This is a genomic window from Massilia sp. DJPM01, assembly GCF_030348125.1.
Classification (GTDB): Bacteria; Pseudomonadota; Gammaproteobacteria; order Burkholderiales; family Burkholderiaceae_D; genus Telluria_A; species Telluria_A frigida.
On sequence record NZ_JAQOZV010000027.1, the window covers coordinates 1 to 55886 of the forward strand.

General features: G+C 64.2%; 55 protein-coding genes, 1 tRNA gene and 1 pseudogene (1 of these 57 running past the window's edge). 31 read left to right on the top strand and 26 right to left on the bottom strand.

Going from position 1 to position 55886, the window contains the following annotated elements; translation table 11 throughout:
• Positions 1-1397, top strand: a 1397-nt coding sequence (locus tag PO883_RS17895) for a DUF4139 domain-containing protein (RefSeq protein WP_289310972.1), incomplete at its 5' end; no start/stop codon positions are given.
• On the opposite strand, the gene PO883_RS17900 is transcribed toward PO883_RS17895, so the two are convergent.
• On the bottom strand, positions 1381-2001 hold the full coding sequence (locus tag PO883_RS17900; protein WP_289310973.1) for a DUF1287 domain-containing protein: 621 nt from the start codon (positions 1999-2001) through the stop codon (positions 1381-1383). The two genes, PO883_RS17895 and PO883_RS17900, sit on opposite strands and share 17 nt — an antisense overlap.
• 74 nt (positions 2002-2075) lie before the next feature.
• Here PO883_RS17900 and PO883_RS17905 point away from each other — a divergent pair, with 74 nt between their 5' ends.
• From PO883_RS17905 to PO883_RS17915, 3 genes are all read left to right on the top strand, one after another.
• Positions 2076-2501: a PaaI family thioesterase gene (locus PO883_RS17905; RefSeq protein WP_289310974.1), complete on the top strand. Its 426-nt coding sequence runs from the start codon at positions 2076-2078 to the stop codon at positions 2499-2501.
• Positions 2502-2652: 151 nt separating this feature from the next.
• Positions 2653-4932 carry a PAS domain S-box protein gene (locus PO883_RS17910; RefSeq protein WP_289310975.1) on the top strand — a complete coding sequence of 760 codons (2280 nt, stop codon included), beginning with the start codon at positions 2653-2655 and terminating at the stop codon, positions 4930-4932.
• A gap of 84 nt (positions 4933-5016) precedes the next feature.
• Positions 5017-5448 carry a group 1 truncated hemoglobin gene (locus PO883_RS17915; protein ID WP_289310976.1) on the top strand — a complete coding sequence of 144 codons (432 nt, stop codon included), beginning with the start codon at positions 5017-5019 and terminating at the stop codon, positions 5446-5448.
• Between the two features lie 58 nt (positions 5449-5506).
• Here the strand turns inward: PO883_RS17915 and PO883_RS17920 are convergent, their stop codons facing one another.
• Positions 5507-6211, bottom strand: a complete 705-nt coding sequence (locus PO883_RS17920) for an anti-sigma factor domain-containing protein (protein ID WP_289310977.1) — start codon at positions 6209-6211, stop codon at positions 5507-5509.
• Positions 6208-6798: a sigma-70 family RNA polymerase sigma factor gene (locus PO883_RS17925; protein WP_289310978.1), complete on the bottom strand. Its 591-nt coding sequence runs from the start codon at positions 6796-6798 to the stop codon at positions 6208-6210. Before PO883_RS17925 ends, PO883_RS17920 begins: the two co-directional genes overlap by 4 nt.
• Positions 6799-7034: 236 nt before the next feature.
• Here PO883_RS17925 and PO883_RS17930 point away from each other — a divergent pair, with 236 nt between their 5' ends.
• Positions 7035-7883, top strand: a complete 849-nt coding sequence (locus PO883_RS17930; RefSeq protein WP_289311052.1) for a DUF3034 family protein — start codon at positions 7035-7037, stop codon at positions 7881-7883.
• A 40-nt stretch (positions 7884-7923) separates the two neighbouring features.
• Here the strand turns inward: PO883_RS17930 and PO883_RS17935 are convergent, their stop codons facing one another.
• The 5 genes from PO883_RS17935 to PO883_RS17955 form a co-directional block, all read right to left on the bottom strand.
• Positions 7924-8448 (bottom strand): peroxiredoxin, encoded by a 525-nt coding sequence (locus tag PO883_RS17935; protein WP_289310979.1) that lies wholly within the window; start codon positions 8446-8448, stop codon positions 7924-7926.
• 147 nt (positions 8449-8595) lie between these two features.
• Positions 8596-9237: a BON domain-containing protein gene (locus PO883_RS17940; RefSeq protein ID WP_289310980.1), complete on the bottom strand. Its 642-nt coding sequence runs from the start codon at positions 9235-9237 to the stop codon at positions 8596-8598.
• Complete coding sequence (locus tag PO883_RS17945; protein ID WP_054265336.1) at positions 9230-9826, bottom strand: phosphoheptose isomerase; 597 nt, start codon at positions 9824-9826, stop codon at positions 9230-9232. The genes PO883_RS17940 and PO883_RS17945 overlap by 8 nt, the downstream gene beginning before the upstream one ends.
• 56 nt (positions 9827-9882) lie before the next feature.
• Complete coding sequence (locus PO883_RS17950) at positions 9883-10242, bottom strand: YraN family protein (RefSeq protein ID WP_289310981.1); 360 nt, start codon at positions 10240-10242, stop codon at positions 9883-9885.
• Between the two features lies 1 nt (position 10243).
• Entirely contained in the window at positions 10244-11572 is a 1329-nt protein-coding gene (locus tag PO883_RS17955; RefSeq protein ID WP_289310982.1) for a penicillin-binding protein activator, read from the bottom strand.
• 12 nt (positions 11573-11584) lie between these two features.
• On the opposite strand from PO883_RS17955, the gene rsmI reads away from it, so the two are divergent.
• The 4 genes from rsmI (at position 11585) to PO883_RS17975 (ending at position 15129) form a co-directional block, all read left to right on the top strand.
• Positions 11585-12490 carry a 16S rRNA (cytidine(1402)-2'-O)-methyltransferase gene (rsmI, locus tag PO883_RS17960; RefSeq protein WP_289310983.1) on the top strand — a complete coding sequence of 302 codons (906 nt, stop codon included), beginning with the start codon at positions 11585-11587 and terminating at the stop codon, positions 12488-12490.
• Positions 12491-12703: 213 nt separating this feature from the next.
• A complete protein-coding gene (locus tag PO883_RS17965) occupies positions 12704-13159 on the top strand; it encodes a MarR family winged helix-turn-helix transcriptional regulator (protein ID WP_289310984.1) in 456 nt (151 codons plus the stop codon).
• Positions 13160-13263: 104 nt separating this feature from the next.
• On the top strand, positions 13264-14061 hold the full coding sequence (locus PO883_RS17970; RefSeq protein ID WP_289310985.1) for an alpha/beta fold hydrolase: 798 nt from the start codon (positions 13264-13266) through the stop codon (positions 14059-14061).
• A gap of 63 nt (positions 14062-14124) precedes the next feature.
• Positions 14125-15129: an alpha/beta hydrolase gene (locus tag PO883_RS17975; RefSeq protein ID WP_289310986.1), complete on the top strand. Its 1005-nt coding sequence runs from the start codon at positions 14125-14127 to the stop codon at positions 15127-15129.
• Positions 15130-15255: 126 nt separating this feature from the next.
• Here the strand turns inward: PO883_RS17975 and PO883_RS17980 are convergent, their stop codons facing one another.
• On the bottom strand, positions 15256-15885 hold the full coding sequence (locus tag PO883_RS17980; RefSeq protein ID WP_289310987.1) for a hypothetical protein: 630 nt from the start codon (positions 15883-15885) through the stop codon (positions 15256-15258).
• A 109-nt stretch (positions 15886-15994) separates the two neighbouring features.
• Between PO883_RS17980 and PO883_RS17985 the strand changes: the two genes are divergently transcribed.
• A tRNA-Pro gene (locus PO883_RS17985) sits at positions 15995-16071 on the top strand.
• A 73-nt stretch (positions 16072-16144) separates the two neighbouring features.
• On the opposite strand, the gene PO883_RS17990 is transcribed toward PO883_RS17985, so the two are convergent.
• Entirely contained in the window at positions 16145-16660 is a 516-nt protein-coding gene (locus PO883_RS17990) for a cupin domain-containing protein (protein ID WP_289310988.1), read from the bottom strand.
• 111 nt (positions 16661-16771) lie between these two features.
• On the opposite strand from PO883_RS17990, the gene PO883_RS17995 reads away from it, so the two are divergent.
• Positions 16772-17668 (top strand): LysR family transcriptional regulator, encoded by an 897-nt coding sequence (locus PO883_RS17995; protein WP_289310989.1) that lies wholly within the window; start codon positions 16772-16774, stop codon positions 17666-17668.
• A gap of 4 nt (positions 17669-17672) precedes the next feature.
• Here the strand turns inward: PO883_RS17995 and PO883_RS18000 are convergent, their stop codons facing one another.
• The 12 genes from PO883_RS18000 to PO883_RS18055 all read right to left on the bottom strand — a co-directional run bounded on the left by PO883_RS18000 (position 17673) and on the right by PO883_RS18055 (position 30948).
• A complete protein-coding gene (locus tag PO883_RS18000) occupies positions 17673-18584 on the bottom strand; it encodes a hydroxymethylglutaryl-CoA lyase (RefSeq protein WP_289310990.1) in 912 nt (303 codons plus the stop codon).
• A 24-nt stretch (positions 18585-18608) separates the two neighbouring features.
• Positions 18609-19538 carry a glyoxylate/hydroxypyruvate reductase A gene (locus PO883_RS18005; protein ID WP_289310991.1) on the bottom strand — a complete coding sequence of 310 codons (930 nt, stop codon included), beginning with the start codon at positions 19536-19538 and terminating at the stop codon, positions 18609-18611.
• A gap of 28 nt (positions 19539-19566) precedes the next feature.
• Positions 19567-21609 carry an acetyl/propionyl/methylcrotonyl-CoA carboxylase subunit alpha gene (locus tag PO883_RS18010; RefSeq protein WP_289310992.1) on the bottom strand — a complete coding sequence of 681 codons (2043 nt, stop codon included), beginning with the start codon at positions 21607-21609 and terminating at the stop codon, positions 19567-19569.
• A 36-nt stretch (positions 21610-21645) separates the two neighbouring features.
• Complete coding sequence (bioB, locus tag PO883_RS18015) at positions 21646-22680, bottom strand: biotin synthase BioB (RefSeq protein ID WP_289310993.1); 1035 nt, start codon at positions 22678-22680, stop codon at positions 21646-21648.
• Between the two features lie 16 nt (positions 22681-22696).
• Positions 22697-23503: a dethiobiotin synthase gene (gene bioD, locus PO883_RS18020; RefSeq protein ID WP_289310994.1), complete on the bottom strand. Its 807-nt coding sequence runs from the start codon at positions 23501-23503 to the stop codon at positions 22697-22699.
• 1 nt (position 23504) lies between these two features.
• Entirely contained in the window at positions 23505-24686 is a 1182-nt protein-coding gene (gene bioF / locus PO883_RS18025) for an 8-amino-7-oxononanoate synthase (protein WP_289310995.1), read from the bottom strand.
• A 3-nt stretch (positions 24687-24689) separates the two neighbouring features.
• Entirely contained in the window at positions 24690-26039 is a 1350-nt protein-coding gene (gene bioA / locus PO883_RS18030; RefSeq protein ID WP_289310996.1) for an adenosylmethionine--8-amino-7-oxononanoate transaminase, read from the bottom strand.
• A 4-nt stretch (positions 26040-26043) separates the two neighbouring features.
• Positions 26044-26829, bottom strand: coding sequence for an enoyl-CoA hydratase/isomerase family protein (locus PO883_RS18035; RefSeq protein WP_289310997.1), 786 nt, complete (start codon positions 26827-26829; stop codon positions 26044-26046).
• A 21-nt stretch (positions 26830-26850) separates the two neighbouring features.
• Entirely contained in the window at positions 26851-28458 is a 1608-nt protein-coding gene (locus PO883_RS18040; protein WP_289310998.1) for a carboxyl transferase domain-containing protein, read from the bottom strand.
• A gap of 12 nt (positions 28459-28470) precedes the next feature.
• Positions 28471-28896: a YchJ family protein gene (locus PO883_RS18045; protein ID WP_289310999.1), complete on the bottom strand. Its 426-nt coding sequence runs from the start codon at positions 28894-28896 to the stop codon at positions 28471-28473.
• Positions 28897-29024: 128 nt separating this feature from the next.
• A complete protein-coding gene (locus tag PO883_RS18050; protein ID WP_289311000.1) occupies positions 29025-29882 on the bottom strand; it encodes a nucleotidyl transferase AbiEii/AbiGii toxin family protein in 858 nt (285 codons plus the stop codon).
• Positions 29872-30948, bottom strand: a complete 1077-nt coding sequence (locus PO883_RS18055) for a type IV toxin-antitoxin system AbiEi family antitoxin (RefSeq protein ID WP_289311001.1) — start codon at positions 30946-30948, stop codon at positions 29872-29874. The genes PO883_RS18050 and PO883_RS18055 overlap by 11 nt, the downstream gene beginning before the upstream one ends.
• Before the next feature lie 45 nt (positions 30949-30993).
• Here PO883_RS18055 and PO883_RS18060 point away from each other — a divergent pair, with 45 nt between their 5' ends.
• Complete coding sequence (locus PO883_RS18060; protein ID WP_289311053.1) at positions 30994-31443, top strand: DUF2283 domain-containing protein; 450 nt, start codon at positions 30994-30996, stop codon at positions 31441-31443.
• Positions 31444-31513: 70 nt separating this feature from the next.
• On the opposite strand, the gene PO883_RS18065 is transcribed toward PO883_RS18060, so the two are convergent.
• A complete protein-coding gene (locus PO883_RS18065; protein WP_289311002.1) occupies positions 31514-32749 on the bottom strand; it encodes a D-amino acid dehydrogenase in 1236 nt (411 codons plus the stop codon).
• A 339-nt stretch (positions 32750-33088) separates the two neighbouring features.
• Between PO883_RS18065 and PO883_RS18070 the strand changes: the two genes are divergently transcribed.
• The 18 genes and pseudogenes from PO883_RS18070 to PO883_RS18155 all read left to right on the top strand — a co-directional run bounded on the left by PO883_RS18070 (position 33089) and on the right by PO883_RS18155 (position 51298).
• On the top strand, positions 33089-33829 hold the full coding sequence (locus tag PO883_RS18070; protein ID WP_167085972.1) for a GntR family transcriptional regulator: 741 nt from the start codon (positions 33089-33091) through the stop codon (positions 33827-33829).
• A gap of 43 nt (positions 33830-33872) precedes the next feature.
• Positions 33873-33998, top strand: a pseudogene (locus PO883_RS35150) (IS630 family transposase); the annotation flags it as partial.
• Positions 33999-34539: 541 nt separating this feature from the next.
• On the top strand, positions 34540-35100 hold the full coding sequence (locus PO883_RS18080) for a PAAR domain-containing protein (RefSeq protein WP_289311003.1): 561 nt from the start codon (positions 34540-34542) through the stop codon (positions 35098-35100).
• The gene (locus PO883_RS18085; protein ID WP_289311004.1) at positions 35097-35888 is read left to right on the top strand and encodes a polymorphic toxin type 44 domain-containing protein; all 792 of its coding nucleotides are present in this window, start codon (positions 35097-35099) and stop codon (positions 35886-35888) included. Before PO883_RS18080 ends, PO883_RS18085 begins: the two co-directional genes overlap by 4 nt.
• Positions 35885-36271, top strand: coding sequence for a hypothetical protein (locus PO883_RS18090; RefSeq protein WP_289311005.1), 387 nt, complete (start codon positions 35885-35887; stop codon positions 36269-36271). Before PO883_RS18085 ends, PO883_RS18090 begins: the two co-directional genes overlap by 4 nt.
• A 93-nt stretch (positions 36272-36364) precedes the next feature.
• On the top strand, positions 36365-39196 hold the full coding sequence (locus tag PO883_RS18095) for a type VI secretion system Vgr family protein (RefSeq protein ID WP_289311006.1): 2832 nt from the start codon (positions 36365-36367) through the stop codon (positions 39194-39196).
• Positions 39197-39199: 3 nt separating this feature from the next.
• A complete protein-coding gene (locus PO883_RS18100) occupies positions 39200-39751 on the top strand; it encodes a hypothetical protein (RefSeq protein WP_289311007.1) in 552 nt (183 codons plus the stop codon).
• Positions 39752-39759: 8 nt separating this feature from the next.
• Positions 39760-41517, top strand: coding sequence for a TIGR02594 family protein (locus PO883_RS18105; protein ID WP_289311008.1), 1758 nt, complete (start codon positions 39760-39762; stop codon positions 41515-41517).
• Between the two features lie 77 nt (positions 41518-41594).
• Positions 41595-42029 carry a hypothetical protein gene (locus PO883_RS18110; protein ID WP_289311009.1) on the top strand — a complete coding sequence of 145 codons (435 nt, stop codon included), beginning with the start codon at positions 41595-41597 and terminating at the stop codon, positions 42027-42029.
• Between the two features lie 223 nt (positions 42030-42252).
• Positions 42253-43341 (top strand): IS630 family transposase, encoded by a 1089-nt coding sequence (locus PO883_RS18115; protein WP_289311054.1) that lies wholly within the window; start codon positions 42253-42255, stop codon positions 43339-43341.
• Between the two features lie 24 nt (positions 43342-43365).
• Entirely contained in the window at positions 43366-44247 is an 882-nt protein-coding gene (locus tag PO883_RS18120) for an N-acetylmuramic acid 6-phosphate etherase (protein WP_289311010.1), read from the top strand.
• 65 nt (positions 44248-44312) lie between these two features.
• Positions 44313-45587 carry an MFS transporter gene (locus PO883_RS18125; RefSeq protein ID WP_289311011.1) on the top strand — a complete coding sequence of 425 codons (1275 nt, stop codon included), beginning with the start codon at positions 44313-44315 and terminating at the stop codon, positions 45585-45587.
• A 10-nt stretch (positions 45588-45597) separates the two neighbouring features.
• The gene (locus PO883_RS18130) at positions 45598-46722 is read left to right on the top strand and encodes an acyltransferase family protein (RefSeq protein WP_289311012.1); all 1125 of its coding nucleotides are present in this window, start codon (positions 45598-45600) and stop codon (positions 46720-46722) included.
• Between the two features lie 85 nt (positions 46723-46807).
• Positions 46808-48370: a glycoside hydrolase family 10 protein gene (locus tag PO883_RS18135; protein WP_289311013.1), complete on the top strand. Its 1563-nt coding sequence runs from the start codon at positions 46808-46810 to the stop codon at positions 48368-48370.
• Positions 48367-49305, top strand: coding sequence for an N-acetylglucosamine kinase (locus PO883_RS18140; RefSeq protein ID WP_289311014.1), 939 nt, complete (start codon positions 48367-48369; stop codon positions 49303-49305). The genes PO883_RS18135 and PO883_RS18140 overlap by 4 nt, the downstream gene beginning before the upstream one ends.
• A 29-nt stretch (positions 49306-49334) precedes the next feature.
• The gene (locus PO883_RS18145) at positions 49335-50129 is read left to right on the top strand and encodes an N-acetylmuramoyl-L-alanine amidase (protein WP_289311015.1); all 795 of its coding nucleotides are present in this window, start codon (positions 49335-49337) and stop codon (positions 50127-50129) included.
• An 80-nt stretch (positions 50130-50209) separates the two neighbouring features.
• On the top strand, positions 50210-50821 hold the full coding sequence (locus PO883_RS18150; protein WP_289311016.1) for a M15 family metallopeptidase: 612 nt from the start codon (positions 50210-50212) through the stop codon (positions 50819-50821).
• Positions 50822-50896: 75 nt separating this feature from the next.
• Positions 50897-51298 carry a GNAT family N-acetyltransferase gene (locus tag PO883_RS18155; protein WP_289311017.1) on the top strand — a complete coding sequence of 134 codons (402 nt, stop codon included), beginning with the start codon at positions 50897-50899 and terminating at the stop codon, positions 51296-51298.
• 151 nt (positions 51299-51449) lie between these two features.
• Here the strand turns inward: PO883_RS18155 and PO883_RS18160 are convergent, their stop codons facing one another.
• The 3 genes from PO883_RS18160 to PO883_RS18170 form a co-directional block, all read right to left on the bottom strand.
• Positions 51450-52310, bottom strand: a complete 861-nt coding sequence (locus PO883_RS18160) for a hypothetical protein (protein WP_289311018.1) — start codon at positions 52308-52310, stop codon at positions 51450-51452.
• Positions 52311-52475: 165 nt separating this feature from the next.
• Positions 52476-53933, bottom strand: a complete 1458-nt coding sequence (gene dacB, locus PO883_RS18165; RefSeq protein ID WP_289311019.1) for a D-alanyl-D-alanine carboxypeptidase/D-alanyl-D-alanine-endopeptidase — start codon at positions 53931-53933, stop codon at positions 52476-52478.
• A 14-nt stretch (positions 53934-53947) separates the two neighbouring features.
• Positions 53948-55186, bottom strand: coding sequence for a nucleoside recognition domain-containing protein (locus PO883_RS18170; RefSeq protein ID WP_289311020.1), 1239 nt, complete (start codon positions 55184-55186; stop codon positions 53948-53950).
• Between the two features lie 151 nt (positions 55187-55337).
• Between PO883_RS18170 and PO883_RS18175 the strand changes: the two genes are divergently transcribed.
• Positions 55338-55886, top strand: the start of a protein-coding gene (locus tag PO883_RS18175) for an ABC transporter substrate-binding protein (protein WP_289311021.1). The gene runs 1173 nt beyond the window's last position; only the first 549 of its 1722 coding nucleotides appear in the window; it begins with the start codon at positions 55338-55340; its stop codon lies off the right edge, out of view.

Below are 55886 nucleotides of genomic sequence, written 5' to 3' on the forward strand. Positions count from 1 at the left end.
CTGCTAGCGGCATCCGCGTGGTCGACGTGGTCTCGCGCGACGCGGCCGGCAGCGCAGCCGTCAACCCGGCCGAAGCCAAGCTGGCGGCCGATATCGAGCGCCTCAAGGACCAGAAGGCCATGCTCGACGCCGAGGCCAGGTCGGCCGCGATCGTCAAGGGCTACCTGGAGCGCTATAACGGCGGTGTTCCCGACGGCGGCAAGGCCCAGGGGCCGGACAATGGCAAGGCGCTGGCCGGCGTGATCGATACCCTCGGGCGCGGCGCCAGCGAGGCGCTGCTCAAGATCCAGAAGCTGGCCGTGCAGCAGCGCGAACTGGACAAGAAAATCGCGGCCATGGAGAGCGACCTGGCGGGCCTCGATTCGGACGACAAGAATGTGCGCAGCATCGTGGTGCGCCTGTCCGCCGCCAAGGCCGGCGCCCTGACGGTCAGCTACCAGCGCGACAATGCCGGCTGGAAGCCGGGCTACCGTGCCAGCCTCGACTCGGCCGCTTCGCGGGTCGACCTGGAACGGCTCGCCACGATTTCCCAAAGCACCGGGGAAGACTGGAGCAACGTCAAGCTGACCTTGTCGACCAGCCAGCCGCGCCTGTCGCCCACGGGACGAGAGCCGCAGCCGTGGCTGCTGGGCTACCGCCCTCCGGTGCAGGCCGACAACATGAAGGCCAATTACGCGCCGGCGCCGGCGCCGATGATGGCGATGGACAAGAGGGAAAGGGTGGAGATCGTCGGCAGCGCCATCAAGCGCGACGACTATGGGGTGGCCGAGATGCAGGGCGTCTTCGCCACCGAATTCGAGGTGCCGGGCCGGGTCAACCTGGCCGCCGACGGGCGCTCCACCTCGGTGGTGCTGTCGACCCTGGCGCTGCCGGTCACCCAGCACCTGCGCGTGACGCCGCGCCTTGAAAAATTTGCCATCGTCATGGCCGAAGCGGCCCGTCCGGATGGCGTGTGGCCGGCCGGCACCATGCAACTGTTCCGCGATGGCGGCTACATCGGCGCCACCCAGTGGAACCTGCAGGATGGCGAACGGGCCCTGTTCTCGTTCGGGCGCGACGACCTGGTCAAGGTCGCGCTCGATCCGGTCGCCGGCAAGACCGGCAGCAAGGGCATCTTTGGCGGGCGCGCCACCAGCGTGCGCGCCGATGTGTTCACCCTGGTCAACCGCCACAAGACGCCGGTCGAGCTGATGGTGTTCGATTCCTCGCCCGTCAGCACGGCCGAGGAAGTCAAGGTCGAGGCGGTGTTCGATCCGAAACCGTTCACCGATACCTGGGAACAGCGGCGCGGTGTAGTCGCCTGGAAAAAGACCCTCGCGGCCGGCGCCACCGCCAAATTCCAGGTCGAGTACCGGATCGACTATCCGAAGGAAGGCTCGGTCAGCGGCTTGCGCTGAGCGCCGGCTGGTGCGCCGGCTGCCAGCGGTAGTGCCCGGTGAGCGGCCAGGCGAACAGGCGGTCCTCGACCTGGGTGCCGTTGCCGATGTTGTGGATCACCAGCGGCACCCCGCCGCCGCCGCGCTGGGCGGCGACGATGCCGATGTGCGGCAGGTTGCCCGGCAGCATCCAGGTCACGATATCGCCCGCCTGATAGGCGGCGCCATCGCGCGAGGGCGTCATGGCCTTGCCGTGGCGCTTGAAATAGGTGGCCAGGTTGGGCACGCGGCGGTGGTCGATATTCGGATCGGGGCGCTTGAGCTGCCACAGGTGCGGATAGGCATCCCAGGCTTTCTTCATATCCTTGTGCACCAGTTCCTGCAAGTCCGCGCCGACCTTGCGGTAGGCGCGGATCACCACGTCGGTGCACACGCCACGCTCAAGCGGCACGTCGCCGCCGGGAAAGGCGATGCGCTCGTAGCGCGCGTCGTAGCGGGTCGTTACGCCGACCTGCGCGCGCGCCGCGTCCACCAGGCGCGCCGGGGTGGCGTTTTGCGCCGTGGCCGGCAGCGGCATGGCCATCAGCCCGGACAGGTACATTAGTGTTAAAACAAGTTTTTTCAAGATCGGACCTCTGGTAACCGGGCAGGGAATAAAAACGTACAATCGTGCTTATTTCAATCACGAACGGAAATACCATGAGCACGCAGCAGCAGTTTACCCCTGAATCGATGAATAGTTTCGGCGCCGGCACGCTGCCCGGCTACATGGGCGTGGAAATCACCCGTGTCGGCGGCGGCGAAGTCGCGGCGCGCCTGGAGATCAAGCCGCACTTGCTCGCGCCCAACGGCTTCCTGCACGCCGGCACCGTCATCACCCTGGCCGACACGGCCGCCGGCTACGCCTGCGTGGCCAACTTGCCGGAAGGGGCGAACAGCTTCACCACCATCGAAATCAAGTCGAACCACCTGGGCACCGCGCGCGACGGAGCGATTGCCTGCGTGGCCAAGGCGGCCCACCTCGGCAAAACCACCCAGGTGTGGGATGTGGTGGTCACCAATGAAGCGAACGGCAAGACCATCGCCCTGTTCCGCTGCACCCAGATGATTCTGTATCCGAAATAAGGGTGGCCTGCCGGTACATGGTTGCTAACTGGAAGTATCAACTCTGATAGCTTCCATTTGACAATTTTCCGGAAAAGCGCATCATGGCCGGACGCTACGCCGTCTGTTCCGACCTGTCCCGGCGTTATTGTCCACAGCCAGAGAATGCCGGATGACCATCGACTTCGATCAGCTCATACTTGCCGAAGCCCCTGGAGGGGTGATCGTCACCACGCCGGGCCACACCGTGCTGCGCTGGACCAATGGCGCCGAACGTATCTTCGGCTGTACCAGCGAGGAAGCCGTGGGGCGCGACCTGCGCGAGCTGATCGCGCTGCCGGGCAAGCGGGAGCTGGACCTGGAAGCGGCGCGCCAGCTGGAGCAGCACGGCGCCTTCGATTACGAAACGCTGCGCCGCCGCAAGGATGGCGCGCTGATTTACGTCGACTCGAACAATAAGGTGATTTACGACGAGCACGGCAAGATTGCCTACATCGTCTCCAGCAAGCGCGACATGACGCAGTCGAAAGCCAAGCGCGACACGCTGCTGATCGAAGCGAAATTCCGCGACCTGCTCGAATCGACCCCGGACAGCATCATCATGGCCAACCCGACCGGCACCATCGTGCTGGCCAACGCCCAGGCCGAGCGCATGTTCGGCTATGAGCGCGGCGAACTGAACGGCAAGCTGATCGAAGTGCTGCTGCCGGCCCGCTTCCAGCACGGCCACGTGGCCCACCGCTCGCACTACTTCGAGCAGTCGCGCACGCGCACCATGGGCGCCGGGCTGGAGCTGTACGGGGTGCGCAAGGACGGGGTCGAGTTTCCGGTCGAAATCAGCCTGTCGCCGATCAGCACCGACGCCGGCGCTTTCGTCATCAGCGCGATCCGCAATGTGAGCGAGCGCAAGAAGGCTGAACAGAAATTCCGCGGCTTGCTCGAATCGGCGCCGGACGCCATCGTCATCGTCAACCGCGACGGCGAAATCGTGCTGGTCAATTCCCTGACCGAAAAGCTGTTCGGTTATCCGCGCAGCGAGCTGCTCGGCAAGAAGGTCGAGATCCTGATCCCGCAGCGCTTTGCCGAACAGCATCCGCATTTCCGCACCAGCTTTTCGGCCGGTCCGCGCCCGCGCTCGATGGGTGCCGGCCTCGAACTGTATGGCTTGCGCCGCGACGGCTCCGAGTTTCCGGTCGAGATCAGCCTGTCGCCGCTGGAAACCGAGGATGGGGTCCTGGTGTCGTCGGCGATCCGCAACATCACCGACCGCAAGCGCATCGAGCGCGCCCTCAACGAAAAGAAGGTCGAGCTCGAACGTGCCAACCAGGCCAAGGACTTGTTCCTGACCAGCATGTCGCACGAACTGCGCACGCCGCTCAACGCCATTCTCGGCTTCACCCAGTTGCTGGCCAGCGAGACGCTGCCCTCGACCGCCGAGCAAAAGCGCAGTTTCGTGCGCAACATCCTGACCGCCGGCCAGCACCTGCTGACCCTGATTAACGAAATCCTCGACCTGGCCAAGATCGAATCGGGCACCCTGAGCGTGTCGCTGGAAGCGGTGGTCCTGGCCGGCCTGCTCGATGAAGTGCAGGCCATGGTCGGCGACAGTGCCGCCCGGCGCGGCGTCCGCCTGGTGTTTCCCAAGCCGGAAGCGCTGGTGGTGGTGGCCGACCACACGCGGCTCAAGCAGATCCTGCTGAACCTGCTGTCGAACGCGATCAAGTACAACCGCGAGAATGGCGTGGTGGTGATCAACGCCAATCCGGCCGGCGCGGCACGGGTGCGCATTTCGGTGCAGGATACCGGCAAGGGCTTGCGCCAGGACCAGCTGGACGCCCTGTTCCAGCCGTTCAACCGGCTCGGCCAGGAAGGCGGCAACGAAGAAGGCACCGGCATCGGGCTGGTGGTGACCAAGCGGCTGGTCGAGCTGATGGGCGGTAGCATGGGCGTGTCGAGCACGGCCGGCATCGGCAGCGTGTTCTGGATCGAGCTCGGCCTGAGCGCCAACTCCCAGCTCAGCCAGAACGCGGCGGCGGCCGCGCTGCGCCCGCCGCCGCCCTCAGGCGGCCCGGCGCTGGCGACCTTGCTGTACGTGGAAGACAATCCCGCCAATCTCTTGCTGGTGGAAGAAATCGTCAGCTTCCGCCCCGACCTGACGCTCATTTCCGCGCCCAGCGCCGAGCTCGGCATTGCGCTGGCGCAGAGCTATCTGCCGCAAGTCATCCTGATGGACATCAACCTGCCCGGCATGGATGGGCACGAGGCGCAGCGCCAGCTGCGCGCCAACCCGCGCACCGCGCACATTCCCGTCATTGCGCTCAGTGCGAATGCGATGGAGCGCGACGTCAAGCGCAGCATCGCCGCCGGCTTTTTCGCCTACCTGACCAAGCCGATCGATATCAATGCCTTCACCGCCGCGGTGGACCGGGCGCTGGCGTCTGGTGCCGGCTAAGTGGGTGGTTTGCGGCACACTGCTTGCGGCGGGCGCGAGTGCTTGTCAGGTTCGATACTCTTTTCAACCATGTCCGGAGAACGCATGAAAACGCTGACTGAGCTTGTTTGCATCGGCATGCTGGCGCTGGCCACCGGCTGCGCGCACGGCCCCGCCACCGACGACAGCACCTACCAGGGGCTGGGCGGCCAGAGCGGGATCAGGAAGATCGTGGACAGCTTCGTACCGATGATCACGGCCGATGCGCGCATCAGGGAATCGTTCAAGGATAGCGACCTGAAGAACCTGTCGATGCGGCTGGAAGAGCAGTTCTGCGAGCTGGCCGGCGGCCCGTGCAAGTACAAGGGCAAGGACATGAAGGATATCCATGACGGCCTGAACATCACCAACGCCCAGTTCAACGCGCTGGCCGAGGACTTGCAGGCGGCCATGGACAAGCACGGCATCGCGCCGGCCGTGCAGAACAAGCTGGTGGCCCGGCTGGCGCCGATGCACAAGGAAATCGTGACGAAGTAGGCCGGCGCTCGACCCCGCTGCCGGGACGAGCTTGCCGCTGCGGTGCTGTGGCGCGCGCTTACAAGCTTACCCAGTGTCCCTTGTACACGATCGGCCCGGTCGGTCCGTTCGGGTCTGGCGAGCCGCCCTTCGGCTCCAGGGTCACCGCCAGCAGCGCCACATCATCGCTGATCGCATGATCCGGCAAGGCAAACTTGCCCTTGTTGTCGGCCAATACCCCCAGCGAGCGCGGCTTGCCCGACTTCGGCACCGCCCACAGATGCAGGCTCTTGTCGGGGGCGACCTGGCCGCCGCCCACCACCCGCGCCTCGAGCGCGCGGTGCTTGCGGTCGGCGGTGAGCACCATGGCGGTCTGCGCCTTGTCGTCGCTCAGCGTGGCCACGTAGCTAATCACCGGCGCATCGAGCGGACGGTTGGTCAGCACCAGCACCAGCAGCAAGGCCGCCATCGCGGTCGAGACCATGCCGAGGCTGCGCCAGAACGCCAGGTTGTCGTTGAGCCAGAAGCGCCAGCCGGCGGCCGCGCCCGGCTTGAGCTTGAGGCGCCGTTCGATGCCGCTCCACACGCTTTTCGGCGGTGTCACGTCGCCGGCGAATTCGGCCATGGGCGCCAGGCGCTGTTGCCACTGCGCGGTGATGTTGCGCAGGTCGGCATCCTGGTGCAGCCAGCCCTCGAAACGGCGGCGCGCGCCGCCCTTGAGCGTGCCCAGCACGTATTCCGCCGCCAGTTTCTGGCGCAGGACCATGTGATGTCGGATATTCATGCTTGCTCCCGTTGCGCGAGGCAGGTGCGCAGTTTTTCGAGGCTGCGCCTGATCCAGGTTTTCACGGTCCCGACTGGTAGCGTCATCTGCTCGGCCACTTCGCTGTGCGACAGGTCGTGGTAATAGGCCAGCGCAAGCACCTGGCGATGCATCCCTTCCAGCGCGGACATGCACCACGCCAGCGCTTTCGCATCGCCACTCATTTGCAAGGCCTCGATCGGCGTCGCTTGCGGATCCTGTAGAGCATGCATGACTTCACTATCAAACTGTTCCGCATCGATTTCAAGCGCGGCGCCGCTGCGCCGGAGATGGTCGAACGCCTTGTTCCGGACAATGGTGGCCATCCAGGTCATCGGTGCTGCCAGATGGCTCTGGTAGTTGGCGGCATTGTTCCAGATCGCGACATAGCTCTCTTGTAACACCTCTTCGGCGAGCTCGCGCTTGTGCAATATACGCAGCGCGAAGCCAAACAGTTTCGGAGACGTTGCATCGTAGAGAGAACGGAAGGCGCGGGCATCGCGCTTGCCGGCAGCCAGGAGCCAGGTTCTCAGTTGCTGCGGGTCGAGCGGGTTGACGTCGGTGGACACGGCGCGCCTTGCAAGTGGGTTCGGGTGGCCGCGGCGTGGCGCGGAGGGCTTGGTGAGGTTATCGCGAAGGCCTATCGGAATACAACAAACTTATTTGCAAATGACAGAAAAATAGTTGAATCCAATCGGGCGCCGCCTGCGTACGCAGTATCGTGGAGACGGCGTATGTCGTTCAGCGTATTCAAGGAGAGCGTATGCACAGGGCGCGTTTGGGTGGATTGTTCTTGGTGGCAAGTATGGCGGTGGGTGGGGCGCAGGGACAGGGTCGGCCCGACATGGGCAAGCTGAGCGCGACGGGCGGCGTCAGCCAGCTTGAAGGGGCGGGCGGCGGCGGCCTCTCCCCGTGGGCCCTGATCACCGGCTACGGCAGCCGCGACAGCTGGGGCGCGAACACGCACTACAGCGGCGTGCGCACCCAGGATTACACGCTCGACACGGCAGGGCTGGCCGTCGGGCTGGCCGACCGGGTCGAACTGTCGCTGGCGCGGCAGCACTTCAAGGGCAGCCTGGCGCCGCTCGACCGGCTCAGCATCGAGCAGGATATCCTGGGGGTGAAGGTGAAACTGGCGGGCGACGCCGTCTACGGGCAGGATGTGTTGCTGCCGCAAATCGCGGTGGGCGCGCTGTACAAGCGCAACAAGGGCGTGGGCGGGCTGGGGGCGCTGGGCGTAAGCAATGTGACGCAGCTGGGCGCGAAGGATGACAGCGGCACCGATGTGTACCTGGCCGCGAGCAAGGTGTTGCTGGCGCAGAGCCTGCTGCTCAACGCGACCGTGCGCGCCACCAAGGCTAATCAGATGGGCTTGCTGGGTTTCGGCGGTGACCAGGGCGATTCCTACAAGGCGATGCTGGAAGTGTCGGCCGCCTACATGGTGGACCGCCAGATGGTGGCCGGCGTGGAATACCGCCGCAAGCCGCACAACCTGGGGGTGGACAAGGAAACGGCGTATTACGACGTGTTCGTGGCCTGGTTCCCGAGCAAGCATGTGTCGGTGACGGCGGCGTATGCGGTGCTGGGGGAGATTACGGTGTTCAATCCGAAGCGCCAGAGGGGCGCGTATTTATCGGTGCAGACGGGGTTTTGAGGGTAACGCTAGCTCAGGCAGTCGTCGAATCCGATGCCAATCAGGCTTTACCCGCAATCGTCTCTTGCAGCAACTTGTGCAGCGCCGGGAAATCCGGTTCGCCCACATAGCGCTTGATGATCTTGCCTTCTTTATTGATGACAAAGGTGGTTGGCGTCAGCGTGACGTCGCCGAAGGCCTTGGCCAGATCGCCGCTGCTGTCGAGCGCCACCGTGAACGGCAGCTGGCGCGTCTCGGTGAAATTGAGCACGTAGCTGGGCGCGTCATACTTCATTGCCACGGCGATGAACTCCATGCCCTCGCCCTTGAACTTGTTGTAGGTGTCGACCATCTGCGGCATTTCCTTGACGCAGGTTGCGCACGAGGTAGCCCAGAAATTGACCATGAACACCTTGCCGCGCAAGCTTTGCGAGCTGATCTTTTGGCCCTTGATGTCGAGGAAGGTCACGTCCGGCGCCATGCCGCGCGTCAGCGCGACATAGCCGGCGGCGGCAATGGCCAGCACAGCGGCGCCGATAAGCGCCGGTTTGAGCCAGGAGGAAGGGGACGGGGTCTGGGTGGACATGACTGTGGGTGCTGGAATAGTACGGAAAGTCATTATAGCCGCGCTGTCGAAACGCTGCCCGCAAGGCGGCCCGGGCGGGGCTCGGCGCCCCCGGCCCGGCGCCCCCGGCTGGCACCCAGCCTGGGCGCCCCGCCGAAGTAATTACAACTACAACTGGACCGACGTCGAACGTGGCGAAATCGCCTTGAGTTCGTCTTCGCTGATGTATTCCAGCACTTTGACCACTTTCTTCACGCCCGCCACGCCGCGCGCCACGTCGGCGCCGACCTGGCCTTCGCGCTGGGTCACGCGGCCCATCAGGAACACGGTAGTGTTCTCGGTGATGACCTTGAACGAGGTGGCCGAAATGGTTTTCATGTCCACCAGGCTAGCCTTGACCTTGGTGGTGATCAGCGCATCGTTCGAACGCGAAGTGTAGGTGGCGGGCGAACCGACTTCCAGTTCGTTAATCACCATCATCACGCCATCGACGCTGGCCACTTCGCGCTCGACCGCTGCCTTCATGGCCTCGTCGCGCACTTCGCCGGTCAGCAGCACCTTGCGGTTGAAGCTGTTGACATTGATGTGCACATCTTCGCCGGTGATTTTCGGCAAGCGCATTTCCGCCTTGAGCGAAATCGACTTGTCGTCGGCCTGGGCGCCGAGCGTGCGGCGGTCGGCCGTGGCCACGGCGCCGGCCACGGCGCCGCCCACGAACAGGCCGATGCAGCCTTGCAGGCTGCCGAGCAAGGCGACGCACACGGCCGCCTTGGCCAGCGGGCGCACGATGCGCAGACTGGAATCATTCATTCACATCTCCTCCGAACAGGGCGACATCGATGCCGTCGCAAATACAGTGAATCGTCACCAGATGGACTTCCTGGATGCGCGCGGTGCGCGCGTGCGGTACGCAGATATGCACGTCGGCATCGGTGAGCATCTTGCCGAGCGCGCCGCCATCCTTGCCGGTCAGCGCCACGATGCGCATTTCGCGCTCCAGCGCCGCTTCGACCGCGGCGATCACGTTGGCCGAGTTGCCCGACGTGGAAATGGCCAGCAGCACGTCGCCGGCCTGGCCGAAGGCTTGCACCTGCTTCGAGAAAATCTCGCGGTAGCTGTAATCGTTGCCCACCGCCGTCATGATCGAGGTATCGGTGGTCAGCGCCAGCGCCGGCAGCGGAAAGCGCTCGCGCTCGAAGCGGCCCACCAGCTCGGCCGCGAAGTGCTGGCAGTCGGCAGCCGAGCCGCCATTGCCGCAGGCAAGAATCTTGTTTCCGTTCGACAAAGCGAAGAACATCAGTTCAATCGCCTGCGAGATAGGTTGGGCCAGGGCAGAAGCCGCCTGAATCTTGAGTTCGGCGCTTTCGTGGAAGTGGGCGAGGATGCGTTGAGTATTCATAGTGGGGGATTATAGTGCAGCGGCCGGAGAACCTGGCCTGGTACGATTAAAATTGCTTACAACTGGATGGCGTTGCGCAGCCAGTCCATCTGTTCGCCATCGATGGCCACCACGTCGAAGCGGCATGGCGGCAGCTGCGCAAAGCGCAGCAAATAGGTCTGGGCCGCGCGCACCATGCGGGCGACCTTGGCGGCGGTGATGCTGGCGGCCGCGCCGCCGTGGCTGGCGCTGGCGCGCTGGCGCACTTCGACGAACACCAGCGCCTCGCCGTCGCGCAGGATCAGGTCGATTTCGCCGCCCCGGCAACGGTAGTTCGCTTCCACCAGCCGCAAACCCTGGCGCTGCAGATACGCGAGTGCGCTCTGTTCCCACAGCTGGCCCTGGCGCTGCTTGCCGCTGAGCCGGGCCGGCCACATCTCAGTTCACGCCGTCGGCCGGCTTGAAGCTGCCGCCCTGGTAGACCGCGGTCGGCTGGACCCGCTCGAAGCGCGCCGGACCGTTGCCAAAGCTGACCGACAGCCGTCCCGTCACCCCATCCATGCTGAACGACGTGCCCGGGTGCAGGGTGATTTCGCGCGCCACGCGGAAGGCATCGATGCCCAGCGCATACAGGCGGTCGAGGTCGAGCGTGCGGCGGCTGGCGTTCCAGCGCGGATACACCATCACGGCCGGATGGTCGGGCTGCACTTCCCACGGCAGGTCGAGCAGGCGCACGCCGTCCAGTTCGGCCAGCGCGGTGCCCGGCTCGGTGCCCGGATTGACCGACGAGGTGCCGTAGGCCGGCACATTGCTGCCGAGCGAGGCGCGCACCTGGCGCAATTGGTCGGCGTCGAGCGCGGTAAACAGCAGGGCCGGCAGGTCGGCATCGACCCGGCTTTTCAGCTGGGAAATGCCCGATTCGCTCAGATAGCCGTTCGAGGCCGCCAGTTCCACCGTCTGCGACGGGTTGCCCAGTTGCTTCCACTGGGACGCGAAGGCGCTGGCGATGCGGCGCTGCCAGGCATTCGCGCCCGACACGACCAGGGCGCGCGCGCCCGGATGCTCGCTGGCGGCCCACTGCGCCACCTGGCGCGCCTCGTCTTCGATCGACAGGCCCATGACCAGCATATTGTGCGGCAGGGCCGCGTGGGTGGCGCGCCCTTCCGGATGGTTCAGGGCCAGGGTCGGCTTGCTGACCGCCACGCTGGCGGCCGCGATCGCACTCACCGCCGAGCGCGCCAAAGGACCGACCACCACATCGTTCTGCGCCAGCGCGTCGGTGTAGGCGGCCAGCACTTCCTGGGCGCTGTCGCCGGTTTCGATCAGGTTGACCACGAAACCGCTGCGGTCGCGTTCGTAGGCGGCCATGAAACCGGCGCGCAAGGCGCCCGCCGGCGGACCGAGGGCATCGGAACGGGTCGGCAGCAGCAGGCCGATGCGGGTGGCGGACTTGGTGTCGGGCACGGCGGTGGGCACGGCGGTGGGCACGGCGGTAGGCACGGCGGTAGGCACGGCGCCAGGCAGGTCCGCCGCGCGCGGGTGGGCCGCCACGGCACCGGGCGGCGCGTCGACCGGCATGGTCTCGACCTCGGCTTCCGGCACGACCGGCTCCTGGACCTCGGGCGCGCGCGGCTGCGCCGGTGCGACACTTGTGTTTGGCTCGATAGGCGCGCACAATCCCCCCGGCCTGTCGCAGGGCGTGCTGCAGGCACTCAGCATCGCGAGCGCACCAGCGGCGAACAAGCCCATCAGACTTTTAATCAGCATTACCACTCCCACATGACAGAATTCCAGACCAGTCCGATCGCCCAGCTTCCCGTCATTGGCGAGGCGGCGCATCAGTCCTATCCTACAGCAACCCTGTATATCGTGGCTACTCCCATCGGCAACGTCACCGACATCAGCGTGCGCGCTTTGCACGTGCTGGCGCTGGTCGACGCGGTCGCTTGCGAGGATACCCGCAACACCGGCAACCTGCTGACCCGCTTCGGCCTGTCGCGCCCGATGATCGCCGCGCACCAGCACAACGAACGCGAAGTGGCCGACAAGCTGATCGCGCGTCTGCAGGCCGGCGAGCGCATCGCGCTGGTGTCGGACGCCGGCACGCCGGGCGTGTCGGACCCGGGCGCGCGCATCGTCGACGCGGTGCGCAGCGCCGGCTTGCGCGTGGTACCGGTACCGGGCGCGTCGGCGGCGGTGACGGCGCTCTCGGCCAGCGGCCTGGTCAACGACCAGTTCTATTTTGTGGGTTTCTTGCCGGCCAAGGCCAAACAGCGCGAAACCGCCCTGCAAAAGCTGCTGACCGTGAGCGCGACCATGGTGTTCTACGAAGCGCCGCACCGCATCCTGGACTGCGTCGAAGCGTTGACCGGCGTATTCGAGCCGGCCCGCCAGGTGGTGTTCGCGCGCGAGCTGACCAAGCTGTTTGAAGAAATCCACCGTTGCCCCTTGTCGGAGGCGCTGGCCTGGGTCAAGGCCGACGCGCACCGCGAAAAGGGCGAGTACGTGGTGTTGCTCGAAGGCGCACAGGCCGAGGGCGATGCGGAAGATGCCGAGGCCGAGCGCATTCTCAACATCTTGCTGGCCGAATGTTCGGTCAGGCAGGCCGCCAACCTGACGGCGCAAATTACCGGGCGCAAGAAGAATGCGCTGTATGACCGTGCGCTGGAGATCAAGGGCGGGTAAGACTGATCTGGATCAATCGCACTTTCGCGTCGCCGCCGTGGTCCAAGTGGGACGCGGGCTGCTTCGCGCCATCCGCCGTGCACGCCGTATCGGGGGACGATGCCCGGCGGATGGCGCGGGGCAGCACGCGTGCCGGCAGCCGACCAAAGTGCGGCAAATAAAACGATTAAAAATAGCTTGCTATTTGATAGTGCACTACTTATACTTCTTCACATGGACGACAAACAAACACCGAATAACGACGTTCCCCAGCTCGATGGCCAGTTGTGCTTCTCGCTGTACTCGACTTCCCTGGCGATGAGCAAGCTGTACCGCAAGTTGCTGCGCAAGCTCGGGCTGACCTACTCGCAGTACCTGGTGTTGATGGTGCTGTGGGAACAGAACGAGTTGACGGTGTCGGAGATTGGCGAGCGTCTGTTCCTGGACTCGGCAACCCTGACTCCCCTGCTCAAGCGGATGGAACAGGCTGAACTGCTGACACGCATCCGCGCCGCCAGCGATGAACGCCAGGTGATCATCTCGCTGACCGAAGCAGGCAGCCTTCTGCGGGAAGAAGCGAAGAAGTTTCCGTCGCAACTGTTGTGTGCCGTTGGCTGTGAGTTGGACCAGGTCGTCAGTATCAAGCAGCAGCTCGACGTACTGCGCAGTAACCTGAACAAGAACACCTAGCACCCGACAAGCCAGGGCGGACAGTCATCGCCTGCCCCGGTCGAGTCAAAATATAGTGCGCTATATAATTGCTAGCTAACTTTAATCTCTAAAAAGGAACCACCATGAAAGCCATCAACACCATCGCCCTCGCCCTGTCGATCAGCGCCGCCGCAGCAGCCACCCCGGCACTGGCCGCGCCCGCGTCGGTCGCCACCGTCAAGCCGACTGTCATCCTGGTGCACGGCGCCTTTGCCGACGCCGGCAGCTGGAACGGCGTGGCCGCCAAGCTGCGCGCCGATGGCTACAGCGTGATCGGCGCGGCCAACCCGCTGCGCAGCGTCAAGGGCGACGCCGCCGTGGTCTCAAGCATCGTCAAGAGCGTCAAGGGCCCGGTGGTGCTGGTCGGTCACTCCTACGGCGGCGCCGTGATCTCGACCGCGGCCAACGGCAACCCGAACGTGAAAAGCCTGGTCTACGTGGCCGCTTTCGCTCCGGACCAGGGTGAAACAGCACTCGAACTGTCCGGGCGCTTTCCTGGCGGCACCCTGGGCCAGGCGCTGGCCGAGCCGGTCGCCATCGCCGGCGGCGGCAAGGACTTCTACATCCAGCAAGACAAGTTCCACCAGCAGTTCGCCGCCGATGTACCGAAAGCCGATGCCCAGCTGATGGCTATAGCCCAGCGTCCGATCGCCGAAGCCGCGCTGACCGAAGCGTCCGGCGCCCCGGCCTGGAAGAACCTGCCGTCGTACTTCATCTACGGCACTGGCGACAAGAACATTCCGGCCGCCGCCCTGGGCTTCATGGCCGAACGCGCCAAATCGCGCAAAACCGTTGAAATCAAGGGCGCTTCGCACGTCGTGATGACATCGAACCCGGCTGCCGTCGCCCGCCTGATCGAAGACGCCGCGCAGAGCAAATAAAACCAAGTAAGCCGATTTAATATATAGCAAGCTACTTAATAGCCATCAACTAAAAGGAATGCCATGAAAGCCACCCTCGCCCTGACCCTGCTCGCCGCCTCGCTCTCGACCGCCCACGCGGCCAGCCTTCCCGGCGTCGAACACCACACCGCGCAATTTCTGAAAGCGATCGAAGGCGGCAAGCCGCTCAACCAGATGACGCCCGACGAAGCGCGCGCCGTGCTGGTCGGCGCGCAGGCGGGCAGCAAGGTGGCGCTGGCGCCGGCCGATGTGAGCCAAAAAACCGTCACCCTCGACGGCCAGCCGGTCCAGCTGACCATCGTGCGGCCGGCAGGGGCCAAGGGCAAGATCCCGGCCTTCATGTTCTTCCACGGCGGCGGCTGGGTGCTGGGCGACTATCCGACCCACGAACGCCTGGTGCGCGACCTGGTGGCCGGCTCCGGCGCGGCGGCAGTGTTCGTCAACTACACGCCGTCGCCGGAAGCGGGCTACGGGGTGGCGCTCAAGCAAGCCTATGCGGCGACCCGCTGGGTGGCCGAGAATGGCGACGCGATCAATGTCGACGGCAAGCGCCTGGCGGTGGCCGGCAACAGCGTGGGCGGCAACATGGCGGCGGTGGTCAGCCTGATGGCCAAGGATCAGGGCGCACCCAAATTGCGCGCCCAGGTGCTGATGTGGCCTGTGACCGATGCCAACTTCGATACGCCCTCGTACAAGCAGTTCGCCGACGGCCACTTTTTAACCCGCGACCTGATGGTCTGGTTCTGGGACCACTACACCAAGGACGCCAGCGCCCGCAAGGAGATCTACGCATCACCGCTGCAAGCGAGCAGCGCGCAACTGCAAGGCTTGCCGCCGACGCTGATCCAGAGCGCCGAATTCGACGTGCTGCGCGATGAAGGCGAAGCCTATGCCCGCAAGCTCGACGCGGCCGGGGTGGAGGTCAAGAGCGTGCGCTACAACGGCATGATCCACGACTTCGGGCTGCTCAACGCACTATCGACCTTGCCAACTACCCGCAGCGCGCTCGACCAGGCATCGCAGGAACTGAAGCTGCGTCTGAAATAAGCAGTCAGGGCCGGGCCTGCGCCGGGCTGGCCCGCGCCTGTTGACCGCGTGGGCCGGGTGTGATCCGAGCCGGCCTGCGGCCCGCTGGGCACCGTGAGCGGCGGGAATGCAGGCCCTGCCGATCCCCTACCACTTGCAGCCGCTGTCCTTCTTGTCGAGCAGCAGAACGAGTGGCGCCAGCAATCCACCCGGAATCCCATCCTTGCAGTTGCCGCGTTTGGCCCCCGCGATCAGGCGTGCCGCCTTGGTTTCGGTCTCGTATGGCTTGGGCGGAATCTGCGCCACGGCCATCCCCGCGCGCGCCGGGTCCGGTTTGGTGGCGATCTCGCGCGCGAACTTGCGGGCTGCATCGGGATCGAAGCGCGCTGCCCCGGCCGGCGGGGCCACCGTGAACGCCTCAGGCGGGGCCGGCTCATTGGCCTTGTCGTCGGGTAGCGCGATCACATCAGGCGCAGTGGTCCGTGCCTTCGCCGGGCTGGCCTTGCGTACAGCTTGCTCTACGGCGGCCGGTGCCGTCTTCGGCTTTCCTTGCTGTTTCGGCACAGGCAGATCGTCGGGCACGGGAAACGCCTGTGGCCTGGGTTCCGGCACCGGTTCAGGCGCGCGCAGTCTCACGACCAGTGCCTCCGCTGGCACATCGGCCTCGTTGCGCCAGGACGGCATCGCCCCCTGCCGATACGCGAACAGCAGTAGTCCATGCGCCACGATCGAAACGGCAATACCGGCGCCGACCCGGAACAACACCCGGTCGTTCATGGTTTGACCGTGCGCAGGTGCGTAAAAATGCATCTATTTTGTAGGAAATCGCGAAAAAATCATCCTGTCCCTTGACCAAGTTCATTCCGTCCGTTATTATTCTGGTCCTCGGAGTGTGGCGCAGTCCGGTAGCGCACCTGGTTTGGGACCAGGGGGTCCAAGGTTCGAATCCTTGTACTCCGACCAGTATTTCTTATGCAGGCTGACGAAAAACACCTCGTCGGCCTGTCATATCTTCCTCTCGCAGTTCTGTCTCGCATCATTCTCCTTCCCAGTAGTCGACCGATTGGCCAATGTGGCCTACTGTCCGTTGTGGCAAGGTGTTTGCACCGCCGCCTGCATCGAGCAGCAGTGTCGCATACTTCCCCGAATCGGGAAATTCCACCACTTCCGGCGACATATTCGTGCTCAGCGCCAGATAGCGCAACTCCCCTTCCCCCGTATTGATGATTTGATGTGCCGTTTCCTGCCCGCCGGCCGGACAGGCGACAACATCCCCCTGGCGCAGCGGAAAGCGCGAGGCGCCGATCCTGATCGTTCCACATCCTTGGACAACGATGAACACCTCTTCGTTCACCCGGTGGTTATGAAAAGGGAAGGCGCGCTTGCCGGGCGCGAGCACGGTCAGGTTGCAGCCCAGCGCGCGCATGCCGATCAGTTCACCAATCATCGCCATGCGCGGCGCAAACCGTTCGGCGGCCGGGCCGGTGGGTGCGTACTGCGGCGGAAAGTCTTGCGGTACCAGCTGGTCGAGGTTGGCGATGGGATGCGGCATGCGGTTCTCCTTTGCTTCATTGATAAGCCATTATAGGAGTGCGCCACAGGAAGAAAAACAGCGGCAATCGTAATACACTGTCAAATTGAATTGACAATCGATGGCCTATTTATGCTGAACCTGAACCGGCTGCAGATGTTCGTCGCCATCGTCGAGACCGGCTCGTTCACGAAGGCTGCGGCCAGCCTGGACGTCACCAAGGCCATGCTGAGCTTCAACCTGAAGCAGCTTGAGGGCGAGCTCGGCGTGTCGCTGCTGATCCGCACCACGCGCCGCATCGCCCTCACCGACGCCGGCCAGCGCTTCTTCGACAGTTGCGTGCAGCTGCTGTCGCAGGCCGAAGCGGCGATCGACGCCGCGCGCAGCAGCCACGCAGCCCTCACAGGCACCCTGCGCGTGAGCTCGACCGCCGAATACGGCGCGCACATGGTGGTGCCCGCGCTGGCTGCGTTCGCGCAGCGGCACGCAGGATTGAAGGTGGATTTTTCGGCCTCGCCGGGTCTGGCGGATCTGGTATCGGAGCGCTTCGACCTGGCCCTGCGCCTGGGCAGCCTGCGCGACTCGACGTACCGGGCGGCGCTGATGGAACGCTTCGCCAGCGTGCCCGTGGCCAGTCCCGCTTACCTGGCGCGTCACGCGGCGCCCGACACGCCGCAGCAGTTGCAGGCGCTCGATGGCATCTTCCATACGCGTTTTGAAGGGCCATTAAGCTGGACGCACACGGCCAGCGGCGACATCGTCGCCACCACGCATCCACGCCAGCGCATCGTCACCGATAACGCCGCCGGCATGCGCAGCTTCGCGCTGGCCGGCGCCGGCGTGGCGATCCTGCCGGACTGGCTGGTGCGCGATGACGTCGCCGCGGGACGTTTGGTGCGGCTACTGCCCGCGTATGCGCTGCCCGAGCAGGGCGTGTCCGCGGTCTACCCGAACACGCGCCATCTGCCGGCCAAGGTGGGCATGTTTATCGCCTTCCTGCGCGACTTCATCGCCAATCAACACACCTGACGCATTACCCCGCGCGCTTGGCCGCCAGCGCATTGCCCGCACGGCTGGAACCCTTGCGCCCCAGGTGCTGCGAAATGAACTGCCCCGCATCGACCACCATATCGAGATCGATCCCGGTCTCGATGCCAAGGCCCTGCATCAGGTACAGCACATCCTCGGTCGCCACATTCCCCGTCGCGCCCATGGCATACGGGCAGCCACCCAGGCCCGAGACTGACGAATGAAAGATCGATACGCCCACTTCCAGGCTGGCGTAGATATTGGCCAGCGCCTGCCCGTACGTGTCGTGGAAATGGCCGCAGATCCGGTCCAGATGAAACTCCCGCGCCGCGCGCAGCATCACCGCCTGGGTCTTGCGCGCGGTCGAGACGCCGATGGTATCGGCAATGTCGATTTCGTCGCATCCCAGCTCGCGCATGCGGCCCACCACGTCGGCCACGGCATCGAGCGATACCTCGCCCTGGTACGGGCAGCCGAACGCGCAGCTGATGCTGCCGCGCAGGCGCAGGCCGTGATCCTTGGCCGCCTTGGCCACGCTCTCGAAGCGCGCGATCGATTCGGCGATCGAGCAGTTGATGTTCTTTTGCGAGAACGCTTCCGAGGCCGACCCGAAGATCACCACTTCATCGGCTTTAGCCGCCAGCGCCGCATCGAAGCCCTGCATATTCGGCGTGAGCGCCGAATAAATGGCGCCGGCACGGCGCGTGATCCCGGCCATCACCTCGGTGCTGGTCGCCATCTGCGGCACCCACTTGGGCGACACGAACGACGCCGCCTCGATGTTGGCGAAGCCGGCGCGCGAGAGGCGGTCGACCAGTTCGATCTTGACGGCGGCGCTGACCGACTCCTTCTCGTTTTGCAGGCCGTCGCGCGGCCCGACTTCAACGATCTTGACTTTCTGCGGCAGGGTGCTCATGGGGGTTCCTTGTTCGTGTAACAGTTAGTACCCGCGTGCGCGGTCGACCACGTCGGCCACCGGCTCGCCGCGTTCGAGCGCGCCGATCTTGCCGGCGATCTGCGCCACGCTCTCGCTGGGCAAGGTCATCGCCGACATATGCGGGGTGATGGTGATGCGCGGCTCGTCCCAGAACGGGTGGGGGCCGGGCAGCGGCTCGTTGCGGAACACGTCGAGCGTGGCGCCGGCGATGTGGCCGGCGCGGATCAGGGTCAGCAAATCCGGCTCGGCCAGGTGCGCGCCGCGCGCCACGTTGACCACATACGCGCCTTCCGGCAGCTTGGACAGGTTGGCGCGCGCCAGCAGGTTGGTGGTGTCGGGCGTGAGCGGCAGCATGCACACCAGCACCCGCGTGCCGCGCAAGAATTCATCGAGTCCATCCTCGCCCGCAAAGCAGCTGACGCCATCGATCTCCTTCTGGCTGCGGCTCCAGCCGCGCAGCGGAAAGCCGAAGTGCGCAAGGGCGTCGAGCACGCGCCGTCCAAGCATCCCCATGCCCATCACGCCGACCGTGAACTGCGCCTTGTCGAACTGCGGCAGCGGGTTCCAGACACCGCGCCGCGCCTGGCGTTCGTATTCGTCGAAGCGGCGGAAATAGCGCAGCACCGCGTGCGCCACGTATTCGGCCATCTGGATCGCCATGCCGGCGTCGCCAAGACGGATGATCGGCACCGGCGGCAGCGCATCGCCGAATTTGAGAATGGCGTCCACTCCGGCGCCGGTCACGAAGATCGCCTTGACCCCGTCCAGCTGCTTGAGCAGCCCGCCCGGGGGCGACCACATGACGGCGTAATCGCAAGGCGCGAAAGGAACGCCTTCCTGCCAGAGCACCACCTCGGCTTGCGGCAGCACGCTGGCAAAATCGCGGACCCACGGCCCGGTAACGCCATCGGCCCGATGTAGAAGAATGCGCATGCTTGTCTCCACTATGTTTTTCTGGTTTTTATGCAGCCTTGAATGCCAACAGCGGTGCGCCGTCGGCGACCTGGTCTCCCACCTGATACAGAATTTCCTCAACCAGCCCGTCGCCTGGCGCGCCGATGGTATGTTCCATCTTCATCGCTTCCATGATGACGAGCGGGTCGCCCTTCTTGACTTGCTGTCCTTTGGTGGCGAGTACCGCCACCACTTTGCCCGGCATTGGCGCGGTCAGGCGCCCGCCTGCGGCTTCGGCTTCGCCGGCGTGCGCCATCGGGTCGTTGTAGACCAGCACAAAGTGCCGTCCGCCCGTGAACACGTGGAAGGTGTCGCCATCGCGTCGCACGGCGCCGTGGATCGAGGTCGCACCGAGCTTGATCGACAGCTCCGCGCCAGCGTGCGCGGTGACCGCCAGCTCGGCGTCGATGCCATTGACCGACAGATCCCACCCATGCGGGCGGTAGGTCAGGCCGACCTTGTATGCCTTGCTTTCCTTCGCCGCCGAATACTCGTCGGTAAACGAGAGCTGGCGCTGGTACGCGCTGTTCAGGCGCCAGCCGAGCGCATTGCCCCACGGGTCGGACCGGTTGTGCGACTGGCTGCTTGAGGCCTGCTTTTCGGCGCCGGTCAAGGCCACCGCTGCCAGCGCCAGCGCGCCGACGGGAGCCGCTTTCGGCGGCGGGAACAAGGTGTCGGCATTGCGCTCGATCAGGCCCGTGTCCAGGTCGGCGGTCGCGAACGCGGCGCCTTCGACCAGGCGCTTGAGGAATGCGATATTCGTGGCCAGGCCAACGATCTGGAACTCGGCCAGCGCCTGCGACATGCGCGCCAGCGCCTGCGTGCGGTCCGCACCCCAGACAATCAGCTTGGCGATCATCGGATCGTAGTACGGCGAGATGGCATCGCCTTCGCGCACGCCCGAATCGATGCGCACCGGCGCCGGCGAACCGCCCGGCGTACCACCGAGCTCGAAGCTGACCGCACCCGGCGTATCCATATGGCGCAAGGTGCCGATCGACGGCAGGAAGCCCTTTTCCGGGTTCTCGGCGTAGATGCGCGCCTCGATCGCGTGGCCGTGGATGCCCAGTTCGGCCTGCGTTTTCGGCAGCGGCTGGCCGTTGGCCACGCGCAGCTGCCATTCGACCAGGTCGGTCCCGGTGATCATTTCGGTGACCGGATGCTCGACTTGCAGGCGCGTGTTCATCTCCATGAAGTAGAACGAGCCATCCTGGTTGGCGATGAATTCGACCGTGCCCGCGCCCACGTAGCCGACCGCGCGCGCGGCAGCCACGGCGGCCTCGCCCATGGCGGCGCGGCGTTCAGGCGACATGCCCGGCGCCGGCGCTTCTTCCAGCACCTTCTGGTGGCGCCGCTGCACCGAGCAATCGCGCTCGTGCAGGTAGACGCAATTGCCGTGGGTGTCGGCGAACACCTGGATTTCGATGTGGCGCGGACGCAGCAGGTATTTTTCGGCGAGGACCTTGTCGTCGCCAAAGGAACTGATCGCCTCGCGCTTGCACGAGGCCAGCGCCGCCTTGAAGTCTTCCGATTTTTCGATCACGCGCATGCCCTTGCCGCCACCGCCGGCACTGGCTTTCAACAGCACCGGATAGCCGATGCGGTCGCCCTGCTGCTGCAAAAAGTCCGGATCCTGCTGGTCGCCGTGATAGCCCGGCACCAGCGGCACGTTGGCCTTTTCCATCAGCGACTTGGCAGCCGACTTGGAGCCCATCGCACGCATGGCCGAACCCGGCGGGCCAATGAACACCAGGCCTACTTCGGCGCAGGCATCGGCAAATTCCGCGTTTTCGGACAAGAAGCCGTAGCCGGGGTGGATCGCCTCGGCGCCGGTGGCCAGTGCCACGGCGATGATCTTGTCGCCGCACAGATAGCTTTCCTTGGCGGCGGCGGGGCCGATCAGTACAGCTTCATCGCATACCGCGACATGCTTGGCGTTCGCGTCCGCCTCGGAGTACACGGCGACAGTCCTGATGCCCATGCGGCGCGCGGTAGCGGCTACACGGCAAGCGATTTCGCCACGGTTGGCGATGAGGATTTTTGTGAACATGCGTGGGTCTCGATCGATGTTGTTCTAAAAGGTGGATCAGCCGCCGCAGCTGGCCTTGGGCGCCGATTCCAGGGTCGAAGCGCGCGTCACCAGGCCCAGTTTGGCCAGCAGCACGCGGTCGTCTTCGGCTTCCGGGTTATCGGTGGTGAGCAGCTTGTCGCCGTAGAAAATCGAATTGGCGCCGGCCAGGAAGCACATCGCCTGCACCGCTTCGCCCATCTGGCGGCGGCCCGCCGACAGGCGCACGCGCGCCTGCGGCATGGTGATGCGCGCCACTGCGATGGTGCGCACGAATTCGAACGGGTCAAGCGGGTCGATGCCGTGCAGCGGCGTACCTTCGACCTGCACCAGGTGGTTGACCGGCACCGATTCCGGATAGGGATTGAGGTTCGCCAGTTGCGCGATCAGGCCGGCGCGCTGCAGGCGCGATTCGCCCATGCCGACGATGCCGCCGCAGCAGACCTTCAGGCCGGCGCTGCGTACGCGGCCCAGGGTGTCCAGGCGGTCCTGGTATTCGCGGGTCGAGATCACGTTGCTGTAGAACTCGGGCGCCGTGTCCAGGTTGTGGTTGTAGTAGTCCAGGCCCGCTTGTTTCAGGCGGTCGGCCTGGCCTTCTTCGAGCATGCCGAGGGTGGCGCAGGTTTCCAGGCCCAGTGCCTTGACTTCGCGCACCATCTCTTCGACCTTTTCCATGTCGCGCTCTTTCGGGCTGCGCCAGGCGGCACCCATGCAAAAGCGCGTGGCGCCGTTGGCCTTGGCCTGGCGCGCGGCGTCGAGCACCGTCTCGATGCCGAGGATCTTCTTGGCTTCGACGCCGGTGTCGTAGCGCGCCGCCTGTGGGCAGTAGCTGCAGTCTTCCTCGCAGCCGCCGGTCTTGATCGACAACAGCGTGGCCAGTTCGACGTCACCGGCCGGGAACTGCTTGCGGTGCACCGTCTGGGCCTGGAACATCAGGTCGTTGAACGGCAGCTCGAACAGCGCCAGCACGTCCGCCAGAGGCCAGGTGGCTGCTTCCGGCAGGGTGATCGCGGCCGCAGGCGGGTGGAAAGAGACTGATTGGGTTTGGGACATCGTGGTTCCTTCAGGTTCAGTCGCGCGCGGACGGCCAGCCAGGCAGCCCCGCGAGATCAATAAATTTGGCCGCTTCGGCAGCCGTCGGCGGGTTTAGGTGCGGGATGCGCCCCAGCAGGCGCGCCGGGATGCGCCCGGCCAGCGCTTCGACATTCTCGTCGGCGAAGCGCATGTCCGGATCGATTTCGTTGACCACCCAGCCGGCCAGCACCAGGCCGCGCGCGATAATCGCTTCGGCCGTCAGCAGCGCATGGCTGATGCAGCCAAGACGCAGACCCACCACCAGGATCACCGGCAGGTTGAGTTGTTCGGCCAGCTGGGCGCTGTCGAAATGGTCCGAGAACGGCACCCGGAAGCCGCCCACGCCCTCGACCACCACGGCATCCGAGGCGGCCGCGATTTCGGCATAGGCGGCAATAATCGGCACCGGTTCGATGGTCACGCCATCGAGCCGGGCGGCGATGTGCGGCGCGCAGGCTTCGCGCAGCATGTAGGGGGTGGTGATGTTGACCGGCAGGTGCACGCTGCTCTCGGCGACCAGCATGTCGGCGTCGTCGTTATGCAGTTCGCCGTCGCGCATGGTGGCGCCAGCGGCCACCGGCTTCATGCCGCAGGCGCGCACGCCGCCGGCCACCAGCGTGTGCAGGATCGCGGCCGAGACCAGCGTCTTGCCGATTTCGGTGTCGGTGCCGGTCACGAAACAGCAAAAGCGTAGCGGCAGGCCTTCGGCCGCCAGCGACGGCTGTGGCTCGGCCACCAGCACCGGTTCAGCGTCCAGCGCCGGTTCGGTCACCACGGGTACGATGGGATCATTGAGGCTCATCTCACGTCCTTTCCAGGTCGTTGAGCACAGCGGCGAGCTGCGCGACTTCTTCATGCGTGTGCGCGGCCGACAGGGTCACGCGCAGGCGGGCCGTCCCTTCGGGCACGGTCGGAGGCCGGATCGCCGGCACCCACAGGCCATGCCCGTGCAGGCCGGCGCCGATGCGCAGCACTTCTTCGTTGGTGCCGATGACGATCGCCTGGATCGCGGTGGTCGATGGCACGCGCTGCCAGCGTTTCAGGTCAATCTGTTCATCGAACGCCGCGATCAGCGACTGCAAGTGGGCGCGGCGCGAGGCGCCTTCGTCGCCGCTGATGATGCCGATGCTGGTCATCAGCGCATGCGCCAGCGCCGGCGGCGCCGCGGTGGTGTAGATGTAGGGCCGGCCGCGCTGGATCATCAGTTCGATCACGCTGGCGTGCGCCGCGACAAAAGCGCCGCCGACGCCGGCCGCCTTGCCCAGGGTGCCCATGTAGACGATATTCGGCGAGCGCAGATTGAAGTGTTCGAGCGCGCCGCGTCCGTGCGCGCCGAGAACGCCAAAGCCATGGGCGTCGTCGATCACCAGCCACGCGTCATGCTGCTCGCACAGCGCCAGCAGTTCGGGCAGGGGGGCGATGTCGCCATCCATGCTGAAGACGCTGTCGGTGACCACCAGCTTGGCGGTGGCATTGCTGGCGGCCAGCAGGGCGCCCAGGGCCGCCAGGTCCGCGTGCGGATAGACCTTGACGGCGGCGCGCGCCAGCCTGGCGCCGTCGATCAGCGAGGCGTGGTTCAGCGACTCGGAAAAAATCTGGGCATCGCCATCGGCGCCGAGCGCGGTCAGGATCGCCAGGTTGGCCATGTAGCCGGTGCAAAAGCTCAGCGCGCGCGGCGATTCGAAGTGCGGGCCGATGAATTCCGCCAGCCGCTCTTCGAGCCGCTGGTGCGCCACGCTGTGGCCCGATATCAGGTGCGAGGCGCCGCTGCCGGCGCCGTACAGGTCCGCGCCTTCGCGCAGCGCATCGACCACGCGCGGGTGCGCCGCCAGGCCAAGGTAATCGTTGCTGGCAAAAGCCAGCAGCGCGCGGCCGTTCACCATCAGGCGCGGCTTGCAGGGCGTGTCCACCACGCGCCGTTCGCGCGTCAGGCTTTGCTCGTCCAACTGGCGCAGTTGGCGCTCGATTGCATCAATCAGCTTCATCGGTCAGCTCGCGATCACGGTGTCGAACACGGCGCGGGTGCGCTCGGCCAGGCCGTCGCTTTCCTCGTCGGAGAGAATGTACGGCGGCATCAGGTAGACGGTGCGGCCGATGGGGCGCAGCAGCAGTTCGTTTTCCAGCGCGCTGGCAAAGAAGCGGCGCGAAAAGGTGGCGGCGCGCGCGGCGTCGGGTTCGACCGCATCGAAGGCCCAGATCATGCCGCGCTGGCGGAAATTGCGCACGCGCTCATGTTCGGCCAGAGGCGTCAGCGCTGTTGTCAGACGCGTGGCGCGTGCGCGGTTGCGGTTCAATACGTCGTCGTCCTGGAAGATCTGCAAGGTCGCCAGCGCCGCGCGGCAGGCCAGCGGGTTGCCGGTGTACGAGTGCGAATGCAGAAAGCCGCGTGTGACGTCGGCGCTGTAGAAGGCCTGGTACACCTCGTCGCGCGTGAGCACGAGCGAGAGCGGCAGGTAGCCGCCGCTGATGCCTTTCGACAGGCACAGGAAGTCGGGCCAGATGGCGGCCTGCTCGCAGGCGAAAAAGGTGCCGGTGCGTCCGCAGCCAACCGCGATTTCGTCGAGGATCATGTGCACCTGGAAGCGGTCGCACAGTTCGCGCACCAGCGTCAGGTACAGCGGGTCGTGCATCGCCATGCCGGTCGCGCACTGGACCAGCGGTTCGATGATGATGGCGGCGATGTGGCCGGCGCGTTCCTCGAACAGCTTTTCCACGTCGGCGGCGGCGCGGCGCGCCACATCCTGGGCGCTTTCGCCCTCGATCGCATTGCGCGCGTCCGGGGACGTCACCACGCGGGCCGCGCGCAGCAGCGGGCCGTAGGCATCCTTGAACAGGGCCACATCGGTGACGGCCAGTGCACCGATGGTTTCGCCGTGGTAGCTGCCCTGCAGGCAGACGAATTCCTGCTTGTCGGTCAGGCCCGCATTGCGCCACGCATGAAAACTCATTTTCAGTGCGATTTCGACCGCCGATGCCCCGTCCGACGCGTAGAACGCGTGGCCGAGCACCTTGCCGGTCATCTCGGACAACTGCTCCGACAGGCGCACCACCGGTTCGTGCGTGAAGCCGGCCAGCATGGCGTGCTCCAGCCGGTCCAGCTGGTCTTTCAGCGCCGCGTTGATGACCGGGTTGGCGTGGCCGAACAGGTTGACCCACCACGAACTGATGGCATCCAGATAGCGCTTGCCTTCATGGTCGTACAACCACGCGCCGCGCCCGTGGCTGACGGGGATCAGGGGAACACTGTTTTCACCATGCGCATGGTGCTGCATCTGCGTGCACGGGTGCCACACGCTGCGCAGGCTGCGCGCTACCCAATCCTGGGGCATGTCCGCCATCACGTCACACCAGCCACGAAGGCTTGCGTTTTTCGAGGAAGGACGCGACGCCTTCGCGACCTTCATCGGACGCGCGTACCTTGGCGATGCGCTCGGCGGTGTCGACCACCATCGCCGCGTCGACCGCCTTGCCGGTGATCTCGCGCACCAGCACCTTGGCTTCGCGCACGGCGCTCGGGCTGCTGGTGACCAGCGCGTTGACGATCGCCGCCACATGCGCGTCGAGCGCGTCGGCCGGCACGATGTCGTGCACGAAGCCGATGCGGTGCGCTTCCTGGGCGCTGAATTTTTCGGCCGTGAGGAAGTAGCGGCGCGCCGCGTTTTCGCCCATGGCGCGGATCACGTACGGCGAAATGGTCGCCGGGATCAGGCCCAGCTTGACTTCGGACAGGCAGAAGCTGGCGCTGTTGACGGAGACCGCGATGTCGCAGGCGGCGACCAGGCCCATGCCACCGGCATAGCAGTCGCCCTGGATCTTGGCGACCACCGGTTTCGGACACAGGTAGATCGCGCGCAGCATCTCGGCCAGCTTGGCGGCATCCTCGCTGTTTTCGGCGTGCGAGTAGCCGGCCATTTTTTTCATCCAGTTCAGGTCCGCGCCGGCGCAGAAGGCCGGGCCGTTCGCATCGAGCACGATGGCGCGGATATCGTCGCCGCGTCCCAGTTCATCGAAGGCCAGCGACAGTTCGGCGATGGTGATTTCGTTGAACGCGTTGCGCACGTCCGGACGGTTCAGGGTGACGGTGGCGACGCGGTCGGCGATTGAAACGGCGAGTGTCTGATATTCCATGCGATTCCTTTACCTATTGCTTTACATGCGGAAGACGCCGAACTTCGTGTCGGCAATCTCCGCGTTGAGGGCGGCCGACAGGCCCAGGCCGAGCACCATGCGGGTGTCGGCCGGATCGATCACGCCATCGTCCCACAGGCGCGCGGTGGCGTAGTAAGGGTGGCCCTGGTGTTCGTACTGTTCCTTGATGGGCTGCTTGAAGGCGGCTTCTTCGTCCGCCGACCACTGGCCGCCCTTGCCTTCGATGCCGTCGCGCTTGACCGTGGCCAGCACCGACGCGGCCTGGTCGCCGCCCATCACCGAGATGCGCGCGTTAGGCCACATCCACAGGAAGCGCGGCGAGAACGCACGGCCGCACATGCCGTAATTGCCGGCCCCGAAGCTGCCGCCGATGATGACCGTGAACTTCGGCACCGCCGCCGTGGCGACCGCCGTGACCATCTTGGCGCCGTTGCGGGCGATGCCTTCGTTTTCGTATTTGCGCCCGACCATGAAGCCGGTGATATTTTGCAGGAACACCAGCGGGATCTTGCGCTGGCAGCACAGTTCGATGAAGTGCGTGCCTTTCAAGGCCGACTCGGAAAACAAAATGCCATTGTTGGCGATGATGCCGACCTTGACGCCGTAGATATGGGCGAAGCCGCAAATGAGCGTGGTGCCGTAGCGCGCCTTGAATTCGTCGAAGTCGCTGCCGTCGACGATGCGGGCGATGACTTCGCGCACATCGAAAGGTTTGCGCGTATCGACGGGAATGACGCCGTACAGTTCTTCCGGCGCGTATTTGGGTTCGACGGACTCGCGCAGCGCCATCTGGGCCGGTTTCACGCGGTTCAGGTTCGACACGATGGTGCGTGCCAGGGAGAGGGCGTGCAGGTCGTTCTGCGCCAGGTGGTCGACCACGCCGGACAGGCGCGTGTGCACGTCGCCGCCGCCCAGGTCTTCGGCCGTGACCACTTCGCCGGTGGCCGCTTTCACCAGCGGCGGGCCGCCCAGGAAAATGGTGCCCTGTTCCTTGACGATGATCGATTCGTCGCTCATGGCCGGCACGTAGGCGCCGCCGGCGGTGCACGAACCCATGACGACGGCGATCTGCGGGATGCCCTTGCTTGATAAATTGGCCTGGTTGAAGAAGATGCGGCCGAAATGGTCGCGGTCGGGGAAGACGTCGTCCTGGTTCGGCAGGTTGGCGCCGCCCGAGTCGACCAGGTAGATGCAAGGCAGGTGGTTCTGGTCGGCGATTTCCTGCGCGCGCAAGTGCTTCTTGACCGTCATCGGGTAATAGGTGCCGCCCTTGACGGTGGCATCGTTACAGACGATCACGCACTCCTGGCCGGACACGCGGCCGATGCCGGTGATGATGCCGGCGGCCGGCGCGGCACCGTCGTACATCTCGTACGCGGCCAGCTGGGAAAATTCGAGGAAGGGCGTGCCGGGATCGAGCAGCATCTGCACGCGGTCGCGCGGCAGCAGCTTGCCGCGCGCGACATGCTTGGCGCTGGCGGCCTCGCCTCCGCCGGCGGCGGCCGCGGTGACCTTGGCGCGCAGGTCGTCGACGATGCGTTGCATGGCCGCGGCGTTGGCCTTGAAGTCGTCGCTGCGCGGATTGAGTTTGCTGTCGATATGGGGCATTGCGATCCTTTTTTAGTCCGGGAAACTGCCGTCCAGGTAGTACCAGCGCGCCACCCCGTCGTGGGTCTCGCGGACGAAACGGCTCACTTCGTGCAGGCGCTGCGCGCGCCCGCCAATCTTGTAGCGGGCGACGAATTCTACGGTATCGGCGTCCGGCGATTCTAGCAGGTTTGCTTGACGTTTACGTAAACGTAAAGCAGATTTAATCTCCAGTCCCAGCCAGCGGGTTTGTTCGTTTTCGCCGACGATGGGCTCGGCCGGGACCGTGCTCGGGTGCCAGGTGGCGCGCAGGTAGGCTTCCTTGCCCAGGGTGTAGGCGGTGTAGCGCGAGCGCATCAGGGTTTCGGCGCTCGGCGGCACCGCCTCGCCCGCCAGGAATGGGGCGCAGCAAGTGGCGAAGGAGGCGCCGCCGCAGGGGCAGATGGAGGGAGAGGGCATGGTTGTTTGCAAAAACGGAATCTTGCAATTATCCGCCATATTGCCGGCATTGACGGCGCGGCGTGCGTATGTGCGTGCGGACAGAGCGCGGATGCGGCGCAGGGGTGGTTTGGAGCGGCCTGTATTTGCTACTGTACGCCGAAGCCTGCCTTGAACTGTCCCAGCAGCCTGGCTGCGTGGCCATCCGGGTCGGCCTTGGTGAGCAGTGCGCGGGCCATGTCGCTGATCAGGGCATCGGTTTGAGCCGTGTCGGCCAGCATCGCAGTCAGTTTTTCCGTCGTCGGCGCAAGGCTTAACTTGCGTGCATCGTTCCCCAGCAGCCATACGCCGCCCAGCTCAATGTCGAAGTCAACGTCCTCAAGTACCTCCTCAGGAACGGTGTAGACGCGCTCCTGGTCGATGTCGTGATAGAGAAGCATCAACGCCGTCAGATCGGTAGCGTCCTTGTGGGTGCCCCGCCTTCTGTCGCGCCACGCGAACAGTTTCAGTACGGCGATGGCGGGGAGGGATGCGATCGCCACGCTGACGCCCGCACCAATCTCCACGCTGACCGCCGATGCGAGCGCGTCAGCAAACCCAGCCACATTCATCACGATCGCCATGTCTGGCGGCCAGCGAATTTCCTCGCGCTCGCCACCCAGGGTGCCGAATGGTACGAGGTCGACGGGGATTGCATGTGGCGCTGCCGTCGGCCGGTAGTAAAGTTTGTGAAGGGTATGCGCATCCGCTTGAAACTGGTGCTGGCCAATCAAGCGCTGCCGCAGCGCGTCGAATTGGTCCCAAGTGTCGATTGCGAAGGCAAAATCGACGTCCCTTGTCGCTCTGCCCGCAGGCAGGCCGAACACGTGTTCGACAAGGATGATCCGCGCCGTGGCGCCTACCAGCAAGGCGTTGTGGCCCAGTGCGGCGGCGGCGTGCCCGATTTCGCGAATCACGGCAAAGGTGGCGTCATCGATGGGAGTCTTGAGTTGGAGTTCAGTTCGCATTTTTCAGATCTTGGTAGATCATCGTGGCAACTTCGAGATTGCGCGGCTCCATGCTGGCGACCAGATCGGCGTAGGCGAGCAGCGGCGGTACGCTGGCTGGCGTTGCTTTGTCGATCTGCGGCAGCTCCCAGAACTTTTCCAGTATTTCGATGTCTCCATCCGGATCGGCCCGCAACTTGTTTTGAATGACCAGCTTGCCCAGGTTTTGCCGCATGCTGGCGCTGTGCATGTAGATGGTGATTTTTTCGGGCTTGAGGTAACCAGTCAATTGGTCGGCCGCTACTTCGCCGCCCCACGCCGCGTCGAATTGGCCGATATCGACGCTTTTCCACCAGTCGCGCTCCAATGCCCGGAAGCGCCGCGCAGCGAGTTTCGGGCGTAGCACGATCGGGTACATCGTCACCCATTCGTTCATCAGCCTGTTCTTTTCCAGGAAGCGGCGGCCGCTCTTGGCATGGTTGATGTATCCCCGCCTTGCGAGGTCCTGGATGATCGCACCGATGGCGCCAAGCGAGACGCCGGCAGCCTGGCTGAGAACGCGATACGGTGCGTTCAGCAGTTCAGGTGCGCAAAGCAGCACGAAGGCCAGTCGTAAAGCGCTGGGACCGACGGCACGGACGCCGTCGCTTAGAGCCGCGTTGAGTGCGCCGTCCTTGCTGGGGCGTTGTCCCTTGACGAATACCAGCATGCCTGGCGCTTGCAGGTATGCATTGCCATCGGCATCGATGAATTGCACGCCGATGTCACGGCATTTGCCGGCCAGTTCGGCTGACATTCTTGGCGCCACCAGCAGGCATGGGCAGGGCGCTTCGGCGAATCGCTGCTTGACCTGATGCAGCATCGCCATGCGGTCGATGTGTTTGATCTCGACGAGATAGCGATACGACCTGCCGTCGACGGACAGCTCAAGCTCCGCATCCGCACCGCTTCCGTGTTCATTCCTTGGCTGGAATGCGCGCACTTGCCCGGTAATGCCGGTCGTGGTGGCCAAGGCATCGATAGCGATCTCGAGTACGAGCTCGGCGTTTCGCTGCCTGCTGTTCAGGAGTGGAGCTGAAGCGTTCATTTTTCTTCCATGTTCACGTTACATGAACATTGAGCGTCTTTGAACATGCTGTCAAGCTTTGTTCATATTTTTTCCATGTTCACGAATCGTGAACATGGCGTGCTTTTGAACAAGCTCGAAGCGTTTTACACAGTTGCCTCGGCAACAGGTATGAACTCACCTTGTGTGGCGGCAATAACGTCCACCTGTTGGCGTCGCGCGGTGCCGATGCCAGAAATGCCGCCAGGCGCAATAAGCCCTCATGCAAACCCTGAGCACCTCGGAAAAATTGAATTAAAGATTTCTGAAGCGGATCTTGAAGAGGATCCGGACTACGATCCTGAAGTTGACGGCCAGATTGCGTACCTGAGTCTTCCCGATCACCCGGCGGAGGGCAGGTCTGGCTGTGTCAAAAAAATGCTGCGTCTGTCCGACCTCATCGCCTATGAAGGCGCGGATATTTACATGGACTTCGACGCTGCCGGACGCCTTATCGGCATCGAAATCCTGACATAGGGGCCGCGTTCGAACAGAACCGTGGCGGCCGACCCGCAGCCCGTCGCCGTCAACCCTGCGCAATTGTTCGTCAGCCACGCAGAGCGAGCCCCTCCAAACTGATCGGCGGCGCCTCGCCGCGCATTACAGCGGCCAGGATGCTGGCCGAGCCGCACGCAAACGTAAACCCCAGCGGTCCGTGCCCCACGTTGAGCCACAGGTTAGGCAAGGGCGTAGCCCCGATGATCGGCGCGCTGCTGGGCGTGGCTGGCCGCAAGCCGGCCCACGCCGTCATCGCCTCGTAATCGCCCGCCCGCGGCATCACCGCGCGCGCCTGGCGCAGCAGCCCGGCGATCCGGCCCGCGTCGAGCGATGCATCCTCCCCCACCATATCGACCATGGCCGCCACGCGCAGCTGGCCGCCGATGCGCGCATACAGCACCTTGCGCTCGAAGTCGGTCACGCTGATCTGCGGCGGGCAGTCCCTCGGCCGCACCGGCGCGCTCAGGCTGTAGCCCTTGAGCGGATACAGCGGCAGGTAGATGCCCGCCGTGGCCGCCAGGGTGCGGCTGCGGATGCCCGCCGCCAGCACATAATCGTCCGCCGCCAGCATGCCGGCACTGGTATCGAGCCACGCCACCCTGCCCTTTTCAAGCAGAAACCCGCGCGCCTCGCCGCGCACGATGCCGCGAAAGCGCGGATGGGCGCGCAGGCGCTGCCCCAGCCCGCGACAAAACGCATGGCAGTCGGCCACCGCCTCGCCCCGGTTGAACACGCCGCCGGCCAGCACCGCTTGCGCCGCCGCCAGCGCCGGTTCGGCCGCCACGCAGGCGGCCGCCGACAGCACCTCGGCGCCCGCTGCAAGCCGCGCCGCCACCTCGAAGGCCTTGGGAGAGCGGTACACCACCAGCTTGCCCGCCTCGCGCCAGCCGAACTCATCTTTAGGAAGGATGCCGTCCAGCTGCCCCATCGCGCTGCGGCTCAGTTCGCCAAGCTGGAGCAGGCGCGCCGTGGTGCGGCGATGGATGCCGGCATCGCAGTGCGCGACGAACTGTGCCAGCCAGCGCCACTGGCGGCGGTCGGCCTCGGGCCGGAAGCGCAGCGGCCCGTCTTTTTGCAACAGCCAGCGCAGCGCCTTGAGCGGCACCCCGGCATCGGCGAACGGGGCCACGTAGCGGTAGCTGAGCTGGCCGCCATTGCGGAAACTGGCGCCGGCGCCCAGCGTCTCCTCGCGTTCGAGCAAGGTCACGCCGAAGCCGGCCTCCAGCAGCCACCAGGCCGATGCCAGTCCCACCACCCCGCCGCCGATCACGATCACTTCCCGCATGCCGCTTCACCTATCTCGCTACGCCCATGGCAGCAGCTTACGCACAGCGCGCCGCGCCCGCCACTCAATCCCGCGCCGGGGCCCATACGCGCTATTCATGGGTCTTGTCTATGCGCTAATAAGTCTGGCGCCTTTGCCAGCATGGCATAAAATTTCCAGAATGGCGCGCGAGCCGGGCAGCCAATCAGGCTAGAATGCATGGCGAGCCGCTATCACGTGCCGGTATGCGCGCCGTGGATAATGTCATACCGGCGCCTGCTGACCGGCGGCGGCATGACAATTACACTGATGCGCACGCCAGCAGGGCGGCAGCACAGGATGACCATGAGCGGAACCGTAATGAGCACTACCCACACCGATTTCAAGGTCGATTTGAACGACAATTCCCCGCTGTACATGCAAGTGGCGCGCAAACTGATCCAGGATGTGCGCGACGGGCGCTATCAGGTCGACCAGGCGCTGCCGTCCGAACGCTTGCTCTCCGAGCAGCTCGACGTCTCGCGCGTGACCGCGCGCAAGGCCATCGACCAGCTGGTCGAGCAGGGCCTGGTGGTGCGCCGGCGCGGCTCGGGCAACTACGTGGCGCCGCGCATCGAACAGCCCCTGTCCAACCTGTCCAGCTTTTCCGAGCAGTTGCAGCAGCGCGGCTACCGTCCCGGTTCGCAATGGCTCAGCCGCTCGGTGATCGCCGCCAGCGCCGACGAGCAGCTGAGCCTGGGCTTGTCGCCGAATGCCCGCGTGGCCCGCCTCGAACGCCTGCGCCTGGCCGACGATGTGGTCATGGCCTACGAAGTGAGCGTGATTCCCGCCAGCGTGCTGCCCCGCCCTGACGCGGTCGGCAACTCCCTGTACGAGCACCTGGCCACCACCGGCCACACCCCCGTGCGTGCACTGCAACATATCCGCGCCATGAATGCCGGCGCCGTGCTGGCCGGCCAGCTCGGCGTGCCCGAAGGCCAGGCGGTGCTGTACATCACGCGGGTCGGCTACCTGGAATCGGGCCAGGCGGTCGAGCTGACCCATTCGTATTGCCGCAGCGACCATTACGACTTCGTGGCGGAGATGCGCCGCGTCGCCTGATGCCGTCGCGTTCTTGTCCCTTTCATCCTGAACGCCGCCCGTTTGGCATTCAGGCCATCCTCGGTTCCATGCCCATTTCACACCAACTTCGGCGTCGTGGTTCAACCAGGTCGAGGGCTGGTTTGCCACCTTGACCGAAAAGCAGATTCGGCGCGGAACGCATCGTTCCACACGTCAGGGGGCCTCGAAACACCGTCGCGAGCGGTGCAAGTTTCGTCAGAGAAGCGCATCCGTACGAAGGTACGGTGAGCATCGCAGGGCGAAACTTGCGCCGCGCAGCAGGTTGTTCGAGGTCCCCGTCAGTTGAAGGATGCTATTCGCTCTTGCCTGGCACTGAATAACGCCGAACCCAAGCCCTTCGTCTGGACAAAATCGGCCGACTGATCCTCGCCAGCATAGAGCGATTTTTTCTGCGAATTTCTAACTCACCACACTAGATTTTCTAAGGATATTACCTGTCATTTCATCAACGTTGAACGGTTAACGAGCATGCGTGCATTTTTGCTGCTAAAATACTAATGTGTATTTTTGATAATTGTTCAGCCCCTATGAAGAGCTATCGAAAGCCATCGAGTTTTTCTTAAAAAAAGATGCATAGACGCCGAGATTGGCCCAATTTTTTAGCAAAAACGGTGGCTTTTTACCTAGCTGTCATAGTGACTGAACAGTTACTATTTTTGTGCAAATAAAACACTAACGGTGCGACGACCATGAACATCATTGGCTGGATACGTGAAGGCGATAGCGCCGCCTGCGGCGCTAGCGTCAAGCTGGGCCACCCCACCTACACCAGCCACGGCAAGGCCCTCGCCCACCACGGCAGCCCGATGGCTTGCCCTTACAACTGCGTGGTGACGGCCGGCGAGCATCACTTCACCTTGCCTGACGGCTTGCCACAGGCTTTGCATGGTGACAAAACCAGCGGCGGCTGCCCGCTTGCGTCCACCCTCAATGGCATACACGGCATTGCCGATCCGTCGGGCGCGCCGCTCGTGACGGCTTACTTCCAGCCGGCTGCCGATGCGCTGGCGACGGGCGACGGCGCGCCCGAAGCCGTGGCCGACGCACCTTGGTTGCCCGGCCAGTACGACGACCGTTACGTACTGCTGGGTGTGAGCGACGGCAAGCCGCTGGCCCATGCCGCCTACGCCATCGAGCGCGACGACGGCAGCATCGAACACGGCACCACGGACGCCGGTGGACACACCCATCTGCTCAAGCAGACCCTGGAAGCTGAACACGTCCGTATCTATCTGGAAGACAACGTATGAGCGCCGTGCTCGACAAACAAGGCAAGCCCATGCGGCTGGTGGGGGCCACCAACACCACCCCGCTGGCCGATGCCAAGGCCAAAAAACTGCACGTGTGCGACCACGGCAACGATGTGGTGCCGATTGCCGCGTATATGATCACGGAAATGCAGCGCAATCCGTTCAGCGAAGAAGGCAAGAAAATGATGGCGGCGAACGCTTACGACATCGCCAAGGAAATGAAGGCCTGGAATGCCATGCCGTGGTACGCCAAGATTGGCGGTCCACCTGACTATGGCAGCATCAGCGCCGGCCAGAAACTGGCCGCCTACACTATCTGGGCCGAACGGGTGGGGCCAAACCGCCCGTGGGACCACAAGCCCATCTTAAGTGCGCGCCTGCGCAAGCAGAAGATCTTCCGCGCCGGCTGGCAGCGCTATGGCAATGAAGACTATTTTTACGATATCTGGTCAAACATTCACTACGGCTACGTGGGCGCCGCCTGCGGCTTCAGCCCCGACGAACTGCTCGGTGGCGCCGGACTGGCCCAGGCCGGCAGCGACATCATGCGCGACGTGTCGTCCCTGCGCCGCCCGACCGTCCAGAACCATCCGGAAAACGGCGCCTGGGCCAATACCTTCGACGATATTCCCGACCATATTTCCATCAAGCTGGGGGTCACCCTGTACCAGCAGACCAAGCCGGCGGCGCTGACCGTGGCCGTGCTGCTCAAGGCCATCGCCGGGGTGCCAATGCCCTGGGGCAAAGGCATCAATGTCGCCAAGCGCGTGCATGAATGTCCGGCATGAAGAAGGCGTCGATGCGAGGCAAGCTGTTCGCTGGCGTTGGGGTGCTGGGCATGCTCGGGCTGGCGCTTGCCGTCTTTGCGCACAGCGCTCCCCTGGTGGTGTTGCACTACGCTGCAGGCGGCGGCGAGCCGGTGGGCTTTTTCTTTAATGAAGACAACGACATTACCAAGGACGTCATTCAGCCCGGCACCAGCCGGCAATTTCGCACCGCCCGTCGCCCTCACGCCGCGTATTTCATCAATGTGAGCCTGCCGCTGGCCAGCCGTGACGAAGTGGAGATCAAACCGCCGTTCAGCCGCGTCGACGTCTACATCGGTGCCGATACCCGCATCAAAAGCACCGCCGTCAAGACCGATTTCCTGGCGCGCATTGGTGTCAATTAAATAATTTTGCATGTGTGGTAGGATTTGCGCCACTTTTGCACGTCTTTATCAAATGAAACGCGTCGTACCAGGTACTTGACAGGGAAAAATCGGATGAAAAAAGTGATCCAGTCGATCGAGGAGCTCATAGGCGCCAGTGCCCAGCACCGGCGCATCCTGCGCGTGTCATTTCCCCAGGATGATGGGATTGGCGCACTGTTGCTGGTCAACCAGCTCGATGCGGTCGAATCCATCTCGCGCGACTTTGAGTACCGGGTTGAACTGCTCTCGAACAGCGCAACGCTTGCCTTGAAGGATTTGCAGGGCAAGCTCATGACGGTCGAGCTGGTACGCGGCGATGGCAGCCTGCGCTATTTCAGTGGCTATGTGTTCAGCTTCCGCCTGGTCACCACCGATGGCGGTTTCGCCTTTTATGAGGCACTGCTGGGGCCGTGGGTAAAGTATCTCAGCCTGCGCAAGGACAACTACCTGTTCCACGGCAAATCGCTGCACGACCAGACCCATGGCATTTTCGACGATTACGCCACCCTGCCAGACTGGGATTGCCGCATCCATGGTGAAGATCCACCGATGACCGATGCCTGCCAGTTCGACGAGACCGACCATAACTACCTGCACCGGCGCTGGGAAGCGGCCGGCTGGCACTACTGGTACGAACACAGCGCCAGTGGCCACCAGCTGGTGCTGTCGGACGATTCGCGCCAGGCCGATGCCATCGACGGCACTGGCCTGGTGCGCTTTCAGCGTCATGGCGGCGCCACCGAAGAAGACGGGATCGGCCAATGGTCGCCGCTGCGCAGCATCGCCCCGTCCAGCGTCGCCTTGTCCGGCTTTAATTTCAAGCATCCTGTGCCGCTCCAGGCCAGCATGCCCACCGTGAACCAGCAGGGCAACGTGCTGCATGTGGAGTCCTACGAATATACCGGGGCCTATGGGTTCAACGGCCGCCAGGAAGCCGATCGCATGGCGCAGTTGCGCATGGAAGAAGCGGAAGCCGATGCCAAGTACTTCGAAGGCAGCGGCAACAACCGCTACCTCCAGCCGGGCCGCTGGTTTTACCTGCGCGACCATTTCCAGGAAAGTGTCGCCGGCCACCTCGACAACCCCGGCAAGCATCAATTCCTGGTGCTCGAAGTGCGCCACACGGCGCGTAACAATTATTTGCAGAATACCCAGCCGGCTCAATACAGCAATACCATGCGCTGCATCCGCAGGCAGATACCGTGGCGTCCGGGGCGCGGCTTTAATAGTAACAACACGCAAATCCTGGCGCCCCAAACGGCGACCGTGGTAGGGCCGCACGGTCCGGACAGCATCCACACCGACCAGTACGGCCGCATCCGCGTCCAGTTCCACTGGGACCGCGAGGGTGCCAACGATGAGCGCAGCTCGGCCTGGCTGCGCGTGGCCAGTTCCTGGGCTGGCAGCGAACTGGGCGCTGCGGCCGTGCCACGCGTGGGCAGCGAAGTGATCGTGCAGTGGCTGGGCGGCTCGCCCGACCGCCCGATCGTCACCGGCAGCGTGTTTAACGAGCGCCATATGCCGCCATGGCAGCAGCCGACCCAGCACGCCCTCACCGGCCTGCGTAGCCGCGAGCTGGGGCCGCACACCGGCAATGCCGCAGGCGGGCGCAGCAACCACCTGATCCTGGATGACACCTACAACAAAATTCAGGCCCAGCTCAAGAGCGATCACCAGCACAGCCAGCTCTCGCTCGGCCACATTACCCGGATAGAAGACAATAGCGGGCGCAAGGATGAGCGCGGCGAAGGGTGGGAACTGGCCACCAACGCTTGGGGCGTGGCACGTGCCGGCATGGGCATGCTGCTCACCACCGAGCCGCGCAACAATGCCGCCGGCCACGCCAAGGACATGGGCGAGACGGTCGGCCGCCTGTCCGCCGCGCGCGAGCGCCACGAGCAATTGAGCGATCTGGCCCAGTTGCACCTGGCGCAGCGCGTCGATGTCGATCAGGGCGCCGCTGGCGCCGCCTTGAAGGCCCAGAACGACGGCATCTGCGGCGGCGGCCAGGCCCAGGGCGAACTGAGCGAGCCGCAACTCGTGCTCTCCAGCCCGGCCGGCATTGCCAGCAGTACCGCGCGCAGCACGCATATCCAGAGCGACCGCCACACCGTACTCAATACGGGGGAGCATTTGTCGATCACGACTGGCAAGAGCCTGTTTGCCAGCCTGACCGACAAACTCAGCGTGTTCGTCTACAAGGCGGGCATGAAGCTGTTCGCCGCCAAGGGCAAGGTCGAAATCCAGGCCCAGAGCGACAACGTCGAAATCATTGCCGAGCAAGTGCTCAAGCTGATCAGCACCAAACAAAGCATCGAGATTGGCGCCAACCAGGAAATCCTGCTGCACGCCGGTGGCAGTTTCATCCGCATCAGCGCCAAGGGGATCGAGCATGGCACCGACGCCAAGTGGGAAGTGCATGCGGCCAGCCATGCCGCGACCGGCCCGCAGGGTCTGGACGCCTCGTTCGCGGCCATGCCGGCTGCCGAGCTCGGGCCGCACAGCCTGCGCTTTGCCTTCCCTGGTGCCGACGACGTGGTCAAGGCAATGGGCCTGGTCGGCAAGCCCTATCAAATCCTGGACAAGATGGGCAAAGCGCTCGCCGCCGGCATGCTGGCCGCCGATGGCCGCCTGCCGCGCTTCGAGTTTGCCGATAACGACCAGCTCATCCTGCATCTGGGTGACGATAGCTGGCGCAGCATCGAACTCGATCCGGGCGAACCCATGCCGGAGATCGACCGGACGGAGGATGAGTATTACCACGACGAAGATGAAGAGCGCGTCGCCGAGGATAGCGAAGACTTCGGCCCCTACGCGTCGCTGTTGACCGGGGTCGACGCGTCGTACCACCTGAACAGCAAGCTGCTTGGCAAGCTCATTACCAATCCCGAAGGCGAGGAATAAATCGTGATCAACAGCATTTTCAACCACTTGGTACTGGCCGGCTGCCTGGCCCTGGCCTCGCTTGATGGCGCCTGCGCGGCGCCCGCCGCCACGAGCGTCGGTTCGCAACAGCAAGGCATGCATCAGTGGAAGGCCCTTGACGGCAAACTCATTCTCATCAATGGCACCTACCAGGACACCACCTCCTACAAGCGCAGCCTGACGTTCTACTTTGAAAGCAAGGCCGGCGCCGAATGGCTGCACGTCCCCGTGCTCGACAGCCAGACCGAGCAAGCCTTGACATGGTTCAGCATTTCACAGGGCGAACAAACCGTGGCCGATGCGGCCGTGCTGGCGCGTGCCGATGGCGTCCAGCTGGTGATCGCGGAAACCCGGCCAGGCGCGCGTGCGCCGATCGCGGTGCGCTGGTACCAGCTGGCCGAGGCTGGCGACGACAATCCCGACGGCCCGGCCTACTCCTTCAAGAAGACGTCCGCCACGAGCTACCCGGCCACCGCCAAATTGACGGTCGAGCAAGTGCTGAAAAAAGAAGTTTCCTCCAAGTCGAAGAAATAGGAGGCGTCATGACCCGCGAATTCATCAGTGCCAAGTACGATGCCAGTATCCTGACCGTCGATTACGCCGGGGACGACGGCACGCACCTGCTGCGCACCGGCGGCACCATCGCATGGCGTTTCAACAATCCCGGCAATCTGCGCCCCGCCGGCACCAAGCTGATCATGGGCGCCATCGGCATTGGCAAAACCAAGAGCAATGGCAGCTTCCTCATTTTCAAGAGCTATGCCGAAGGTCGCCTGCAAAAACAGAAGCTGCTTCGCCGCAAATATAACCAGCGCACCATCTACACCATGCTGACCGGAATCCCCGACCCCCAGCACCCCGGCAAGATGATGATGGGCTACGCACCGGCTTCGGACAATAACGATCCGCTCGCCTACGCCAACGCCATCGGCAAGCATACCGGCCTGCCGATTACGACCAAGCTTGCCGACATTTCCGACGCCAAGCTGGAGGAAGTGCTCGACGCCATGGAAGCGAAAGAAGGTTTCCATGGCATGAAGCATACGCGCAAGGAAAAAGAAATCGGCACCACCTCGGTCACCGTCTCCGATGGCGCCAAGCCCAAGCCCGACGTACCGGTGCAAATCAAGATCGGCGACAAGACTTACGAGAAAAAGACCGACCAGCACGGCCAACTGCCCAAGATTGCCCACACCGAGCCGGGCAAGAAAGCCGAAATCCATTTTGCCGACGTGGCGGGCGAATGGAAGAAACAGTTTGAATTCGTCATGGATGGCGTGTCCAATGCCTACGTCCTGCTGCACGACCTGGTCAGTTACGAAGCCCCGACCGCGCCCAAGAAACCACCGGCGAGCGTGACCACGCCGGCGCGCAAGCCATTCAACCATCTGGTGGCGCGCAAGGAAACCCTGGCGATCCTGGCCGAGCGCTTCAAGACCAGCGTGGCCGCGATCATGAAGGACAACAAGGCCATCAAAGACCCCAGCAAGATTTACGTCGGCCAGATCATCGGCATTTACGGGCCGCCATCGAGTACGCACCAGAGTGGCGCGGCCCGGCCGGCGCCCAAGGCGGCCGCCAGGCCGGCAGCGCAAGGCGGCAAAGCAGCCGCCCCGAGCGCACCGGCGGCAGGCGCGCCCCTCACGCGCAGCAAGGAAGGCAAGGGCGAACCGCTGGCCATCGTGCCAGTGGACCAGAAAGCGGCGCCCTGGATGGTGGTCGCCATCGAAGAAGCCAGGAAATGGGCTGGAAAAGAAGAAGACGTCATTACCAAGACCGGCAATTTCCACAAGCGGATGGGCATGGGCGGGGAGATGGTGAATACCCCTTGGTGCGCCGCGTTTGCCAATTACTGTCTCAAGACGGCCGGGGCGCCGTACGAAAAGAGTGCCTCGTCGCAGTTTCCTACAAGTTCCAAGAAGTTCAAGAAAATCGGCAAGCCGGTGTATGGTGCGATAATGGTCATGCGCAACTATGTCCGCAGCACGGGCAAGGCGCATGGCACCGGACACGTCACGTTCGTGTATGGCGTCACGAGCGATGGCAGAGTTGCCGGCCTGGGCGGCAATCAGGGCGATTGCCTGAAGGTGTCCAAATATCGGGTAACGGGCGTGTCGGGCAGTTTCAAGCTGAAAGGCGTGCAACTCGATCAGAAATTCCATGCTTTCTATATTCCCGTCACGTACGAAGAATATGCCAAAACACAAGGCGAACCGGAAACGGTGGATAGCGATGACGTCAACAAGAATTTCCTGCAGATTGCCGTGGTCAAAGACGGCGCCAACGAAAAAACGCAATGATGCTGACACTTAAACATACGATCTTGTTGCTCACGCTGGGATGCAGTGCTGCAGCCCAGGCCGGCTCGACCGATGGCTTGCACATTGCCGCCATCGCGGGCAAGACGGCACTGCCCTACGCCGACTCGGTGAAGCAACTGTTGGCAGACAATGCGGCGCACATGATCAGCTGCGGCGACTATGCCTTGAGCCTGGCAAGCCTGAGCAGCACGGATTTGCCGCGGCAATTGACCAGCGAACTGGCACTTGCCGCAGTCAGGGACAAAGCGAAACACAAGAAACTTGGCAAGATCCTGACCGGCTTTCGCAGCGAGACCCTCAAGCGTGGGTTCGATGCCGTGTTGACGTATGAAGTTCAGGGCACGCAACTGCGGCTGTATGGCATTTCCGGCGCGGATGATGTCAAGGTCGTGGTATCGAGCTTGCCGCTCAGCGATGCCTCGGATCAAAAGAAATTCAATATCGCCGCCTGCAAGGCCTTGGCCAGCTTGCCTGTGCTGGCTGCGCCTTAAGCGCCGCTCCCGGCAGGCGATGCTCCCGGGGTCGAACTCACAACCCCCAATGCTCTGCCCAGGAGTTCTGTTCTGCGCGAATAAGCTGGGCGCGCTGCCGTCGTGGGCCACATGTTCGCGGCCCGCATGCGATCAGTGGCGAGTGTCCTGAGTTAAAAATTCATTGACTAATTTTCTACATGGACTATGTTGTATGCATTCAATGCGCAACATGGAGGCTGTGATGGGAGCAGGACGTCCCAAGGCGGAGTTGGTGTTGAAGGACACGGAACGCGATCAGTTGTCGGTCTGGGCCAGGCGCCGTAAGACGGCACAAGCACTGGCATTGCGTTCGCGGATCGTGCTGGCGTGTTCAAGTGGCGCTGAGAACAAGGCAGTCGCTGCGGAGTTAAAAGTGGCGAAACAGACGGTGTGCAAGTGGCGCGGCCGGTTCTTGCAACGGCGGCTCGATGGTTTGCTTGATGCGCCGCGCCCTGGTGCGCCACGCACAATCGACGATGCGCGAGTTGATGCCGTGATCGCCAAGACGCTGGAAACGCAGCCGATGAACGCAAGCCATTGGAGCACCCGGACGATGGCGAAGGAGGCAAGGCTATCACAGAGCGCAGTCAGCAGAATCTGGCGCGCTTTTGGTTTGCAACCGCACCGCCAGGAAACGTTCAAGCTCTCCACCGACCCCTTGTTTGTTGAAAAGACCCGCGACATTGTGGGGCTGTATATTGATCCGCCAGTCAAGGCCATGGTGCTGTGCGTTGACGAGGAAAGCCAGATTCAGGCACTCGACAGGACTCAGCCGATTCTTCCTTTGGCACCAGGAGTCGCCGAACGGCGTACCCACGATGACGAGCGGCATGGAACGGCCACGCTTTTTGCTGCGCTTGACATCGCTACCGGCAAGGTGACCGGCGAGTTATATCGTCGGCATTGCAGCAGCGAATTTTTAACGTTCTTGCGTGCTATCGAGGCGTCCGTCCCGACTGAACTGGAGATCCATCTCGTGATGGACAATGACGGCACGCATAAAACGCCTGCAATGCGGAGCTGGTTTGCTCGCCATCCCCGGTTTCATGTCCATTTCACATCAGCTTCAGTGTCGTGGTTCAAGCAGGCCGAGCGCTGGTTTGCCACCTTGACCGAGAAGCAGATTCGGCGTGGAACGCATCGTTCCACACGTCAGTTGGAGGATGCCATTCGCTCTTGCCTGGCACTGAATAACGCCGAACCCAAGCCCTTCATCTGGACAAAACCGGCCGACGCGATCCTCGCCAGCATGGAGCGATCTTGTCTGCGAATTTCTGACTCACCACACTAACCGCATCGATGTAGCGGAGCGGCCATGCTGAACACAGAAATTCCCGACCGGCGGCATGCGGACCTGGACCAGTACCCCACCGGCGAACTGGTCGATACCCTCATCGATGACCAGTTCAATGCCGTGCGCGCGGTGCGGGCCGCGTCAAGCCAGATCGCCGCCGCCGTCACGGCCGCCCTGCCGCGTATCGATGCCGGCGGGCGCCTCATGTATGTGGGCGCCGGCACCTCGGGTCGCCTGGGCGTGCTCGACAGCGTTGAACTGTATCCCACCTTTTCCTGGCCGCACGAGCGCGCGCTGGCGCTGCTGGCCGGCGGCATCGACGCCATGTTCGTCGCCGTCGAAGGCGCCGAGGATGACAGCGCCCAGGGCGCAGCCGACCTGCGCGCGCTCAACCCGGGGCGCGACGACGTGGTGCTGCTGCTGGCCGCCTCCGGCGCCACGCCCTATGTGCTGGGCGCCCTGCGCGCCGCCGCCGCGGCCGGCGCCCTGACGATCGGCTTCGCCAACAATCCCGACGCGCCGGTGGTGCGCGAAGCGCAGATCGGCATCACCCTCGATACCGGCCCGGAAGTCATTTCCGGCAGCACCCGCCTGAAGGCCGGCACTTCCCAGAAAATCGCCCTGAACACCTTTTCGAGCGCCCTGATGGTGCGTTTACACAAGGTCTACGGCAACCTGATGGTAGACTTGAAGCCAACCAATGCCAAGCTGGTGCTGCGCGCGGTCCGCCTTACGATGTTTGCCAGCGGCGCCGACGAGGCCGCCGCCCGCGCGGTGCTGGAACAATGCGATTTCCATGTCAAGGTCGCCATCGTGGCCCTGATCAAAAAAACCAGTATCGCCCAGGCCAGGGTCTTGCTTGACAGTGCGCGCGGCAGCGTGCGCCAGGCACTGGCCGCCTGACTGCCTTTGCGTGGCTTGCGCGACGGCGGCGGCGGCCGCCCGGCCTGCATGATCACGAAAGAATTATGCAAACTGCGCAACAGAAAAGTCCGTGGCTGTGGGTGCCCTCCCTGTATTTCGGTCAAGCCATTCCCTACGTGGTGGTGATGACCCTGTCGGTCCTGATGTACAAGGACCGCGGCGTGAGCAACGACGATATCGCCTTCTACACCAGCTGGCTGTACCTGCCCTGGGTCATCAAGCCGCTGTGGTCGCCCCTGGTCGACCTGGTGCGCACCAAGCGCTGGTGGATCGTCAACATGCAGCTGGCCATCGGCGCCGGGCTGGGCGCGGTCGGCTTCACCATGCACCTGCCGGGCTGGTTCCAGATCAGCCTGGGCGTGCTGTGGGTGATGGCCTTCTTTTCCGCCACCCACGACATCGCCGCCGACGGCTTTTACATGCTGGGCCTGAAGCAATACCAGCAAGCCGCCTTTGTCGGCGTGCGCAGTACCTTTTACCGGCTGGCCACGATTGCCGGCGGCGGCGCCATGGGCATGCTGGCCGGCCATCTGACCACCCGCACCGGCGACGCCGTGTTTGCCTGGACGGTCGTGTTCTCCGTGCTGGCGGCGCTGTTCGTGGGCCTGTTCGCCTATCACAGCGTGGTGCTGGAGCGCCCGGCCGAGGACAAGACCGTGCTTGGGGGCGACAACAAGCTGGCCGAATTCTTTGCCACCTTTGCCTCTTTTTTCGGCAAGCGCGACATTTGGCTGATCCTCGGCTTCATCCTGACCTTCCGCCTGGGCGAATCGCAGTTGCTCAAGCTGGCGATTCCCTTCATGAAGGACCCGGTCGCCAAGGGTGGCCTCGGCATGACGACCGCGCAGATCGGGCTGGGGTACAGCACCATCGGCATCATCGCGCTGACCCTGGGGGGCCTGCTGGGCGGCTTCCTGATTTCGCGCCTGGGCCTGAAGCGCTGTCTGTGGCTGATGGTGTTCGCGGTGCACCTTCCCGACGTCGTGTTCGTCTACCTGGCCACTGCCCTGCCGCAAAATTTCGTGCTGATCGCATCGAGCATCGCGCTGGAGCAATTTGGCTACGGTTTCGGTTTCACCGCCATGATGCTATACATGATCATGGTCTCGGACGGCGAACACAAGACCGCCCATTACGCCATTTGCACCGGGCTGATGGCGTTCGGCATGATGGTGCCGGGCATGTTCAGCGGAAAAATCCAGGAAGTCCTGGGCTACCAGCATTTCTTCATCTACGTGTGCCTGATGACGATTCCCGCCTTCATCATGGCGGCGCTGGTGAAAATCGATCCGGAATTCGGCAAGCGGGTTGATAAATGATGGCGGATCAATGACGGCGCCAGCCCGCCTCGCCTCGCTGGATGCCTTCCGCGGCTTCACCATCGCGGCCATGACCCTGGTCAACAATCCGGGCGACTGGAGCCAGCTGTATTCCCAGCTGGCGCACGCCCACTGGCATGGCTGGACCTTCACCGACTGGATTTTCCCCTTCTTCCTGTTCATCGGCGGGGTCTCGATGGCGTTCTCGCTGGGGCGCCTGGCCGCCGCCGGGGCCGACAAGCCGACCCTGCTGCGCAAGTTGGCCGTGCGCGCGGGCATCATCTTCCTGATCGGCCTGGCGCTCAACCTGATCCCCGGCTTCGACCTGTCCACCGTGCGCATTCCCGGCGTGCTGCAGCGCATTGCCATCTGCACCCTGCTGGCCGCGCCCATCGTGCTGTATTTCAGCTGGCGCCAGCAAGTGCTGTGGATCGCCGGCCTGCTGGCGTTCTACAGCGTGCTGATGCTGTGGATGCCGGTGCCCGGCATCGGCGCCGGCGTGCTCGAACCGGGCCAGGACGTCGGCGCCTGGATCGACCGCCTGCTGCTGGACGGTCACCTGTGGCCGCAATCCAAAACCTGGGACCCGGAAGGTCTGCTCTCGACCATCCCCGCCCTGTGCAGCCAGCTGCTGGGCGTGCTGGCGGGGCGCTGGTTGCTCTCAAGCCACTCGCGCACGGAACAGACCGTCTGGATGCTGCTGGCCGGCCTGGCCCTGCTGTGGATCGGCGCCATGCTCGACGTCGTGCTCATGCCGATCAACAAGAGCCTGTGGACGCCGTCGTTCTGCCTGTTCATGACGGGCTGGGCGCTGATCGTGTTTTCCAGCTTTTACTGGCTGCTCGACGCCAATCCCCATCTCCCGCTGCGCAGCGCGGCGGCGCGCTGGAGCACGCCGCTGATTATTTATGGCATGAATGCGCTGTTCATTTTCGCGTTTTCCGGGCTGGTGTCTAAAATGCTGGGCTTGATCGAGGTCGGCGGTGTGTCGCTGGCGCAAGGGCTGTATGCACAGGTCTGCGCGCTAGGCGTGTCGCCTGTCAACAGCTCTTTGCTTTATGCTCTGCTGTTTAATGCGGCGATGTTCTTGCTTGCATGGTGGATGTGGCGCAAGAAATGGTTTGTAAAAGTTTAAATTGGGGAATGGTTTGCAGCCGAACAGGACAAGACGCGCATTCGCGCGAGCAGGGGTAGCCGGCGCCATGGCGCTGAGCGGGTTGATGACAGCGTGTACCACGGCCACGCCGGTGGCTGGGACGGGCGGGGCCGTGGGCGTGGTGCCCAGCCCGGCCACCATCCAGGGCGGCAGCGAGACCGTGCCGCCGCTGGCGCCGCGCGAATTTCGCGCCGCCTGGGTCTCGACGGTGGCCAATATCGACTGGCCGTCGCGCGCCAATCTGCCGGCCGAGAAACAGCAGGCCGAGGCACTGGCCATCCTGGACCGCGCCAAGGCCATGAACCTGAACGCCATCGTGCTGCAGGTGCGGCCCAGCGCCGATGCCATCTATCCATCCAAGCTGGAACCGTGGACCGAGTACCTGAGCGGCACCCAGGGCCAGGCGCCGCAGCCGTGGTACGACCCGCTCAAGTTCTGGGTCACCCAGGCCCATGCGCGCGGGCTGGAGTTGCACGCCTGGTTCAACCCCTACCGCGCGCGCCACGCCACCGCCAAGTCGCCCCCCTCGCACGACCATATTTCCAAGGCCAATCCGGCGGCGGTGAAGAGTTACGGGCGCTTTTTGTGGATGGACCCGGGCGAAGAGTCGGCGTCCAAGCACACCCTGGACGTGATCCTCGACGTGGTGCGCCGCTACGACATCGACGGCGTGCACCTCGATGACTATTTCTATCCGTATCCGATCGAAGCGCCCGGCGCCAGCGGCGCGGAAACGGCCGCGCTCGACGGCGCCTACGTGCCCAAGGCCGAACTGGAGTTTCCCGACCAGCCGGCCTGGCAGCGCTACCTGCTCTCCGGCGGCAAGCTGGAGCGTGCCGACTGGCGCCGCCAGAACGTCAACAAGCTGATCGAAGCGATGTACGCCGGCATCCACCGCGAGAAAAGCTGGGTGCGTTTCGGCATCAGTCCCTTCGGCATCGGCCGTCCGGACCGGCGCCCGCGCGGCATTGTCGGCTTCAGCCAGTACGACAAGCTGTACGCCGACGCCGAACTGTGGCTCGCCAACGGCTGGCTCGACTATCTTTCGCCCCAGCTGTACTGGGCCATCGGCCAGGCCCCGCAAGCCTACGACGTGCTGCTCGACTACTGGGTCGGGCAAAACGGCAAGCGGCGCCACATCTGGCCCGGTTTGTTCACCAGCCGCATCGGGGCTGCCAGCAAGGGCTACCAGGCCAACGAAATCGTGCAGCAGATCGGCGTCACGCGCAGCCGTCCGGGCGCCGGCGGCCACGTGCATTTCAGCATGGTGGCGCTGATGGATAACCGCCAGGGCATCAGCGAGCAGCTCAAGAGCGGCCATTACGTCGCGCCGGCGCTGGTGCCGGCCTCGCCGTGGCTGGGCGACGACGCGCCCGGCTTGCCGACGGTCAGCGCGCGGCGCGAGGGCAACGGCGTGGCCTTGAAACTGACGGCCGGCAAGGCCAACGCGCACTATGCGATCTGGTCGCGCCACGGCGGCGAATGGCGTTTTGCGGTCGTGCCCGCTTCGCGCGCCGACTGGACCGTGCTGGACGACGCCAAGCTCGGCCCGGCCAGCGCCGTGTTCGTCAGCGCGGTCGACCGCCTGGGTAACGAGGGCGAACGCCTGTCGGTCCTCAAGCCATGAGTGGCCTGGGCCTCGGCATCGATGCCGGCGGCACCCGCACGCGCTGGGCGCTGGCGGCGGCTGGCGGCGCCATCGTGGCCGAGGGCGAGGTGGACGGTTTGTCGGCCTTGCAGATGGGCAGCGTGGACGGCCGTGCCAGCGTGCAAGCCAGTTTTGCCGCGCTGGCGGCCACCGTGCTGGTCCATGGCCGTGCGCAGGCGGTGCGCGCCGGGCTGACCGGCTTTGGCGGTGATGGCGCGCAGTTGCAAGCGTGGCTGGCCGGACCGCTCGGTTTGCCGGATGAACAGGTCGTGCTGTGCAGCGATATCGAGATTGCCTATCTCGCCAGTTTTGCGCCGGGCGAGGGTTACCTGGTGTATGCCGGCACCGGATCGATCGGCGCCTGGATCGATGCCGACGGCGTGTTCCAGCGCGCCGGTGGACGGGGCGTGATGCTCGACGACGGCGGTGGCGGTTTCTGGATCGCGCGCGAGGCGCTGCGCCACATCTGGCGTAATGAAGACGAGCAACCGGGCCGCTGGCGCGCCTCGCCCATGGCGCAGGCGGTGTTCGCGCAGATTGGCGGCGACGACTGGGCGCTGTCGCGCCAATTCATCTATGGACAGGAACGCGGCGCGGTGGGCCGGCTGGCGCTGGCGGTGGCCGCCAGTGCGCAGGCCGATCCGGTGGCGGCCGCGATACTGGAGCAAGCGGGCCACGAGCTGGCGCGCCTGGCGCTGGCCTTGACGGCGCGTTTCGGCGCGCGGCCAGTGGTGCTGGCGGGACGCGCCGCCGCGCTGCATCCCTTGATTGTGAACACAATGCGCGCCAGCTTGCCGGATACGATAAGCTTGACGCAGACGACGGCACGCGCTCATCATGCAGCGGCGCGGATTGCCGCGACCACCCTCGTCGTTCCCGTGCCAAGGCAGCACTCGGCGGGAGCGACGGGGTAACGAGAACTCACCTCTACCTCTACTCGCCGATGAAAACCCTGCTCGCCACGCTCCTGATCGCCCTGCTCACCGGCTGCGCCACCGGCCCCGCCATCGACCACACTTATTCCGCCAAAGGCCAGAGCAGCCGCGTCAAGTTCGTCATCCTGCACTACACGGCCATCAACCTGCCGCAATCGATCAAGGTCCTGACCCAGCAAACCGTGAGCAGCCACTACCTGCTGACCGACGAAACCAGCCCCATCATCTACGGCCTGGTCGATGAAACGCGCCAGTCCAACCACGCCGGCGTATCGAACTGGAAAAACTACACCCTGCTCAATGGCAGCTCGATCGGCATCGAAATCGTCAACCCCGGCTTCACCGACACGCCCGGCGGCCGCATCTGGTATCCCTTCCCGCAAGCCCAGGTGGACCGCCTGATCGCGCTGCTGCAAGACATCGTCAAGCGCCACAATATCCCTCCGGAAAACATCCTCGGTCACAGCGACATCGCCCCCCAGCGCAAGCAGGACCCGGGTCCGATGTTCCCGTGGTTCCAGCTGGCCCAGCAAGGCCTGGCGGTCTGGCCCGACGCCGCCAAGGTGGCTGCCGTGCGCCCCGGGTACGACCTGCTGCTGCCCGACGTGGCCTGGTTCCAGGCGCGCCTGGCCACGGTCGGCTACGCGGTACCGCAGACCGGCCTGCTCGACGAAGCGACCCGCAACGTCATCGGCGCCTTCCAGATGAAATACCGCCCGGCCACCATCGACGGCACGCCGGATGCCGAAACGGCGTCCCTGCTCGACGCGCTGACCGCGCCCGCCGCCAAGCCGGCGGCATAAGCGGAGCAGACCATGCACCTGCGCCACATCGACGTGTTCCACGCCCTCATGCAGGCGGGGATGATCGGCGGGGCACCATCATGATCGAGGGCTGGCCGATCGAACAGCTGGGCCAGAGTGCCGACTTCCGGCACTTGTCGGATATTGCCGGGATTGCCGTCGACCTGCGCTATGCGGGCGTCGATAACTTCACCGGGCGCGACCTGTACTCGCCATTCGACTGCGCCTGGCTGCACCGCGACGCGGCGGCAGCGCTGGAGCAGGTGGTGGCCTGGCTGGCGCGCGAGCGGCCCGGCTGCACCGCGCTGGTCCTCGACGCGCTGCGCCCGCAGCGGGTGCAGGAAGCGCTGTGGGATGCGCTCGACGGTACCGGCCTGCGCATGTACCTGGCGCCGCCCGAGCGCGGTTCCATCCACTCCTTCGGCATGGCGCTCGACATCACGATTCTCGACGAACACGGGCGTGAACTCGACATGGGCACCGCCTTCGACGACATGAGCGAGCGCTCGCACCCGGCGCGCGAAGCCCTGCTGCTGGCGCGCGGCGAACTGACGCCGCTCCAGGTGGAAAACCGGCAACTGCTGCGCGCGGCGATGGCGCAGGCCGGTTTTGTGGGCATTGCCAGCGAATGGTGGCACTTCGATTGCGGCGACCGCGACCGGGTGCGGCAAACCTTCCAGCGCGTGCTGTAAAGCGGCGCCAGCGCGTCGCAGCGCTGGCTGTTACCATAAAGCACTTTCAACATCCGGCGCACGCTGCCCCTGCCCATGAACATCAGCCTGGACGACCAGATCGGCGACGCCGAGGTCATTGCCCTGTATCGCGCCAACGCGTGGTCCTCCGCCGACAAACCGGCGCAGCTGATGGCGGCGCTGCGCAACTCGCACAGCCTGGTCACGGCGCGCGAGAATGGCGTGCTGGTCGGCATCGGCAGTGCCATCTCGGACGGGCATCTGGTGGTTTATTATCCGCATTTCCTGGTCGACCCGGCGCACCAGCGCAAGGGTATCGGACGCCTGATGATGCAAGCGCTGTGCGCGCGCTACGCAGGCTTTCACCAGCAGATGCTGACCGCCGACGGCGACGCCATCGCCTTCTACGAATCGCTGGGCTTCACGCGCGCCGGCCGCACCGCGCCGATGTGGATCTACGCCGGCAGCGAACACTGAAACAAGTGCTTCTCAGCGGATCGGCAATCAAGGCGGCGCACTGCGGAGCGCTACTGGCCAGGGCGTCCCTCGTCAATCCAGGTTTGCGTTTCTTTCATGCCAAGCCGGTAACGCGCACAGTTAAAATCTGCCAGGATGTTCAGTTCCTGGGCTAGCAATTGCTGGAACCTTGCCGTGTCCTCGGCATCTCTTCCAACACCGCCGGGACTTGGTTCGGAATATAGGTACTGCCGCTGAGGTTGACTACCTTCGTGCGAATCGCGCCGAGTGACGCAACATCAACTAACAAGTCATGCATGAGTACGGCGTGCACATTGCGAATCAGGCTGGTGTTGAGCCCTTGCATGGGAACAGCATCCACAATGAACTCAATGGCAGCTTTGTGATTGAGCAGCATGACAGCATCGCTGTCGGTAGCGGCAGCGCCGCTTTTGAAGAGCTCTGCCGTATCCAGAAGCGTGTAGCGATTGCCTTCGAGACGAGACGACGACCATGAAAGGTCGATGAGTAATTGCTCCAGCACTTTCCGAGCATAGGTGCCGGCGGGAAGTTGGCCTGGGAGATGACCGAGCGCAAGCAGTTCTTCTGCGAGTTCAGGCGGCAGCAAGAAAGTGCTGTTGGGCTTGTAGTCGTCAACGAATTCCCGACGATACGTGACGGGTGTACGCGCAGCCAAGGGCATTGTCAGTTGTTGCCGGAGCTGAAGGCTTTCCGCGCGCCAGCGGGGGCCAAGCTCGACTGGTTGTATTGTGGCAAGTAATGGTGTCGCCACCTGTTCAGGGGGAACAGCCGCGTTCGTTGTGAGCAGGCGATAGCGCGTAGCGCGGGCTTTGCCTGCGACCTCGACCTGCCCGCCAGATGCCAATTTGGACAACAGTCGCTTGACCGCATCCTTGCTTGATCCGGTGGCGTTAACCAATTGCGACGATGAGACGTACTCATCTCCAGCCTTGGCCATGTCAGTCAAGACTTGTAGGAGAACTGCGGTGGTAAGGCGGCCGTTATAGCGCATCGATTGGCTCGGTAGTGTGAACCGATTCTACCGACATTACGCTGATTCGGTAGTATCGGTGCAATTTTCCAGTATCGGTGCAGTTTTCTAAGTATTGGTGCGGTTTTGATTAGTATCGGTGCGATATTGGCCAGTATCGGTGTGATTCCAGATAATTCGCTTGGGCTAATTAACGGTGCCGGAGCGGGCCACCCAATCGACCAGCGCATCGAGCACGGCGCGGCCCTTGCCGTTGCCGATCAGCTCGCTGTTGATCATGCCTACCACCACGCATTGCTGCCCGTTCGCATCGCGCACGTAACCGGCCACCGCCACCACGTTGCGCAAGGTGCCGGTTTTCAGGCGCGCGCGCTGGGCCGCCGGGCTGTCGGCCAGCCGCTTGCGCAGGGTGCCGTCCAGCGCCGCGATCGGCAGGCTGCTCATCAATTCCGGCGACCAGTTGCTGCGCAGCCCGGCCTGCAGCACACCACCCATCTGCAGCGCACTGATGCGCTCGATGCGCGACAGGCCCGAACCATTTTCCAGCACTAATCCCGTATCGTCGATGCCGCGCGCGCGCATCCAGTCGCGCACGGTACGGTCGGCGCGCGCTACGGTGGTTTCGCCCGGCACCGTGGCCAGCGCGCGGCTGCCCACCACCGGATCGGCTTCCAGGCTGCCCAGGCTCAGGAACACGGTGCGCGCCAGGGTGTTGTCGGAGCTCTTGTTGTAGTCGCGTACGATGTCGGGCAGGGTGCGCGACACATGCTCGGCCAGCAGGCGCGTGGCCGCCGGCGTGGCCGCTTCGATGGTGTCGCCCGCCAGCACCCCGCCCAGGCGTTTCCAGATGGCGCGGAACAGGCGGTCGAGGTAATCCTGGCGGTCGAGCAGGTTGACCCGGTAGGACTTGGCGCAGTGCTTAGGAAAACTGCCCTTGAGCAGCACCGTGATCTTGCCGAGCCGGTCGCGCTGCACGTCCGGCTGCTTCCAGCCATTGGCCCAGCTGCCGCAGTCGGCGTCGACCAGGGTCATGGCCGAGCTGATGGTCACGCCGTCGAGTGCCGGCCAGGCCACCGCCGCCACGCTGGCGCCCGTCGAGCGCAGGTCGAGTTCGAGCATGTTCTTGTTGACCATCAGCGCGTCGGGAATCACGTTGGTGTAGGCCTCGGGCGATTCGTCGAACTGCGGCGCGCCGATATCGGGCCGGGCCGGGTTGAACAGCTGGCGGTCCAGCACCAGGCGCCCGTCGATCTTGCGGATGCCCTGGTTGCGCAGTGCTTGCAGCATGCGTTCGAGCACCTCGCCGCTGAAATCGGTGTCGGCCCCGCCGCGCAGCACCAGGTCGCCGCGCAGCACGTCGCCGGCTACGCTGGCGCCGCTGCGCAGCTCGGTGCGTCCGCGAAACGCCGGCCCCAGCTGGTCGAGCGCGACCAGCGTGGTCACCAGTTTCATGGTCGAGGCGGGATTGAGCGGACGCTCGGCCAGGTGCGACAGTAGCGCCACGTCGCCGCGCAGCACCAGCGCGCTCATCGCATCTTCGGGAATGTTGGCATCAAACAGCAACTGGCTGACCGGCGCCGGCAACTGGGCGCTGGCGGCTTGGCTAAAAGCCAGCAGGACGGCAAGGGCGAGTGGACGCAGCATGGCAATTCCCATGATCAACCGAAGAACAGGTAAGCGACAAAGATGGCCGAGACGATGCCGGCCAAGTCGGCGATCAAGCCGGCCGAAATCGCATAGCGCGTCTTGCGGATGCCCACCGAGCCGAAGTACAGCGCCACGATGTAGAAGGTGGTGTCGGCCGAGCCCTGGAAGATGCAGGCCAGGCGCCCGACGAAGGAATCGACGCCGTAGGTGGTCATGGCATCGATCATCATCGCCTTCGATCCGCTGCCGGAAAGCGGCTTCATCAGCGCGGTCGGCAGCGCCGGGGTGAATTCGGTGCGCATGCCGAGGTTGATGAACACCCATTCCAGCCCGCGCACCACAAAGCCGAGCACGCCCGAATTGCGGATCACGCTGATTGCCACCAGCATTCCCACCAGATAGGGAATGATGGTCAGCGAGGTCTGGATGCCGCCCTTGGCGCCTTCGATGAAGGCTTCGTACACATTGACCTGCTTGCGCATGGCGCCGAGGATGAAGATGATGATGATCGAGAACAGGATCAGGTTGCTCGACACGCGCGATACCAGCTCGATTTCCGGCTTGGTGAGGTAGTTGGTGAAAAAGAAGACCAGCGAACAGATGGCGGCCGTCATCCCGCCCAGCCAGCCGAGCACGACGCGGTTGAGCAGGTTGATGCGCTGCTTGATCGACACCACGATGATGCCGGTCAGCGTCGCCACGTAGGTGGCGATCATGCAGGGAATGAAGATGTCGGACGGGTCCTTGGCGCCCAGGATGGCGCGCTGGGCCATGATGGCCAGCGGAATGAGCGTCAGTCCGGAGGTGTGCAGTACCAGGAACATGATCTGGGCGTTGCTGGCCGTGTCCTTGTCGGGATTAAGCGTCTGCAAGCTTTCCATGGCCTTCAAGCCGAACGGGGTGGCGGCGTTGTCGAGCCCGAGCAGGTTGGCGGAAAAATTCATCACCATGTGGCCGGTGGCCGGGTGGTCTTTCGGCACGTCGGGAAAGATGCGCGAGAAAAAGGGCGAGATCACCTTGGCCAGCCAGCCGATGGCGCCGGCTTTTTCGCCGATGTTCATGATGCCGAGCCACAAGGTCATCACGCCGGCCAGCGGCAGGGCAATATCCATCACGCCCATCTTGGCCGACTCGAAGGTGCCGTCGACGATCTTCTTGAAAATCTCGGTGTCGCCCAGGAAAATCCACTGCGCCAGCGCCGCCAGGAAGCCGACCAGGAAAAAGCCGGACCAGATGTAATTTAATGCCATATCGTATTCGTTTCGCGTTGATGGGCGGATGTTGCAGCGAGAGTATAGGCGCAGGTTACCCCGAATTAAGGAAACCATGCAGCCCGACGATGTAAAAAGCCGGCAGGCATCACTGTGGCCTATCATACCCACCGGACCACGAGGACTTGCCATGACGATTCGCCGCCTTCTTGCCGCCAGCGCGGCCGCCCTGCTGCTCGCCGCCCCCGCCTGGGCGGGCGAGAAAGTCCTGCACACCTTGCTGACCACCAGCGAAACCGGGCTCGACCCGGCGGTGGCGTCCGATATCGCCACCCTGAGCCTGCTGGAAAACCTGTTCGACCCGCTGCTGCGCTACGATTACGACGCGCGTCCGGTGGCCCTGCGCGCCAACGCGGCTGCCGCGCTGCCGGAGGTGAGCGCCGATGGCCTGGTGTACACCTTCCGCCTGCGCCCCGGCATGCTGTTCAGCACCGATGCGGCCTTTCGCGGCGCGCGGCGCGAGGTGACGGCGGCCGACTATGTTTACAGCCTCAAGCGCCTGTACGATCCGGCCCTCAAGTCGCCATGGCTATTCCTGTTCGACGGCAAGCTCAAGGGCGACGCCGCGCTCAAGGGCGATTTCAGCCAGGCCACCGAGATCGCCGGCCTGCAGGCACCCGAGCGCCACACCCTGCGCATCACCCTGGCCGCGCCGGACAAGAATTTCCTGTTTTACCTG

What these genes read in the sequence shown, in the direction of transcription:
- PO883_RS17975 (WP_289310986.1), top strand. Translation starts at nt 14,125, where the DNA reads ATGAAAGCCACCCTCGCCCTGACCCTGCTCGCCGCCTCGCTCTCGACC.
- dacB (WP_289311019.1), bottom strand. Translation starts at nt 53,933, where the DNA reads ATGCTGCGTCCACTCGCCCTTGCCGTCCTGCTGGCTTTTAGCCAAGCC.
- PO883_RS18005 (WP_289310991.1), bottom strand. Translation starts at nt 19,538, where the DNA reads ATGCGCATTCTTCTACATCGGGCCGATGGCGTTACCGGGCCGTGGGTC.
- PO883_RS17920 (WP_289310977.1), bottom strand. Translation starts at nt 6,211, where the DNA reads ATGAATATCCGACATCACATGGTCCTGCGCCAGAAACTGGCGGCGGAA.
- PO883_RS17970 (WP_289310985.1), top strand. Translation starts at nt 13,264, where the DNA reads ATGAAAGCCATCAACACCATCGCCCTCGCCCTGTCGATCAGCGCCGCC.
- bioF (WP_289310995.1), bottom strand. Translation starts at nt 24,686, where the DNA reads ATGAAGCTGATTGATGCAATCGAGCGCCAACTGCGCCAGTTGGACGAG.
- PO883_RS18095 (WP_289311006.1), top strand. Translation starts at nt 36,365, where the DNA reads ATGAAAAAAGTGATCCAGTCGATCGAGGAGCTCATAGGCGCCAGTGCC.
- PO883_RS17950 (WP_289310981.1), bottom strand. Translation starts at nt 10,242, where the DNA reads ATGTGGCCGGCCCGGCTCAGCGGCAAGCAGCGCCAGGGCCAGCTGTGG.
- PO883_RS18000 (WP_289310990.1), bottom strand. Translation starts at nt 18,584, where the DNA reads ATGAGCACCCTGCCGCAGAAAGTCAAGATCGTTGAAGTCGGGCCGCGC.
- PO883_RS18115 (WP_289311054.1), top strand. Translation starts at nt 42,253, where the DNA reads ATGGGAGCAGGACGTCCCAAGGCGGAGTTGGTGTTGAAGGACACGGAA.
- PO883_RS18040 (WP_289310998.1), bottom strand. Translation starts at nt 28,458, where the DNA reads ATGCCCCATATCGACAGCAAACTCAATCCGCGCAGCGACGACTTCAAG.
- PO883_RS18150 (WP_289311016.1), top strand. Translation starts at nt 50,210, where the DNA reads ATGATCGAGGGCTGGCCGATCGAACAGCTGGGCCAGAGTGCCGACTTC.
- PO883_RS18070 (WP_167085972.1), top strand. Translation starts at nt 33,089, where the DNA reads ATGAGCACTACCCACACCGATTTCAAGGTCGATTTGAACGACAATTCC.
- PO883_RS18060 (WP_289311053.1), top strand. Translation starts at nt 30,994, where the DNA reads ATGCTGTCAAGCTTTGTTCATATTTTTTCCATGTTCACGAATCGTGAA.
- PO883_RS17980 (WP_289310987.1), bottom strand. Translation starts at nt 15,885, where the DNA reads ATGAACGACCGGGTGTTGTTCCGGGTCGGCGCCGGTATTGCCGTTTCG.
- PO883_RS18010 (WP_289310992.1), bottom strand. Translation starts at nt 21,609, where the DNA reads ATGTTCACAAAAATCCTCATCGCCAACCGTGGCGAAATCGCTTGCCGT.
- PO883_RS18035 (WP_289310997.1), bottom strand. Translation starts at nt 26,829, where the DNA reads ATGGAATATCAGACACTCGCCGTTTCAATCGCCGACCGCGTCGCCACC.
- PO883_RS17905 (WP_289310974.1), top strand. Translation starts at nt 2,076, where the DNA reads ATGAGCACGCAGCAGCAGTTTACCCCTGAATCGATGAATAGTTTCGGC.
- PO883_RS18140 (WP_289311014.1), top strand. Translation starts at nt 48,367, where the DNA reads ATGAGTGGCCTGGGCCTCGGCATCGATGCCGGCGGCACCCGCACGCGC.
- PO883_RS18065 (WP_289311002.1), bottom strand. Translation starts at nt 32,749, where the DNA reads ATGCGGGAAGTGATCGTGATCGGCGGCGGGGTGGTGGGACTGGCATCG.
- PO883_RS17930 (WP_289311052.1), top strand. Translation starts at nt 7,035, where the DNA reads ATGGCGGTGGGTGGGGCGCAGGGACAGGGTCGGCCCGACATGGGCAAG.
- PO883_RS18120 (WP_289311010.1), top strand. Translation starts at nt 43,366, where the DNA reads ATGCTGAACACAGAAATTCCCGACCGGCGGCATGCGGACCTGGACCAG.
- PO883_RS17935 (WP_289310979.1), bottom strand. Translation starts at nt 8,448, where the DNA reads ATGTCCACCCAGACCCCGTCCCCTTCCTCCTGGCTCAAACCGGCGCTT.
- PO883_RS18105 (WP_289311008.1), top strand. Translation starts at nt 39,760, where the DNA reads ATGACCCGCGAATTCATCAGTGCCAAGTACGATGCCAGTATCCTGACC.
- PO883_RS17915 (WP_289310976.1), top strand. Translation starts at nt 5,017, where the DNA reads ATGAAAACGCTGACTGAGCTTGTTTGCATCGGCATGCTGGCGCTGGCC.
- PO883_RS18145 (WP_289311015.1), top strand. Translation starts at nt 49,335, where the DNA reads ATGAAAACCCTGCTCGCCACGCTCCTGATCGCCCTGCTCACCGGCTGC.
- PO883_RS18155 (WP_289311017.1), top strand. Translation starts at nt 50,897, where the DNA reads ATGAACATCAGCCTGGACGACCAGATCGGCGACGCCGAGGTCATTGCC.
- bioB (WP_289310993.1), bottom strand. Translation starts at nt 22,680, where the DNA reads ATGTCCCAAACCCAATCAGTCTCTTTCCACCCGCCTGCGGCCGCGATC.
- PO883_RS17945 (WP_054265336.1), bottom strand. Translation starts at nt 9,826, where the DNA reads ATGAATACTCAACGCATCCTCGCCCACTTCCACGAAAGCGCCGAACTC.
- bioA (WP_289310996.1), bottom strand. Translation starts at nt 26,039, where the DNA reads ATGGCGGACATGCCCCAGGATTGGGTAGCGCGCAGCCTGCGCAGCGTG.
- PO883_RS18135 (WP_289311013.1), top strand. Translation starts at nt 46,808, where the DNA reads ATGACAGCGTGTACCACGGCCACGCCGGTGGCTGGGACGGGCGGGGCC.
- PO883_RS18045 (WP_289310999.1), bottom strand. Translation starts at nt 28,896, where the DNA reads ATGCCCTCTCCCTCCATCTGCCCCTGCGGCGGCGCCTCCTTCGCCACT.
- rsmI (WP_289310983.1), top strand. Translation starts at nt 11,585, where the DNA reads ATGACAGAATTCCAGACCAGTCCGATCGCCCAGCTTCCCGTCATTGGC.
- PO883_RS17955 (WP_289310982.1), bottom strand. Translation starts at nt 11,572, where the DNA reads ATGCTGATTAAAAGTCTGATGGGCTTGTTCGCCGCTGGTGCGCTCGCG.
- PO883_RS18125 (WP_289311011.1), top strand. Translation starts at nt 44,313, where the DNA reads ATGCAAACTGCGCAACAGAAAAGTCCGTGGCTGTGGGTGCCCTCCCTG.
- PO883_RS18080 (WP_289311003.1), top strand. Translation starts at nt 34,540, where the DNA reads ATGAACATCATTGGCTGGATACGTGAAGGCGATAGCGCCGCCTGCGGC.
- PO883_RS18055 (WP_289311001.1), bottom strand. Translation starts at nt 30,948, where the DNA reads ATGAACGCTTCAGCTCCACTCCTGAACAGCAGGCAGCGAAACGCCGAG.
- PO883_RS18050 (WP_289311000.1), bottom strand. Translation starts at nt 29,882, where the DNA reads ATGCGAACTGAACTCCAACTCAAGACTCCCATCGATGACGCCACCTTT.
- PO883_RS18170 (WP_289311020.1), bottom strand. Translation starts at nt 55,186, where the DNA reads ATGGCATTAAATTACATCTGGTCCGGCTTTTTCCTGGTCGGCTTCCTG.
- bioD (WP_289310994.1), bottom strand. Translation starts at nt 23,503, where the DNA reads ATGAGCCTCAATGATCCCATCGTACCCGTGGTGACCGAACCGGCGCTG.
- PO883_RS18090 (WP_289311005.1), top strand. Translation starts at nt 35,885, where the DNA reads ATGAAGAAGGCGTCGATGCGAGGCAAGCTGTTCGCTGGCGTTGGGGTG.
- PO883_RS17910 (WP_289310975.1), top strand. Translation starts at nt 2,653, where the DNA reads ATGACCATCGACTTCGATCAGCTCATACTTGCCGAAGCCCCTGGAGGG.
- PO883_RS17995 (WP_289310989.1), top strand. Translation starts at nt 16,772, where the DNA reads ATGCTGAACCTGAACCGGCTGCAGATGTTCGTCGCCATCGTCGAGACC.
- PO883_RS18085 (WP_289311004.1), top strand. Translation starts at nt 35,097, where the DNA reads ATGAGCGCCGTGCTCGACAAACAAGGCAAGCCCATGCGGCTGGTGGGG.
- PO883_RS18160 (WP_289311018.1), bottom strand. Translation starts at nt 52,310, where the DNA reads ATGCGCTATAACGGCCGCCTTACCACCGCAGTTCTCCTACAAGTCTTG.
- PO883_RS17965 (WP_289310984.1), top strand. Translation starts at nt 12,704, where the DNA reads ATGGACGACAAACAAACACCGAATAACGACGTTCCCCAGCTCGATGGC.
- PO883_RS17940 (WP_289310980.1), bottom strand. Translation starts at nt 9,237, where the DNA reads ATGAATGATTCCAGTCTGCGCATCGTGCGCCCGCTGGCCAAGGCGGCC.
- PO883_RS18130 (WP_289311012.1), top strand. Translation starts at nt 45,598, where the DNA reads ATGACGGCGCCAGCCCGCCTCGCCTCGCTGGATGCCTTCCGCGGCTTC.
- PO883_RS17990 (WP_289310988.1), bottom strand. Translation starts at nt 16,660, where the DNA reads ATGCCGCATCCCATCGCCAACCTCGACCAGCTGGTACCGCAAGACTTT.